Source organism: Pedobacter cryoconitis (assembly GCF_014207135.1).
Taxonomy (GTDB): Bacteria; Bacteroidota; Bacteroidia; order Sphingobacteriales; family Sphingobacteriaceae; genus Pedobacter; species Pedobacter cryoconitis_D.
The window spans coordinates 1-57,671 of the sequence record NZ_JACHCC010000010.1; the positions used below are offsets into that span (position 1 = coordinate 1).

47 protein-coding genes and 1 tRNA gene (1 of these 48 running past the window's edge) are annotated in these 57,671 nt (G+C 38.8%); 33 read left to right on the forward strand and 15 right to left on the reverse strand.

Annotated features, from left to right (window positions below; all coding sequences use genetic code 11):
- Window positions 1-157 precede the first annotated feature (157 nt).
- The 9 genes from HDF25_RS18150 to HDF25_RS18190 all read left to right on the forward strand — a co-directional run bounded on the left by HDF25_RS18150 (window position 158) and on the right by HDF25_RS18190 (window position 13,674).
- Entirely contained in the window at window positions 158-982 is an 825-nt protein-coding gene (locus HDF25_RS18150) for a hypothetical protein (protein WP_184627362.1), read from the forward strand.
- 130 nt (window positions 983-1,112) lie between these two features.
- Complete coding sequence (locus HDF25_RS18155; protein ID WP_184627364.1) at window positions 1,113-2,456, forward strand: serine/threonine protein kinase; 1,344 nt, start codon at window positions 1,113-1,115, stop codon at window positions 2,454-2,456.
- A gap of 23 nt (window positions 2,457-2,479) precedes the next feature.
- A complete protein-coding gene (locus HDF25_RS18160) occupies window positions 2,480-3,418 on the forward strand; it encodes a hypothetical protein (RefSeq protein ID WP_260409403.1) in 939 nt (312 codons plus the stop codon).
- A 95-nt stretch (window positions 3,419-3,513) separates the two neighbouring features.
- The gene (locus tag HDF25_RS18165; RefSeq protein ID WP_184627368.1) at window positions 3,514-4,953 is read left to right on the forward strand and encodes a PP2C family protein-serine/threonine phosphatase; all 1,440 of its coding nucleotides are present in this window, start codon (window positions 3,514-3,516) and stop codon (window positions 4,951-4,953) included.
- A gap of 2 nt (window positions 4,954-4,955) precedes the next feature.
- Window positions 4,956-8,909 (forward strand): FtsW/RodA/SpoVE family cell cycle protein, encoded by a 3,954-nt coding sequence (locus tag HDF25_RS18170; protein ID WP_184627370.1) that lies wholly within the window; start codon window positions 4,956-4,958, stop codon window positions 8,907-8,909.
- Between the two features lie 11 nt (window positions 8,910-8,920).
- Window positions 8,921-9,736, forward strand: a complete 816-nt coding sequence (locus HDF25_RS18175) for an FHA domain-containing protein (RefSeq protein WP_184627372.1) — start codon at window positions 8,921-8,923, stop codon at window positions 9,734-9,736.
- A gap of 54 nt (window positions 9,737-9,790) precedes the next feature.
- Window positions 9,791-12,115, forward strand: a complete 2,325-nt coding sequence (locus HDF25_RS18180; protein ID WP_184627374.1) for a TonB-dependent receptor — start codon at window positions 9,791-9,793, stop codon at window positions 12,113-12,115.
- A 4-nt stretch (window positions 12,116-12,119) separates the two neighbouring features.
- Window positions 12,120-12,929 carry a DUF4249 domain-containing protein gene (locus HDF25_RS18185; protein WP_184627376.1) on the forward strand — a complete coding sequence of 270 codons (810 nt, stop codon included), beginning with the start codon at window positions 12,120-12,122 and terminating at the stop codon, window positions 12,927-12,929.
- A 64-nt stretch (window positions 12,930-12,993) separates the two neighbouring features.
- Window positions 12,994-13,674 (forward strand): hypothetical protein, encoded by a 681-nt coding sequence (locus HDF25_RS18190; protein ID WP_184627378.1) that lies wholly within the window; start codon window positions 12,994-12,996, stop codon window positions 13,672-13,674.
- 77 nt (window positions 13,675-13,751) lie between these two features.
- Here HDF25_RS18190 and HDF25_RS18195 read toward each other — a convergent pair whose 3' ends face one another.
- Window positions 13,752-14,309 (reverse strand): thioredoxin family protein, encoded by a 558-nt coding sequence (locus HDF25_RS18195; protein ID WP_184627380.1) that lies wholly within the window; start codon window positions 14,307-14,309, stop codon window positions 13,752-13,754.
- A gap of 63 nt (window positions 14,310-14,372) precedes the next feature.
- Entirely contained in the window at window positions 14,373-17,756 is a 3,384-nt protein-coding gene (locus HDF25_RS18200; RefSeq protein WP_184627382.1) for a DEAD/DEAH box helicase, read from the reverse strand.
- 179 nt (window positions 17,757-17,935) lie between these two features.
- On the opposite strand from HDF25_RS18200, the gene HDF25_RS18205 reads away from it, so the two are divergent.
- The 5 genes from HDF25_RS18205 (at window position 17,936) to HDF25_RS18225 (ending at window position 24,373) form a co-directional block, all read left to right on the forward strand.
- A tRNA-Cys gene (locus HDF25_RS18205) sits at window positions 17,936-18,006 on the forward strand.
- A gap of 622 nt (window positions 18,007-18,628) precedes the next feature.
- On the forward strand, window positions 18,629-19,156 hold the full coding sequence (locus HDF25_RS18210) for an RNA polymerase sigma factor (RefSeq protein WP_184627384.1): 528 nt from the start codon (window positions 18,629-18,631) through the stop codon (window positions 19,154-19,156).
- Between the two features lie 91 nt (window positions 19,157-19,247).
- The gene (locus tag HDF25_RS18215; RefSeq protein WP_184627386.1) at window positions 19,248-19,946 is read left to right on the forward strand and encodes a DUF1345 domain-containing protein; all 699 of its coding nucleotides are present in this window, start codon (window positions 19,248-19,250) and stop codon (window positions 19,944-19,946) included.
- 274 nt (window positions 19,947-20,220) lie between these two features.
- The gene (locus HDF25_RS18220; protein ID WP_184627388.1) at window positions 20,221-23,556 is read left to right on the forward strand and encodes a TonB-dependent receptor; all 3,336 of its coding nucleotides are present in this window, start codon (window positions 20,221-20,223) and stop codon (window positions 23,554-23,556) included.
- A gap of 187 nt (window positions 23,557-23,743) precedes the next feature.
- A complete protein-coding gene (locus HDF25_RS18225) occupies window positions 23,744-24,373 on the forward strand; it encodes an HAD family hydrolase (RefSeq protein ID WP_184627390.1) in 630 nt (209 codons plus the stop codon).
- A 3-nt stretch (window positions 24,374-24,376) separates the two neighbouring features.
- On the opposite strand, the gene HDF25_RS18230 is transcribed toward HDF25_RS18225, so the two are convergent.
- The gene (locus tag HDF25_RS18230) at window positions 24,377-24,985 is read right to left on the reverse strand and encodes a hypothetical protein (RefSeq protein ID WP_184627393.1); all 609 of its coding nucleotides are present in this window, start codon (window positions 24,983-24,985) and stop codon (window positions 24,377-24,379) included.
- 47 nt (window positions 24,986-25,032) lie between these two features.
- On the reverse strand, window positions 25,033-25,170 hold the full coding sequence (locus HDF25_RS18235) for an alanyl-tRNA synthetase (RefSeq protein WP_184627395.1): 138 nt from the start codon (window positions 25,168-25,170) through the stop codon (window positions 25,033-25,035).
- Between the two features lie 151 nt (window positions 25,171-25,321).
- Between HDF25_RS18235 and HDF25_RS18240 the strand changes: the two genes are divergently transcribed.
- Window positions 25,322-25,507 carry a hypothetical protein gene (locus HDF25_RS18240; RefSeq protein ID WP_184627397.1) on the forward strand — a complete coding sequence of 62 codons (186 nt, stop codon included), beginning with the start codon at window positions 25,322-25,324 and terminating at the stop codon, window positions 25,505-25,507.
- A 182-nt stretch (window positions 25,508-25,689) separates the two neighbouring features.
- The gene (locus tag HDF25_RS18245) at window positions 25,690-25,914 is read left to right on the forward strand and encodes a CDGSH iron-sulfur domain-containing protein (RefSeq protein ID WP_184627399.1); all 225 of its coding nucleotides are present in this window, start codon (window positions 25,690-25,692) and stop codon (window positions 25,912-25,914) included.
- A 52-nt stretch (window positions 25,915-25,966) separates the two neighbouring features.
- Here HDF25_RS18245 and HDF25_RS18250 read toward each other — a convergent pair whose 3' ends face one another.
- The 3 genes from HDF25_RS18250 to HDF25_RS18260 form a co-directional block, all read right to left on the reverse strand.
- Window positions 25,967-26,743: a DUF1080 domain-containing protein gene (locus HDF25_RS18250; RefSeq protein WP_184627401.1), complete on the reverse strand. Its 777-nt coding sequence runs from the start codon at window positions 26,741-26,743 to the stop codon at window positions 25,967-25,969.
- A gap of 71 nt (window positions 26,744-26,814) precedes the next feature.
- A complete protein-coding gene (locus HDF25_RS18255; RefSeq protein WP_184627403.1) occupies window positions 26,815-27,729 on the reverse strand; it encodes a carbohydrate kinase family protein in 915 nt (304 codons plus the stop codon).
- 98 nt (window positions 27,730-27,827) lie between these two features.
- The gene (locus HDF25_RS18260; RefSeq protein WP_184627405.1) at window positions 27,828-29,684 is read right to left on the reverse strand and encodes an ATP-binding protein; all 1,857 of its coding nucleotides are present in this window, start codon (window positions 29,682-29,684) and stop codon (window positions 27,828-27,830) included.
- Window positions 29,685-30,168: 484 nt separating this feature from the next.
- Between HDF25_RS18260 and HDF25_RS18265 the strand changes: the two genes are divergently transcribed.
- From HDF25_RS18265 to HDF25_RS18275, 3 genes are all read left to right on the forward strand, one after another.
- Window positions 30,169-33,219 (forward strand): SusC/RagA family TonB-linked outer membrane protein, encoded by a 3,051-nt coding sequence (locus tag HDF25_RS18265; protein ID WP_184627407.1) that lies wholly within the window; start codon window positions 30,169-30,171, stop codon window positions 33,217-33,219.
- A gap of 17 nt (window positions 33,220-33,236) precedes the next feature.
- Window positions 33,237-34,748 (forward strand): RagB/SusD family nutrient uptake outer membrane protein, encoded by a 1,512-nt coding sequence (locus HDF25_RS18270; protein WP_184627409.1) that lies wholly within the window; start codon window positions 33,237-33,239, stop codon window positions 34,746-34,748.
- Window positions 34,749-34,833: 85 nt separating this feature from the next.
- Window positions 34,834-36,870 carry a glycoside hydrolase family 65 protein gene (locus HDF25_RS18275; protein WP_184627411.1) on the forward strand — a complete coding sequence of 679 codons (2,037 nt, stop codon included), beginning with the start codon at window positions 34,834-34,836 and terminating at the stop codon, window positions 36,868-36,870.
- 55 nt (window positions 36,871-36,925) lie between these two features.
- On the opposite strand, the gene HDF25_RS18280 is transcribed toward HDF25_RS18275, so the two are convergent.
- From HDF25_RS18280 to HDF25_RS18295, 4 genes are all read right to left on the reverse strand, one after another.
- Complete coding sequence (locus tag HDF25_RS18280) at window positions 36,926-37,579, reverse strand: response regulator transcription factor (protein ID WP_184627413.1); 654 nt, start codon at window positions 37,577-37,579, stop codon at window positions 36,926-36,928.
- A gap of 152 nt (window positions 37,580-37,731) precedes the next feature.
- Entirely contained in the window at window positions 37,732-38,517 is a 786-nt protein-coding gene (locus HDF25_RS18285) for a sensor histidine kinase (RefSeq protein WP_184627415.1), read from the reverse strand.
- Entirely contained in the window at window positions 38,493-39,140 is a 648-nt protein-coding gene (locus HDF25_RS18290; RefSeq protein ID WP_184627417.1) for a hypothetical protein, read from the reverse strand. Before HDF25_RS18290 ends, HDF25_RS18285 begins: the two co-directional genes overlap by 25 nt.
- A gap of 1 nt (window position 39,141) precedes the next feature.
- Window positions 39,142-39,756, reverse strand: a complete 615-nt coding sequence (locus HDF25_RS18295; protein WP_184627419.1) for a hypothetical protein — start codon at window positions 39,754-39,756, stop codon at window positions 39,142-39,144.
- 173 nt (window positions 39,757-39,929) lie between these two features.
- On the opposite strand from HDF25_RS18295, the gene HDF25_RS18300 reads away from it, so the two are divergent.
- The 3 genes from HDF25_RS18300 to HDF25_RS18310 all read left to right on the forward strand — a co-directional run bounded on the left by HDF25_RS18300 (window position 39,930) and on the right by HDF25_RS18310 (window position 42,020).
- Window positions 39,930-40,679, forward strand: coding sequence for a hypothetical protein (locus HDF25_RS18300; RefSeq protein WP_184627421.1), 750 nt, complete (start codon window positions 39,930-39,932; stop codon window positions 40,677-40,679).
- 179 nt (window positions 40,680-40,858) lie between these two features.
- Window positions 40,859-41,659, forward strand: coding sequence for a HipA family kinase (locus HDF25_RS18305; protein ID WP_221450949.1), 801 nt, complete (start codon window positions 40,859-40,861; stop codon window positions 41,657-41,659).
- Complete coding sequence (locus HDF25_RS18310; protein ID WP_184627423.1) at window positions 41,637-42,020, forward strand: DUF3037 domain-containing protein; 384 nt, start codon at window positions 41,637-41,639, stop codon at window positions 42,018-42,020. The genes HDF25_RS18305 and HDF25_RS18310 overlap by 23 nt, the downstream gene beginning before the upstream one ends.
- 63 nt (window positions 42,021-42,083) lie before the next feature.
- Here HDF25_RS18310 and HDF25_RS18315 read toward each other — a convergent pair whose 3' ends face one another.
- Entirely contained in the window at window positions 42,084-44,585 is a 2,502-nt protein-coding gene (locus HDF25_RS18315) for a M1 family metallopeptidase (protein ID WP_260409404.1), read from the reverse strand.
- Window positions 44,586-44,783: 198 nt separating this feature from the next.
- Here HDF25_RS18315 and sufB point away from each other — a divergent pair, with 198 nt between their 5' ends.
- From sufB to HDF25_RS18355, 8 genes are all read left to right on the forward strand, one after another.
- Window positions 44,784-46,232 (forward strand): Fe-S cluster assembly protein SufB, encoded by a 1,449-nt coding sequence (gene sufB, locus HDF25_RS18320; protein ID WP_221450950.1) that lies wholly within the window; start codon window positions 44,784-44,786, stop codon window positions 46,230-46,232.
- Between the two features lie 24 nt (window positions 46,233-46,256).
- On the forward strand, window positions 46,257-47,030 hold the full coding sequence (sufC, locus tag HDF25_RS18325; protein WP_184627425.1) for a Fe-S cluster assembly ATPase SufC: 774 nt from the start codon (window positions 46,257-46,259) through the stop codon (window positions 47,028-47,030).
- Window position 47,031: 1 nt separating this feature from the next.
- Entirely contained in the window at window positions 47,032-48,363 is a 1,332-nt protein-coding gene (gene sufD, locus HDF25_RS18330; protein WP_184627427.1) for a Fe-S cluster assembly protein SufD, read from the forward strand.
- A 10-nt stretch (window positions 48,364-48,373) separates the two neighbouring features.
- Window positions 48,374-49,597: an aminotransferase class V-fold PLP-dependent enzyme gene (locus tag HDF25_RS18335; RefSeq protein ID WP_184627429.1), complete on the forward strand. Its 1,224-nt coding sequence runs from the start codon at window positions 48,374-48,376 to the stop codon at window positions 49,595-49,597.
- Window positions 49,598-49,606: 9 nt separating this feature from the next.
- The gene (locus HDF25_RS18340) at window positions 49,607-50,026 is read left to right on the forward strand and encodes a SufE family protein (RefSeq protein ID WP_184627431.1); all 420 of its coding nucleotides are present in this window, start codon (window positions 49,607-49,609) and stop codon (window positions 50,024-50,026) included.
- Window positions 50,027-50,037: 11 nt separating this feature from the next.
- Window positions 50,038-50,349 carry a DUF59 domain-containing protein gene (locus HDF25_RS18345; RefSeq protein WP_184627433.1) on the forward strand — a complete coding sequence of 104 codons (312 nt, stop codon included), beginning with the start codon at window positions 50,038-50,040 and terminating at the stop codon, window positions 50,347-50,349.
- On the forward strand, window positions 50,349-50,984 hold the full coding sequence (locus HDF25_RS18350) for a helix-turn-helix transcriptional regulator (RefSeq protein ID WP_184627435.1): 636 nt from the start codon (window positions 50,349-50,351) through the stop codon (window positions 50,982-50,984). The genes HDF25_RS18345 and HDF25_RS18350 overlap by 1 nt, the downstream gene beginning before the upstream one ends.
- A gap of 122 nt (window positions 50,985-51,106) precedes the next feature.
- The gene (locus HDF25_RS18355; RefSeq protein WP_184627437.1) at window positions 51,107-54,082 is read left to right on the forward strand and encodes a lantibiotic dehydratase; all 2,976 of its coding nucleotides are present in this window, start codon (window positions 51,107-51,109) and stop codon (window positions 54,080-54,082) included.
- On the opposite strand, the gene HDF25_RS18360 is transcribed toward HDF25_RS18355, so the two are convergent.
- Together HDF25_RS18360 and HDF25_RS18365 are read right to left on the reverse strand one after the other, a co-directional pair.
- Window positions 54,066-54,788: a LytR/AlgR family response regulator transcription factor gene (locus tag HDF25_RS18360; protein WP_184627439.1), complete on the reverse strand. Its 723-nt coding sequence runs from the start codon at window positions 54,786-54,788 to the stop codon at window positions 54,066-54,068. The two genes, HDF25_RS18355 and HDF25_RS18360, sit on opposite strands and share 17 nt — an antisense overlap.
- A gap of 5 nt (window positions 54,789-54,793) precedes the next feature.
- Window positions 54,794-55,423: a sensor histidine kinase gene (locus HDF25_RS18365; RefSeq protein ID WP_184627441.1), complete on the reverse strand. Its 630-nt coding sequence runs from the start codon at window positions 55,421-55,423 to the stop codon at window positions 54,794-54,796.
- A gap of 1,156 nt (window positions 55,424-56,579) precedes the next feature.
- On the opposite strand from HDF25_RS18365, the gene HDF25_RS18370 reads away from it, so the two are divergent.
- The 3 genes from HDF25_RS18370 (at window position 56,580) to HDF25_RS25870 (ending at window position 57,509) form a co-directional block, all read left to right on the forward strand.
- Window positions 56,580-57,263: a lipid-binding SYLF domain-containing protein gene (locus HDF25_RS18370; RefSeq protein WP_184627443.1), complete on the forward strand. Its 684-nt coding sequence runs from the start codon at window positions 56,580-56,582 to the stop codon at window positions 57,261-57,263.
- A gap of 73 nt (window positions 57,264-57,336) precedes the next feature.
- Entirely contained in the window at window positions 57,337-57,432 is a 96-nt protein-coding gene (locus HDF25_RS25865) for a DUF6496 domain-containing protein (protein WP_260409405.1), read from the forward strand.
- 17 nt (window positions 57,433-57,449) lie between these two features.
- Window positions 57,450-57,509 (forward strand): DUF6496 domain-containing protein, encoded by a 60-nt coding sequence (locus HDF25_RS25870; RefSeq protein ID WP_317618222.1) that lies wholly within the window; start codon window positions 57,450-57,452, stop codon window positions 57,507-57,509.
- Between the two features lie 2 nt (window positions 57,510-57,511).
- Here HDF25_RS25870 and HDF25_RS18375 read toward each other — a convergent pair whose 3' ends face one another.
- Window positions 57,512-57,671, reverse strand: the 3' end of a protein-coding gene (locus HDF25_RS18375; protein WP_184627445.1) for an AraC family transcriptional regulator. It continues 728 nt past the right edge of the window; 160 of the gene's 888 nt are visible here — the last part of the coding sequence; its start codon lies beyond the right edge, outside the window; the stop codon is at window positions 57,512-57,514.

Here is a 57,671-nt window from a genome sequence, read left to right on the forward strand (position 1 = left end):
GAACTCCTTGGGGTAAGCTTTTCTTTCTCGTGACATAGTCTGTTAAGTTATTAAATTCCCTTAACTTACTGTCTGTTCAAATGTAGCAACTCCATACCCTCATCTGAGCGGTTACTTTGATTCAGATAATATTGGATACATTGGTAGAAATGAAATCTTGGAAAGAGCGCAAAAAGAATTTTTTAAGGCTCAGAAAGAATTACTTGAGGCTACCTCGTTAAATGATGAACAATTCGATAAAGCATTAGAAGTTTCATCCAGAGCTTTAACTGAGTACATCTTATTTAGACAATTGACTATCGAAAACCTTAAAAGATCTACTAAAGATAACAGCGAAGCGGAATTACATAAACTTTTTGCTGCGACAAGAAAGGATGGTAGGTTTGATAAATCAAATTTTGTTAATGATTTATATCGGAATAACTCCTGGTTACTTGATGATAAGTACATGACATATGAAACAGTATTAAGTGATAGAGAGTTTGGAGAATTAATCTCATTTATAACAGAGGGTGAGGAAGAAAGGAATGATGACAGGATTGATATCGCTCTGGCTTTTTCAAATAACCCTAATAATAAAAAACCATTTGACATTGTAATAGTAGAATTAAAGAAAAGGGGTATTTCACTTGAAGAAAATATGAAAGTTGTTACACAGCTTGAGAAGAGAGCAAGAAAATTGATGAAGTACTATGATAATCAAATTCAAAGAATTTGGTATTATGGTATAATTGAGTTTAATGATGAAGTGGAGTTGGCACTTTCTGGAGAGTACAAAGAACTATATTCGACTGGTAAAATGTATTACAAAGAAACAAATGTTGCTATTTCACGAGATCCTATGAAAATCTTGCCAATTGGGGTTTTTATTTGGGATTTAGATGCAGTTGTTGATGACGCTCATTCTAGAAATTCGGCTTTTTTAAATCTTATCAAGAGCAAATTTTTGGACAAAACGGAAAACTCTGGCAATCAAATTTAGATTGATTTTTATGAAACATAGTTGTTCATCCCCGAAAAATAAAAGCTTCAGTACAACAATGACATTTTAAATAGACTTTGGGGAAAAATTGTAGTAATTTTACTTGACACACAGCGTTGAATTAGCTTAAATGAGTAAAGTATTTACAATTACTGAAGGCCTGGAAAATATGGGTGCACTGCGTACCGGTGGCCAGGGTTCAGTTTACAAAGGAAGAAGGTTTGGTCCTATTATTACCGCAGTAAAATTGTTGCCTACACCTGTTCATACAGAAGATGAGGAGGATAAAAATTTTAAGAGTTTTCAGAATGAAGTAGAAAAACTGAAAAAGGTAAATGAAGAGCCTAATCCCAATATTGTTAAAATTCTGAATTCAGGAATTACTGAAAGCGGGTCTTTTCCTTTTATAGAAATGGAATTTATAGACGGACCTGATCTGGAAGAATTACTGAAGGAACCTCACGATAAAATATTTACGGTAAAAGAGGTGATCAAAGTAGCTGATCATTTAGCCAATGCACTGGCACACTGCCATAAAGTGGGCGTAAAACATGGGGATATCAAGAGTAATAATGTAAAGTTTAACGTCCATACAGGTAACTACGTGTTACTTGATTTCGGTTTATCGGCCATGTCTGATGAGCAACGCAGAACAAGTATCCGTCATGCAGGTGCTATCGAATTTATGGCACCTGAACAAAGTGAAGGACACATGTTACTGGAAACTGATATTTACAGTTACGGGGTAATTCTCTATGAATTGCTGGCTGGGCAGGTACCATTTCCTTTACTGGATAACGGACAGAAATCACGTAATGATGTACTGATCGGCCATTTGGAGCTGCCGGTACCCGATCTGATGACGCTCAGAAGAGAGAATATACCTGAAAGCTGGTCAGCGGAAAAGATTGCACATGAAATGCAGGTTCCTGGCTGGTTACTTACAGTTATTGGAATATGTCTGGAGAAAAAAACGACATCCAGATACAGCAGTGGAATGCAGCTTCAGCAGGCGATAATTCAGAGCAGTATTGCAGACACTGGTGGTTCTGTAGCTGATCTTGCGGGGACTTCTCTGTTGCAGATGGAGAATGAAAGACTTCAGACCCTGCTTTTGCATTATCAGGAAGACCTGTCGGAGAAACCAGCTGTAGATACAGGTGTCATTGTGATCTCAAAACCTGTTTTTTATGTTTTATTGACAGGGGTAATCTTTATGATTGCTTTGTTGAGTTATTTCCTGCTTTTTAAAGAGCCTTCCAAGCCTGTTAAAAAGGAGATAAGCCCTAAAGGAACAGTTGTTCGCGATACGACTGATACAAATGGTGATAAGGGATATAGCTGGGATAAGGAAAAGGAGGCGGTAAACGACACTGCAGCATTGCAAGAGCAACCGGTTCAGATTAAGCCTGTTCCGCAGGTTCCACAACAGGATACGGCAAAAATGAACCTGGATACGGCGCTACATTTTTAAAGAGGAATTAAATGGCAGAAAAAATGAATTTTTGGAAAAAATCAGGACTTCAGGACTGGTTTCTTCCAACCGAAAAAAATAAATCGAAAAAAGCACTCAAAGGTTTAACACCGGACGAAGTTTATAAATATATACTGGAAAAATTTAAGGAATCCATCGGACAGTTGTCCTTTGCCAACCGTATAGTCTTTTATCATGAGTATATTATCTGCTTTAATGAGGAGGATTATAAGGAGTTTCTTGCACATAAACAGGGGCTGTTCGGGATTATAGTACATGAATCTGTGAACCAGTTTTATGAAATACTGAAGGAATACCGAAAAATGGATAAAACTGTTGAGCCATCCAGTTCTAAATGGGTTTTCAGGTTAGTTTCCCATCCGGATTATCAGCGGGGTGATAAGGGGTTTATTGGTAAATTGTTACCTGGCGGTAGCAGTAAAAAAGAAGAAAACCTAAGGATCACTTTTATCCCGCGGCAAACCGGAATAGCAGAAACACTGGATGTTAATCAGGATATCTTAAATGGTTTCACTTACTATAGTGAGGGTTATTATGAATTGCCTTATGCAATGGATCTGAAAAACGTTCAGGTAGTCAAAGGTAAATCTGACAAAGTACTGGCCAGGCTGGAAACGATTATGCCTGATCAGAATTTCAGGGGTAAAAAGCTGGAGTATCTGATGACAAATCCGGAAATCGTAATTTCTGGCAAAGAAGAAGACAGGAAAGATCCGCATATTTTCGCGATTCCGTCTGACTGGGTTAATACTCCTCATTTGAGTATCCGGTACAATGAAACTGAGGGTAAACTTTACCTGGCTTCCTTTGGGGAGAAAACGATGATGAATGAGACAGAGGTTTACCGGAGTGATATCAATAATCCGGATTGGGTCGAATTACCCTTTAACTCTAAAATATTATTAAATGGCATCATAGGGATCAATGTGTTTAAACCTTAATTTCTAATGGTTAACTATTTATCAATCGGCCTTCTGGCTATAGGAATTTTATTACTGATAGGGCATTTTGTAGCTATTAAAAAATCGCAGAAATAATGACTGATCGTTTATTTGGAATTACTGATACCGGAAAGGTAAGAGAGAATAATGAAGATGTCTTCATTGCTGAAGAGGTAATGGATGGCAGATTTATGCTTGCAGGTGTAATTGACGGTGTGGGAGGGTATGCAGGTGGAGAGGTTGCGGCTGCGTTAACCAGGGAAGTTATATTGAGAGAACTGTCTGTAATTAGTGAAGACCCTACAGGTTTGCTGGTGAGCGCTTTTAATGAGGCCAATGAACAGATTGTTACGCATAAACAGGGTGATCTGGAACTGCTGGACATGGCCTGTGTAGCTACGATGGCAGTTGTTGACCGGGGCAATAATCTACTGCATTATATTCATGTGGGGGATACAAGGCTGTATCTGTTCCGCGATCATTCACTGGTCAAGATTTCACATGATCAGTCTTTTGTTGGTTTTCTGGAAGATTCCGGAAGGTTAACAGAGGAAGCTGCAATGCAACATCCTAAAAGGAATCAGATTAACCAGGCTTTGGGACTTGGAAGTCGTAAAGGAATGACTGATCCGTATTTTGAGACGGGGACTTCTCCATTTTTACCTGGAGACCTGATCCTGATCTGTAGTGATGGTTTAACTGATCTGGTAGATGCTGCTTTAATCACAGCTGTACTGAATTCTTCGGAAAAATTAGCTGTAAAAGCAGAAAGACTGGTGGAAGAAGCAAACCGTGCAGGTGGTAAGGATAATATAACGGTTGTACTGGCCAGGAATGATAAGGCGCCGGTGGTACAGGAAAATATAAGGGTAGAAAAAACGCATCTTGTTCCGCATTCACCAAAGTCTGTCGGTGTCGAGCATACAAGTGTTTTACCTAAATTTTCACAGAATAAAGATGCTGATAAGCAAAAGAGTTCTAAAGGATTATTGTTTTTGCTGTCAGGTCTGTGTCTGTTGTTTTTGGGAACAACAATATGGTTGTTTTTCTACCATTCAAGGGTGGGTTCAACATTGGGACAGCCAGATACAGCACTGGTATCAGCACAGCATCCGGTTGTCAATAAACAGGAGAAATTAATCAGGGATACACTTTTAAAGATGAAAGGGGATACCTTATTGCTATCGGATGCGATCTTTAAGGAGCCAATCCATCTGAGTCAGCCACTGACTATTAATAAGGATACTTTAATCCTTCAAACTAAAGGGAATATTGTTTTTCAAAGTGACTCTGCTTATAAAGGGCCTGCTTTTATTCTATCCCCGAATTGCAAATATGTCAGATTAGAGCAAATGTCACTGGAGAATTTTCAGACAGGGATTGTATCGTCTAATCGTGCGCTGGAGTTGAAAAATGTACGTTTTAATAAAATTAAACAGCCTTTACAGGTCTCGTTTATTTTTACAGACCGCTCTTTTGTTAGTGGAAGGGTATCAAAACGAAGCTATGCGGCAGATTCGCTGGCAAAAAAATAATTATGGATAAAGGAAATACTGAACATCGCGGAAGAAAACAGGAACGTTTATTTTTAGGACTGATTGCTATCCTGATGGTTATCCTGTTTGTCAGGCTTTTCAGCGTCCTGGAAGATAAGATAAAGGATGTTGACCTGCGGTTAAAGGATGGAACTATCGTGAATTTAAATGCTCCGGGGCAGGCAAATGCAGTTAAAGCATTACTGGCAAGGGGTTATTATTTTGAGGATCCAAATGATATAACTATTGTTGGGAATTCAATAGCAGCCCAGGAGTCGAAAGGACTGTCTTTTACGAATATTGGGGACCTGAATAAAAGGAAATTTAATGTGGTTGCTGATGAAGCTGCCTTATCTGGTGGTGTATCTTTTAAAAAGAGGGTGGCGGTATCAAGATCATTGCTTGGTTTTACCGGTGATGATGAACCAAGGTTTCAACAGGAGAAGACCAGTCCTGTTGCTCTATCCGCTGTAAAATCACTGGGTTTAGGCAGTGGAACTATTAACGGTAAGGTCTCGCTTAAAGGAGATGCTGTATCTGGTGTCCTGGTCAGGTTGTCGACTGTTCTTCCGGCGGATAGTATCAATGCGAAATCGTTTAAAGCTTATGCACGTACTGATGAAAATGGAAATTATGAATTTAATCAGTTACCGGAAAAGAAGGCTTATGAAGTGATTCCGCTGAAACCAGGATTCGAATTCGGACAAATTAAAGGTGTGGAAGAATTGAATGGTAGTAAACGTTTGAATTTTAGTGAGGCACCTCATGTAATAAGGTTACTTTCAACAAGGGAATTCAATACATTAAAGACAGATGGCGCACTGGTTGTAAGAACTCCTGAGCAATTTAAGATTTGGTACTGGAGTATAACAGGTGGGTTTTTCCTGGCTTTCGTGATCCTGCATTTGTTGCTGTCCATTAAATTTCCTGAAGCGGATCAACTGGTTTTACCGATATTGATGTTATTGACAGGGTTGTCTTTTTTGACTTTATTAAGTCTGCAGGACCCGGTGAGAGATCGTTTTCTGGCGGTGGATTCACTCACGTTTCTATACATCGGAATTGCAGGTTTTTGTGTCTTGTTGTTTCTGAATCTCAAACGTTTTACGGCCGATTCTAAATTATATCGCTTATTGATTTTCAAAGATCGTTCTGCAGCAAACGGATGGCCGTGGATTATGCTGGCGATTGTATTATTAGCGGGCACACTTTTATTTGGGGCAGGACCTGAAGGAAGCGGAGTGAAGGTAAATTTGCTGGGCGTGCAACCCAGTGAAGTGGTTAAATATCTTGTCGTATTATTTCTGGCTGGGTTCTTCGCGCAGAATGAACAGTTTATATCAGCCTATTCGAGCTGGAAAAAGCGGTGGTCGTTTTTTTCTTTTGCACTGGCAGCAATTTTATTTACGTTGTTTTTGTTCCTGCTTTTAGGCGACCTTGGTCCGGCAATCGTAATCTGTTTTACATTTATCATGCTGTTCTCTTTTTCGAGAGGGGATTTTATGGAGATGGCCTGTTTTGTAATTCTGTATGTGCTGGTTGCCTGGTTTGTACATAATGTATGGCTGGATGCGGTGATTACTTTTGCAGGTTTAATCCTGTATCATGTTTTGAGGCGTAAGTCAATGAGCGAATCGGCAATCATGGCACTGGTCGTAATCACTGCTTTTCTAACGATAGATAAAATTCCTTACCTGGATAAAATTGTTCCGGGACCGGTTGAAAGACTGGCCGACCGGAAAGCGATCTGGCAGGATGCCTGGAATAATGAAGTTTACGGTGGGGATCAGGTAGCCAATGGTCTTTGGGGAATAGCAACCGGAGGTATTAGTGGCCAGGGAACAGGAAAGGGCTTTGCCAAGACTATCCCAGAAGCGCATACGGATATGATTCTTCCTGCAATCGGAGAGGAGTTTGGCTGGACAGGAATTACCTGTATTTTTATTTTATTCCTGATTTACCTGCACCGTTCTATTATTATTGGTAGACAAACAGGGACACCTTTTCTCTTTTATGTCTGTTCAGGTATTGGTATCTGTACATTTATTCAGTTTCTGCTGATTGCTGGAGGGTCTATCGGTGCATTACCATTATCCGGCGTGTCTCTTCCATTTGAAAGTTATGGAGGGTCCTCATTGGTTATTAATTTTCTTGCAGCAGGTTTTTTACTATCTGTTTCCTCGGTAAAGGGAACAGCTGTACAGATGAAATACCTGACGCAGCAGCAGGATAAAAATCTTGTTCCTGCCATAATAGCTGCCTGTGCGGCGATATTATTATTGATTATTAATGTTTCCCGTTATAGTTTTAATACAAAGGCATGGATCGTTAAACCAGCTTTGGTTGCAGATAAAAGTGGTAGCAGGATGTTTAGTTATAATCCCAGGATTGGCATACTGATGAAAAAACTGGAGTCCGGAACGATATATGACAGATCTGGTCTTATTTTAGCAACAAGTAACCCGGAGCTGGTGAAGAAACAAATGCAGCAGTTGCGTGAGGCGGGAGTAACAGATTATAATCTTGATTCTGCTATGCATAAACGGGTAACCCGTTATTATCCTTTTGAAGAACAGCTATTCTTCTGGACCGGAGATGCCAATACGGGTGTGTTTAGTGGTGGGATTAATGGTTATTTTGCAGAATATGAGCATGCCGCCGAGTTAAGAGGTTTTAAAATGCCAGTAACTGGTTACACGCTGACTGCCTCGAAATATAAGGAGGACAAATTTCTGCCCAGAGGGCCTAAGGAAATGACAGTGCTTAGAAAAGATTATTCGGCGCTTACGTCGTTGTTAATCTCTGGACTGGACAGTACAGAAATCAAAACCTTTAAAAAGCGTAACCGGGAAGTGAAATTAAGTGTGGATGCAGATTTGCAAACACACTTACAAATAGGTTTGGCCAATGATCCTAAGTTAAGTAAAAACAGAGTATCGGTTGTGGTGATGTCTTCAGGTACAGGTGATGTACTGGCTTCTGCAGCTTATCCTCTGCCGCCTGTGAAAAGCTGGGAACAATTGACGATGAGTACTCAGGATCAGAATAAACTTGATTCCTGGATGACAACGGCTGATCCGGGCTTTACCATTGCAACTCAGCCGGGGTCTACAGCCAAACTGCTGACAGCGATGGCTGCATTCAATAAACTGGGTTTAGCGGCAGCTCAGCAGACTTATCTGGTGAAAGCCAATGAACGGATCAGAACTGGTGGTGCTGAACCGGATGAGACCGGAGAAATCAATATGGAAAGGGCAATTGTAAAATCAAATAATGTTTATTTTATCAAATTGGCGAATCAAAAACATCTGCAGGAGCAAATGGGAGAGCTTTATTTGAAGACAGGAATGTTTTTGCATGGTGTAGGCGGTTATTATTATGGCAGAAAGTCTGTGAACGCAGAGCAGGAACAACGCTGGTTCGATTTGTGGCGTAAAACTGAATTTAATTTTGGTTATAATCCAAACAACATTTATAAGAACCGGGCAACGGGTATTTCGGGGATGGCCTGGGGCCAGGGAGAACTGATAGCTACGCCAGCTGCTATGGCACGCCTGGGTTCTGCAATAGCTAATGGAGGTGTTTTAGTCCCTAATCGTTATGTGCTGAAACTGAGTGATTCTACTATTGCGGTAAAAAGCGGTGTAGTCCTGGCAAAGGATCCTGGGGCAGCGGCTTTATTAAAGCAATATATGATTGAACAGAGTTCAGGTAAAGCAGGGGTATTTGGTATTGCAGTTGCAGGAAAAACAGGAACGCCTGAAAGGGTTGTCAAGAAAAGAAAGGTAAATGATGGCTGGTATGTATTTTTTGCACCAAGTGGAAAGGGAGCAGGTTATACTGTAGTGTGTATTCGTATCGAATCAGCAAAAGGTTCTTCTGAAGCGGTAAGGCTGGCCGGACAAACAGTGATACCTTTACTGGTTAGTAAAGGATATATGAGGAGCATAAATTAAAAAGAGATAAGATGTTTGATTTTTTTAAAAAGAATAAGGCTGAAACACCTTTGGACGCAAAGGGTTTACGCGAGGCAATTTTACAGCTGATCAAGGAAAGTCTTCAACAACTGGATGGAGGTGAAGGAAAACAACTTAAAGCGATACAACTTTTTGTGAATGCTGGTGCTGAAGAATTGTTCATGTACGAAACGGCACTGTATAGTGCTGAACCGGAAAAGTTTAAAGAAGAGGTGCAGCGGATTGCAGATAATTTTGCTTTAAATCTTCCACAAGATTGGAAAATGGAAGTAAATTATGTGTCTGAATTACCTGCGGGAGTTATCCGGGCCGGTGGGATCAAAGCAGGACTTGTCTTAAAGAATGCAGGATTGCAGACGCAGACAGGAATAGTTTCAAAAGCTTACTTAAAAGTGATCACTGGGAAAGCAGAACAGGAACAATATAGTATTGAACCTGGGTCCAAACGGGTAAATATTGGAAGGGAAGCTACTGTACAGGGAGTTGATGGTACTTACAGGATAAATGGTATTGCTTTTCCTACTGAAGCTCAGGATAGTAACAAATATATTAGCCGGCAACATGCCCATCTGGAATGGGATAAAGAGGCTTCTTGTTTTAAATTATATGCGGATGAAGGTGGAGTGCCTCCAGGTAATAAAACTAAAATTAAGTTTGCATCGGATGAAAGCCTGCATAAATTAAATTCAACCCAGATCGGTTATACTTTAAATGACGGGGATCAGATCATTCTGGCCGACGTCGCAGTATTGGAATTCAAACTAACTGAAGATAAAACCTTTAATTTAAACAACCTCTTAACATAAAAGGAATATTTTTTATTTAGTTTAGCGCATATATCCAGAAACTGTTAAAATTAGATGACGATAAAAGCGCTGTACCTGATACCCTTGCTGATCTTCCTGACTATCTTTAAGATTAATGCTCAAACCAAACATACAATTAGCGGGTATGTTAAAGATGCCGGGACCGGCGAACAGTTAATTGGTGCAACGATCCGCGTGGAGGGGATCACAAATGTCTCAACCACCACTAATGAGTATGGTTTTTTCTCCCTCACTACGCAAAGTGGAAGTTATAAATTACTGATTGGTTCTGTAGGTTACATAATTGATTCCAGGACGCTCAATCTGGATAAAAATGTCAAACTTCAGATTGCCCTGGTTTCACAGGATAACAGCCTTTCGGAAGTAGTGATTTCGGGCGCACCGAAAGATGAACACGTGCGGTCTGCAAAAATGGGGGTTGAAAAATTCAGCATGAAAGAGATCGACAGGGTACCGGTGCTTTTCGGCGAAAGAGATCTGATTAAAGTTGTTCAGCTTTTGCCTGGTGTAAAATCTGCAGGAGAAGGAAACAGTGGTTTCTTTGTCAGAGGGGGAGCAGCAGATCAGAATCTTATATTGCTGGACGAGGCAATTGTATATAATCCATCTCATTTACTCGGATTCTTTTCTACTTTCAATTCGGACGCTATCAAGGACGTTACACTCTATAAAGGTAATACACCTTCTCAGTATGGAGGAAGACTATCGTCGGTGATGGATGTAAAAATGAACGATGGGAATAACCAGAAATTAAGTGTAAACGGGGGGATTGGAATTATCGCTTCGAGACTAACCGTTGAAGGGCCTATTGTAAAAAATAAAGGATCATTTTTAATCAGTGCAAGACGTACCTATGTCGATGCATTTTTAAAAGCCAGCAGTGATACCGCAATTAAAAAAAGCGCGCTGTATTTTTATGATCTGAACCTCAAGGCAAACTACCAGTTTGGCGAAAATGACAAGGTTTATTTGTCTGGTTATCTTGGACAGGACAAACTGGGGCTTGGAGGATTATTTGGCCTGGACTGGGGAAATAAAACGGGTACTTTAAGATGGAACCACCAGTTTAGTCCTAAGCTGTTCTCTAACACTTCATTGATCTATAGTGATTACCGTTACAATATTGATCTGACTAATTCGAGCAATTTTACTGGCAGAATCAGTTCTCAGATTAAAGACTGGAACCTGAAAGAGGAATTCAGCTTTTATCCGAATACGAATAATACCTGGAAAATAGGGGCTAATTCTATTTATCATACTATAAAACCCGGAGAATATAGCGGTGATTTTACTTTGGACAGCCAGCCTTATACACATAGCTGGGAAAATGCGGCTTATATCAATGATGAATGGAAAGCCTCTGACCGGCTGAAAATTGAATATGGATTACGTCTGAGTGCTTTTTCAGTACTGGGCGGAGACAATAATTTTTATAATCTGAATGCTGCAGGAGCTATTATCGATACGCTCCATTATGCTAAAGGTAAAATTGTTAAAACTTATTTTAACCTGGAACCGAGGTTTTCTGCCGCTTATCAGTTGAATACGGTGTCTTCACTGAAAGCAGCATATGCAAGAAATACGCAGTCACTTCATCAACTATCTAATTCTGCCACAAGCAGCCCGACCGATAAGTGGGTAGCGACGAATAATATTATCAAACCGGAGACTTCTGACCAGGTTTCTTTGGGGTACTTCCGTAACCTGAAAGATAATGCTTACGAGTTTAGTGCAGAAACTTATTATAAGGTGATGAATAATCAGGTGGATTACCGGGATGGTGCAAACATCAGGAGTAATGATCCTATCGAACCACAGCTTTTATTTGGTAAAGGACGTGCTTATGGTCTGGAATTATTATTACGTAAAAAAACGGGTCGTTTAACTGGCTGGATAGGTTATACTTTATCCCGTTCAGAGAAACAAATAGATGGTATTAATGACGGAGACTGGTATGCTGCCAGACAGGACCGTACTCATGATATCTCTATAGTGGGAATGTATGAGGTGAATAAGAAATGGTCTCTTTCTGCAACATTTGTTTATTATACTGGAAATGCTGTCTCTTTCCCAACAGGTAAATACTATACGGATAACCAGGTTGTTTATCTGTATACCAAAAGAAATGCCTACAGGATGCCTGCTTACCACAGACTGGATTTAAGTGCGACCTGCAAACTGAAAGAACGAAAGAATTTCTCTTCAGAACTGGCATTTGGTATTTATAATGCTTACGGACATGAAAATGCTTATGCGATTACTTTCCGTGATAATCCTGATGACCGTTCACGTACTCAGGCAGTGCAAACTTCTTTGTTCAGGTTTGTACCCTCAATTTCCTACAATTTTAAATTTTAAGATCATGAAGCGCAATATAAGTGTATTCTATTTATTGATATTAACGGTTATCTTTAGTGGCTGTGAAAAGGTAATTAATGTTAAACTTGACGGATCAGCTACTCAGATTGTTATAGAAGGAGAGGTGACAGCTAACCCCGGGCCATACAAGGTAACAGTAACAGAATCAAAGAATTTTGATGAGAATAATACTTTTCCGGGCAGGGATGATGCTGCAGTGGAAATCAAAGACCTGACCTCGGGAACTACCGAAACTTTAGTTAACAAAAAATCAGGTGTATATCAGACTTCTGCTATGCAGGGAATTGCCGGACATACTTATCAGCTGACGGTTAAACTAAGTGGGAAGACCTATCAGGCGACTTCTACAATCCCTGTGGTAGCTGTTAAAGTAGATAAGTTGTATGCGAAACGTTTTGAACTGGATTCAAAAAAGATATTTATGGTACCTGAATTTACTGATCCGGTAGGTAAAGGAAACTACTACAGATTAAGACAATGGGTAAATAATGTACTGATCAAAGGTTCTTTTGTACGGAATGATGATGCAACAGATGGAAGAACATATGATGGTCAGCTTTATTATAGTACTGATTCAAAAGATGGAAACCCGTTAATTAATGAAGGTGATATTATGACCGTTGAGCTACAATGTATTGACAAAGGGGTGTATGATTATTTCAGAACATTAAATACGACTATTGACCAGAATTCAAGTGCTCCTTCAAATCCGCTGAGTAATATATCGGGCGGGGCTTTAGGTGTTTTCAATGCCTGCCAGTCAACCAATTTAAGTGCTGAAGCTAAATTTTAATCGTATTTTCGCACAATAGTGATAGGGGATCTGGCTTTCTGTAGCCAGTTAATAATTGAAAAAAATGAACAAATCTGAAGTTGAACAGGTATTGATTACAGTGAAGTCGGGAACGGAAGAAGCACTGAATATAAAAATTTATAAAAATGGGATTCTTGCCCGCAGAGGTTGCGGTGGCTTACCTGGAGTAAAAATATCAGGCATGAGTTTTACAGGAAATTCTGAGTATTTTGATAAAGTTATGCAAAGTGTTTCTCAGCAGATCCTTGATCAGCCAATTAATCATGAGGAAAAAATTATCACAGGATCTCTGGAGTATCTTGTCGCATTCTACGGTGCCAGCAGTAACGGAGATCAGGGCGAAAGGGCAGCCTGGACTAAATCGGTAGCTTTACGGTTTTTTATGGATGAAGGAACAAGCTTTAGACATAATCTACTTGGATTTGTAGATGGTTTTGCGATTGAAGCCATGAAACTGACTGATTCCTGGTATTTTGATATCATGATGCTTGCGCTCGAAAAAATGAAATCAGAATCGCTTCCTGAACAGACACTGGCTACTGCTCCGCCAACTGAAGAAGCGCTGACACAGGATTTTCAGAGTTATTTTGAGCAGGTGAGTAAAAAGGATCTTCCAGGTTTTGTGAAGGATAAAAGATACGTAAGTGATAAGGGAGTTATTCATAGTCTGACCATTGAAGGAACAGACCAGTCACTCAGTTATAAGTTTGAAGTAATTCAGTAGTTTATCTAAAGACTATATTTAAAGGAAAAGCCTTTTCAGAATGACTGAAAAGGCTTTTCCTTTAATCAAATCTGAGGTTATTTACCTTTAAGTTCGACAAAGCGTTCTCCAATCAATGAAAGCTCTTTCTCTGAAAGGGCTGAGGTGGTCTTTAACACTTGCTGAAATGCAGCGATTTCTTCTTTTGAACCTGGGTAACCTATGTTTTGTCCGGGAGTATCCAGCGATGTGCCTTCTGGTCTCATTTGCGAATCGGCTAATAGTTTGCCGTTTTTGTCAAGTACCAGCCAGAAGGGGATACCTTGTTTATCACCATGATATTTTTTGAGCAGTTCCATTGCACCTGGGTTTTCAAGATCTTTATGTTTGTCCGACTCCAGTACAGTTAAATGCGTAATTACATAGTTGTCCGTGAATAGCTTTTTACATTTTGCATCATTCATCGCAGTATCCATTTTATGACACCAGCCGCACCAGGAGGCATGGAAGATGACGAATACTTTTTTCTTTTCTTTTGCAGCTTTTTTATAGGCATCCTGAAGAATTATGTCGGCTGATTTTACCGGTTGCTGTGCTTTTACTGTGATAAACAATAATAGGGCACAAGTAGTCATGAATAGGGTTCTTAATTTCATAGAGATCTGATTTTCAATCTAAAATAAAAACAAAATTTAACATAATCACATTGATTAAACGGATTAGCTGAATAATTCAATCAGATCATTTTTTGAAAGGGATTTGAGTAGGGAAGTATCTGTTTTTATAATATCATTCACCAGCTCTTTTTTTGTTTCCTGTAATTTCATGATTTTCTCTTCAATGGTATCCGGGCAAATTAATCTTACAGCAATGACATTTTTCTTTTGCCCAATGCGATAACAACGGTCAATGGCCTGGTTCTCTACTGCCGGGTTCCACCAGGGATCAACCAGGTAAACATAATCGGCCTCAGTCAGATTGAGTCCGATACCTCCTGCCTTCAGGCTAATCAGGAAGACACGGACATCCGGGTTATTCTGGAAGTTTTCTACCCTTTTTTCTCTGTTAGTTGTCTGGCCGCTTAGATATTCAAAAGGAATTTGTTTGTCCTCCAGTTCCTTTTTGATGAGATCGAGCATGGATACAAACTGAGAGAATACCAGGATCTTATGTTGAGGTGAATGGCTATCAATCTCCTCCATCAAGGTTGTTATTTTGGAAGAGGAAGCTCCATGAAGCAGGTTATCCTTTAAAAGTGCCGGCGAATCACAGATTTGTCTAAGCTCTGTTAATCCTTTCAGGATATGAAGAAGATGTTTTTCCGAGTCTTCCTTTTCAGAAAGGAGAGATTTCCGGTATTCATTTTTACAGGCATCGTAAGCATTCTTCTGTGCAGTACCCATTTCACAGTAAATAACCATTTCGGTTTTATCGGGAAGTTCTGCTGCTACTTCTTTTTTTGTTCTGCGCAGAATGAACGGGCTGACTTTTTTCTTTAAGGCAATAGCTCTTTTGGTATCCTTGAACTTATCAATGGGCGAGGAATAATGGTCTTTGAAGTATTGCTTACTTCCTAACAGACCAGGGCAGGCAAAAGAAAGCTGTCCATATAAATCAAAAGTATTATTCTCAATGGGTGTTCCTGTAATTACAATTTTATTCCTCGACTGTAGCAAACGGACAGATTGGTAACGCAGAGAATCCGGGTTTTTGATGGTTTGCGATTCATCCAGGAAAATATAGTTGAAATAATATTTTTTTAACCAGTTGATATCGTAAAGAAGGGTACCATAAGAAGTGAGTATGATTTCATAACTGCTGAAATCTTCATGGTCTTTAATTCTGTCTGCCCCATAAATTGTATGGACTTTCAGATCAGGAGCAAATTTGGCTATTTCTGCCTGCCAGTTAAAGATCAGTGTAGTAGGTACTACAATCAGATTGGTATTCTGATGCCCTTTCTCACGTTGGGAAAGAATAAACGCAATGATCTGGATAGTTTTGCCTAGTCCCATATCATCAGCCAGGCAGCCGCCGAATCCAAATTCATCCAGGAAATTAAGCCAGTTTAGCCCTTCCTTCTGATAATCCCGTAAAGTACCCTGTAATGCTGCAGGGACTTCAATTTTTTCTATGTTTTTGAAGTCTGCTATTTTGGCCTTGTAGGTCGAAAGCTCCATTTTTACACTTGCAGAAAGAATTTCTTCTTCATAGAGATCAGTAATCTCCGTAAAGTTCACTTTCGCTGTATGAATGGATTCGTCTACTATATCACCTGAATTAAAGTATTTTGTTAATCTGTCTATCCATTCCTGTGGGAGTATGCCCATAGTCCCGTCACCCAATTTAACAAATTTGCTTTTATTTCTGATAGAGCGGTGCAAGTGTTTCAGGGGAACCTTCTGTTTGCCGAAATTTACATCAAATTCGGTGTCAAACCAATTGAGGCCGCTTTTTACAGCTATAGTAATTTTGACTTTATTGGGATTTATATTATTCCCTTTCAATTGATTAAAACCTAATATGGTGATTTTCTGCTGGTGCCATTCCTCGAAGGCATTTAGGAACCATCCTTCATCAAGGAACCGTTTTTTATGCAGATAAAAACACCCATTATTCAGCTGCTCTTCAAAATATGGATGCTGACGGCTTAATGAAGCAATGAACTGGAGTTCTTCATCTTCCCTGCGACTTACTGTAAATATATTACCAGCATGATCTGCTGCATGAATTTGTTTTCTGGATAAAACAGGAACTTCAACATCTCCATATTTCATAACAGGGGTAATCAAGACAAAGTTTTCAGAATCAGAGAGATAGATTATTTTCTCTACCGACTGATCGAAATGTTTTTCTTCCAGTTGTTCTTTCGTCGCTGGTTTCAGATAGGAATAGTTGATCCGTATTTTGTCTTCCAGTTTAGAAAGAATGGCCTCCTGGAATTCAGGGAATTTTGATTCATGAATAACCAGGTGATTGTTGTTTTGCCTGAAAAAATCAATTACCCTGACAAGATCGGGATTGTCAATCAGATGCATGGTTCCGTTATAGAAAAGAAAATAACCGAATTTTATGTTTAATAATTTCAGATCATAAGCTTTGTCTTCTAATATTAATTCGCCAGAAACAGTATAGTAGCCATTGGTGAGATTAACAGCCAGACGAATATCTATCTGGAGTTTCTTGATAATTACGGGAATAATTGAACTGACTGTAAGGTTCGGGGAAATGTTTGTGTCATGATAAAAGACATCGAGCTGAAGCGGGTTCTTAACCAGGGCTTTCAGCCCGCTGATATCAGTATCTGACTGTGAACCATCATAATTCTGCTGGAATTTTGAGATTGCCGTATAGAATTTCAGTTCCTCCGGATTCTCAGTCGTCCATATATAATCCATTGCATTTAACTGCTTCAGTGGATTCTTTATTTTACCCGTTTTAGTAACTGTACAGCTTAATAATTCGGCTTGAAAATGAGCGTAATAACGATGTTGTTTTAAAACCAGGATTTTGTGTGTGTCTGTCTCTTCTGTCGTATCTTCTAAAAATGAGAGTTTCGATTTTGGAAGCAGTAGCTCCTGTAATGCGTTATTTTTTTCTTTAGTGACTGGAATAAGATCTTTAATAACGGGTATAATCTCCAGTTTTTTGTTTTCATATTCCAGATTGAACAAATCATCCGGGCTTTCATTTTCTAAACCGTATGCAATAGCAAATGCTTTTATTCTTTCATGCCTTAACTGCTGATCAAAAAATACCCGGAGTTCAGCCCGTTCCATGATATTAAATAAGACCCGGGTCTGGTGTTCACAAAGTCTGCTTTTGTATGCCGGACAACGACAAGAAAGGATCAGATCATTTTGATGAAGGCGAACCGCTACCTGTGGAAATTTAATAGCGCTTTCATGATCGACAAAAGAGGCATAATTGACTAAAATATGTTGGGGTTGGAGATCAAAATAGCCTGGAGCATTGGTGTCAGCGGGCCCGGAGCTATGTTTTAATATAAAAACTGCATTAAAAACTGAGGGTTTAAATGCACTGATTATATAAATATCCGGAGTGTTTTTAGCGGTTTCTGATGGGGTAGGAGTGTTTGACATAGCGTAGCAGATAAATATAAGCCTTTCCTGGCAATGCTTAAAATGAGAGGTTAAATAAAAATATTAAAATAAATTCTACTATTTAAGTAGACATTATTATATTTGCTGTCAGTAAGAAAGTTTTGTAACTGGTTTTGCTAGAAAAAGAAGGAAATAATAAAGGTTTTTCCTTAGTATATAGTCATGTGGCCGAGTGGTTAGGTGCGGGTCTGCAAAACCCTTGACGACGGTTCGAATCCGTCCATGACGTCAATTGTAATAAAGGTTTATTACAACAAGATACTTGATTTTGGTTAGATCTAAGTTTTGTTTTGTTGAAACTCCAGGTTGGATGACCTGGAGTTTCTCGTTTTAGAGGTTTTGAGTAACCTGTCGTAAATCTTCGTTGGCGTAACTATAATGGGTGTTGGCGTAATAATGTTTTCATATCAAATACTCTTCCTTAGATTTATAACTGAGCTAGGTTTTATCAAGTTGATAACTTGAATTGTTATAAATTTTGCTCTCAAATTGGTGTGTTTGATATACTAAAGGGGTGCTTTGCTCCCCTTTAGTTATTTATAGGCTTTGTATTCCCAAATTGATATCTTCCTCTGCATATACTGTTGTGAAATCGCACTCTCAGGCCATAATTATAATTTATTAAATAATATATTTCCTAAGAAGTGTTTTTTTTAATGATCTTACCTGATTTGATTGTCCTCTTTTTGGGACATTTGTCTTGGGATGTCAAAATATTTTACCCATCTATATGCGTAAAATAAAATAGACTATCCATTTTTCATAATGTAACCATAGTATCATGAAAAATTCTCTTAATTTGGTATGCTGTTTGAATTGTGTTTATGTATAACCTGAAAAACATAAACATTATGAATAGTAACGATTTTAATTTCAGACTTTACAGCTACAAAGATTCTCTGCAATCATTTGCTATTTCTTTTACCAGGGATGTTGAAGATGCAAATGATCTGGTGCAGGATACGATGTTAAAAGCTATCAATTATTCCGGCCATTTTAAGGAAGGAACAAATTTCAAAGCATGGTTATATACCATCATGAAAAACACTTTTATCAATAATTATCGCAGGGCTACGAAAACGAACTCAATTATGACTGTAACGGATGAGATTACTTCTGATAAGTTACATTATAGTGCCACGGTAAATGACGGCGACGGAAAGTTTGTGATGGAAGACATTCATAAGGCTCTTGCTAAATTACAGCCTGAATATTACACCCCTTTTCTTAAATATTTTGAAGGATTTAAATATCATGAGATAGCTGTTCAGCTGGATATCCCAATAGGAACTGTTAAAACAAGAATCCACCTGGCGAGACAACTGCTTAAAAAGAAATTAAAAATGTACGAGGATAGTCTCTCTCCTAAATTATCCTGATGTTTCAGTAAATAAAAGCAGCAATATCCTTGCTGCTTTTATTTTTAAATTGATTACAATTGTGAATCGATTTATCCTCAGCCAGTAATTCATGAATATAACAAGACTTGATGCTAAACATAAATTAAACCTGTCATTACTTGTTGCATTGCTCGTTTTTGCTTTGTGTTATGGGAGAATGTCGGCTTCAACACATTTTATTCTGGTCTGGATAGGATATGCTTTAACCCAGTTAGGGCTTTCCTGGGCTACTATACTGGCTGTTCATCCGCTGGAAATGAAAAAAGTCTCTAAGGTGCAGGACAGTAGCCGGACAGTTATTTTCATATTTGTACTCCTTGCGGCGCTAATGAGCCTTTTTGTGGTTGTTCTGCTATTAAGGACTACCCAGCATTTAACAGGAACCGCACTCACTTTACATATCCTTTTATCTATTGCAGCCGTAATTTGTGCATGGGCACAAGTGCATACCATATTTGTTTTTCGTTATGCGCACCTTTATTATGAATATGAGGGTAAACCTGGTAAACAGGTAGCTGCAGAATCAAAAGAAGAAGATCCTCCGGTATACAAGGAAGGGTTGGAATTTCCTGAGGAAAAGACACCTGATTATCTCGATTTTACGTATTTCTCTTTTGTGATCGGGATGACTTTTCAGGTTTCGGATGTTGAGATCAGCTCCAGGAGAATCCGCCGTCTTGCACTCATGCATAGTTTGGTTTCTTTTGCTTTTAATACTGTAATCGTTGCACTAAGTATTAATATCATATCAGGTCTGATGACAAAATAGTTTTTAATTTCAAAAGAAAAATATCTATAGCACTTATAGGTGTTTACTGATATTTTATTAATTAGAACAACTTCCTGTGATGTAGTTGTTTTCTTTAAATTATTGGTTAATGCGATTTTGCTTTAATTCCGAATGTGATTTTTATAGTTAAAAGTAATAAAAACTTCGTTTTATGCAGTTAATCTGTTGTTAACCTTGGCTTAATGAACGACCTTTACCTTCGTGCTGCTTTTAATTCAGAAAGCTAAGCTACAAGCAAAACAGATACAACTTTATGAAAAAAACTTTACTCTTATTATTCATGCTAATCACTGCTGCATGGACCGGTAATACGGTTTTTGCACAGGGAGTTACTACAGCATCCGTCAACGGGGTAGTAACCGATGGAAAAGCTCCTATACCCGGAGCAACAGTGGTGCTGACTCATGTACCCAGCGGAACAGTCTATACTGTACAAACCCGTAATAATGGACGTTACAATCTGATCAACGTAAAGGTTGGCGGACCATATACTTTGAAAATAGCTTATCTTGGATTCAAACCATATATTCAGAATAACCTGGCGCTTTCAATCGGACAGGATCAGGCTATTAATGTCAGACTGGACGATAGCGCTACTGATCTGAACGAAGTAAAGGTAGTAGGTACAACACAAGGTAAGGTCATGAACTCTTCTCGTACAGGTGCAAGAGAAACGATCACGAGATCTCAGATCGATGCTCTACCAACTATTAACAGATCATTATCAGATTTCACTAAACTAACTCCTTCAGCAAGTTCAACCAGTCCAATGAGTTTTGGTGGAAGAAGCAGTACTTTTAATAATATTACCGTTGACGGTGCCTTGTTTAATAATTCGTTTGGTCTTTCAGGTACACTGGGAGGACAATCAAATTCACAACCGATTTCTCTGGATGCAATTGATCAGATACAAGTTGATCTGGCTCCCTATGATGTCCGTCAGGGATTTTTTACAGGAGCGGGTGTAAATACGGTAATTAAATCAGGAACCAATGATATTAAGGGGTCTGTATATTACTATGGCCGTGGTACTGGTTTAACAGGTTATAAGGCTGGAACTTCTGATGTAACTAAAGTTCCGTTTGACTACAATACCAGAGGTCTGAGTATTGGCGGTCCGATTATCAAAAATAAATTATTCTTTTTTGTATCGGGAGAACAGGAACGTGTTAGTAATCCTGGAACTACTTACGTAGCGGCAAGACCAGGAGTGAGCGGGGGAACTGTTTCGAGTGTGAATGCTTCAACGCTGGATGATATCGCGAATGCATTGAAATCAAGATACGGTTATGATCCGGGAGCTTATGAAAACTACAGCTACAAAACACAGAGTGATAAGATCACTGTAAAGTTAGATTGGAATATTGATAAAAATAACACTTTAAGTGCAAAATATTTCTATCTGAAATCTTTCAAAAACCAGCCTCCTAATAGTACCGGTGGAATTATTAATGACAAGGTTGGTGTCGGTTCGACGCGTGGTGCGGGTCCGAATTCTTTACCTTTCTTTGGAGCGGGGTATACGATCAATAACAACTTCAATATTGGAATGCTGGAGCTAAACAGCAAGATCAGCAATACAATCTCTAATAAATTAACAGTAGGTTATTCAGCTTTACGCGATTTCCGCGAGCCATTGTCGAGCAAAAATGTACCAATGGTAGATATTGATAATGGGGTAACTGATGCAACGGGAAAGATTATTACAGCTCCAAGCGGTGTTTTAACCAGTTTTGGTTATGAACTTTATACCGCAGGTAATTTACTGACTTCTAATATTGGCCAGCTTTCGGACGATCTGACAATTTTTGCTGGTAAACACGAAATTACAGTTGGTACAAGTAATCAGTCACAAAGTTTCCTGAATGGATTTGCGCCTGATTATAATGGTTTGTACACCTATAATTCTGCTTCCGATTTTATTAACAATCTTCCTGCTGCGGCTTATACCTACCGTAATTCGGCAAAAGGTGGAGATTTGCCTTTAGTAAGCATTAAATCGTATAACTTTAGTTTATATGCACAGGACAAGTTTCGTGTAAGAGACAATTTTGTATTGACTTATGGTTTAAGGGCTGATTACAATTATTACCCGACTAAACTGGATCCGAACCCAAATGCTGCTGCCTTAACCTTTCAACAGGGTATCCAGGTTGACGTTTCTAAATTACCTAAGAGCAGGATCCAATTATCACCACGCGTAGGATTTAACTGGGATGTGAATGGTGATCACACTACACAGGTTCGTGGAGGTACAGGTCTTTTTGCCGGTTTAACTCCATTTGTATGGATCTCTAACCAGGCATCAAACACAGGTACATTATTTAGCTCAGGTACAGTGAATGGTACTAAAACACCAAACGATCCACGTTTAATTTATAATCCTGATGTCAATGGTAACCGTCCTACAGGAGCAGTTGCTGCAAATACTTCTTATGAATTAGATGTAACTGACCCTAATTTGAAATATCCAAAAATCTGGAGAACCAACATCGCTGTTGATCAGCAGTTGCCATTTGGTATTATAGGTACCCTGGAAGGATCTTATACTAAAGATATCAATGCTATTTATCATCAGAATCTGGTTCTTTCTGATAGTTATTCTACCTTACCTGGTGCAGAAGGACAGATTCGTTATACAAGCAGTAACAGAACATTAAACAATGGATCACCTGTAAGTGCAACTAATCCAAATATTACAGGTTTATATTACCTGACCAATACGAATAAGGGATATTCTTACTTTGTAACTGCACAATTGCAGAAGAGTTTCCTGAATGGATTTTATGCAAATATTGCCTACACACATACTGCTTCTAAAGATGTGAATGATGGTGGGTCAACAGCGAGTATTATCTGGGCGGGCAGACCTACTTCCGGTAATCCTAATGACCAGACTTTATCGAATAGTACCTATATCATGCCTAATCGCTTTATAGCTTCACTGGCTTACAGAAAAGAGTATCATAAAAACTATGCTACTTCAGTAGGTTTGTTCTTTGAATCTGCGAATAATGGTGCGGTTTCATATATTACCAGCGGTGATCCGAATAATGATGGAGCAGCGAATGATTTAATGTTCATACCTAAAAATAAAGGTGATATCAATCTGGTAGCTGATTTTGTGGGAGATCCAAGAACACCAGATCAGATTTGGAACCAACTGAATTCGTTTATCAGCCAGGATAAATACCTGAGTCAGCACAGAGGAGAATTTGCTAAAAGAAATGGTACCATCTTACCTTATTTCCAGAGAGCAGATTTAAACATAACTCAGGATTTCTTTGTAAAGTCTGGAAAATCGAGAAGTCAGAGAAATACAATAAGAGTTGAGTTTAATATTATTAACCTGGGTAATTTCCTGAATCGTAACTGGGGATTGTACCAAAATTCATTCAATGGATTTAACACAGGTTCTGTAGCTGTACTTAAATATCAGGGAACTGATCCTGTTACCGGTAAAGCGAATTATTCATTCCCTTATCTGGATAAAAACAACTTAATCCCTGTAACTAATTCTACAAAAGTAAATACTGACCAGGTTTCACGCTGGCAGGCACAAATTGGAGTAAGATATATCTTTAACTAGATTATCAGCTCTTCCGAAAAACAGGCTATCGTCAAAAGATAGCCTGTTTTTTTTTGTCTGCACCTTTTATCAGTCTTGTAATAGGGATGGCTTATTAATAGCATGGAATGACAAAATAAAAATGTACTATTTTGTGTAGGCAATTAGTTAAGTTTACGTTAGTAAAATAACCTATTTAATACACCTTATGGAAAATTCACAACCTAAGATACTCTTCTTTGACATTGGAGGCGTTTTGTTAACGAATGGCTGGGGACACGATTCACGTAAACTGGCAGCTGAGAAATTCGGACTTAATTACGATGAACTCAATACATTGCACAACTATATTTTTAATGTTTTCGAAATCGGCAACATCACGCTGGATGAATATCTGGAAACAGTTATTTTTAATCATCCAAGGGATTTTACAATGGAAGATTTTAAAGAGTTTGTATATTCCAGATCAAAAGAACTTCCAGGTCTTCTGCAATGGATGAAAGAATGGAAAAGGGATTGTGGGTTCCGCGTAATCTCCATCAATAATGAAGGAAAGGAGCTGAATACCTACAGAGTGAAAAAGTTTAAACTTCATGAATGTTTCGATGCATTTATATCTTCTTGCGATGTAAAGATGCGGAAGCCGGATCCTAATATATTTCTGCTGGCTTTAGGTATTGCACAGGCAAAGCCAGACCAGTGTTATTATTTCGATGATCGGTTATTTCAGGTAGAGACTGCTAAGAATCTGGGGATGCATGCCTTTCATCACACCAGTTTTGAAGAGACAAAAGCAATTCTGGAGAAGATAAAAGAAGAAATCGCACAGGGATCATAAGGCCTACTTTTTGAGGCTTGGATCAACAATACCTTTAATCAGGCTTTTCCACTGTGGATAGGAGAGACCTATCCGCGCAGTCCAGCCAACAAGGGTATTTCTAATGTTATCACTTAGGGATGGGGTATCTGTATTAGGTACTTCATTCCTTCCATGTTCTTCTGCATACACCACATTTTCTTCTTGTCTGACCTGAAAAGTAGAGGTAGCCTGTTGTTTGAAAAAATGTGCAATTTCGGTATCCGGCTTGGCAGGATTAGCAGAAGGCCTGGCCTGTAAAGTTACCATAGTAAATCCCGGATTAATTATTTCATTTACTTTTTCAATCTGCACCCAGTCAAAACCATCACCACTGTGAGTGCCCGGGCCTGGAATGTTTATTTTTAAGAAATCGCCGGCTTCAGCTTCTCTGAATAATTCGTCGCCATTTGCATCAGTTAAGGTAAAAGTAGATAGGGGAACTTTACAGATCTCCGCCCAGGAGGACACATTTAATAATCTGTTTTTTGCGATCTGATAGAAATCTTTCGCTTCTTCAGTTGAAGTAAATTCAGCTTTTGCCTGCGTATCAAGTTTGCCGCCTTCGTTTTGCTCAGGGATCTGGTTGTTCATCGCTTTTTATCTCTGTAACGGTTAAGCGCTATGAATTGTTTGAAAAATTATTTAACTACCCAATAGCCTACGGCGAGCCAGATCAGCCCTTTGACTAAAAAGAATAGAAATCCCCAGACACCGATTCGTCTGATCCATTTAAGGAAAATGTCCTTTTTTGAATCTTTTTTCTCGTTATCTATCATGTTATAAAAATAAACATTCTTCTCTAAATGATTTATAAGAAAATAAGTTTTACCTTTTTTTGTCATATAAACGATTTAGTGATTTTTTTATTCTTTTATGGTAAACTTTATCGGAAAACCATTGTTCCTTATTTGATAAATCACCATTATTATGAAAGATCAAATTAAAATTCAAGGCGAGGGCGGCAAAATTCATCAAGAAGGTATTTTTGCTGGAGATCAGATAGAAAATCAGGAAAATGCAGTACCGTTGTCTTTCAACAGCACGAGTAATATCAAAAGAACTTTGCTTGCCGGAATGAAAAAGAAAATCAATCCAAGACTTTTGATTTTGTAATTATCGGTTTCAATTGATCTGAATATAAGGTTCTCACTAATACAACAGCGGGGAAAAAAGGAGTTTCAAAAAGAAGCTCCTTTTTTATGATATACATTTGATGATAAGGAATGTTTCTAAATAGAAATGAGATTACTGGGTTTGGCCTGAGAGCCTTATTTTTGTGATAAACTAACAAATAAATGTCGAAGACAAAACTTACAATCAATAATAACGGATCAGTTAAGATCGAAGGCGATTTCGAAATCGTAGACAGAAATGGAAATGTATATGGCCTTCAGGGTAGAGAAGTACTTTCAATATGTCGTTGCGGAATGTCAAAAAATAAACCTTTTTGTGATGGCGCACATAATGGCCATTTTGAGCATGAAGCTATTGCATTCGACCTTCCTCCTAAAAAAGTTTAAATCATAAAAAACGCCATGTCTGCAGACATGGCGTTTTTTATGATTTAAACTTTTAAAGTTCTCTGATCCATATATTACGATAGCTGATTGGCTCACTTTTATCGCCATGAGACTGGAGTTTAACAGGAAGTGGTCCATGTGCTTTTCTGTATGCTGCTTCGCCAACATATTGCGTAGGCCCTTTCAATTCAAAATTATTCTGAACCAATACCCCATTGTAAAATACAGTTACTTTAGCCGGGGTATTTACTGTGCTGTCTGCCTTGAAAGTAGGTGCAGTCCAGATCACATCATAGGTTTGCCATTCTCCTGGTTTGCGCGAAGGGTTTACTAAAGGAGTAGTCTGTTTATAAATACTTCCCGCCATTCCATTAGTGTAAGTGTCATTATTATAGGAATCCAGGATCTGTAATTCATAACCCAGGTCGCCTTTACCCATAGAGGCCAGAAAAAGACCACTATTGCCTCGTAACTGGCCTGTTCCCGTGATATTCTGTGGTATTTGCCATTCAATATGTAACTGATAATTACTGAAAGATCTTTTTGTCTCAATATTTCCCGTTTTTTTATTTACGGTTAGCTGCCCGTTGGCTACTGTCCATTTCGCAGGTTGAGTTCTATCATCTGTCATGACCCACTGATCAAGATTTTTGCCATCGAAAAGAACAATCGCATCAGATGGTGCTTCCGTTATTGTTCTTCCAGGTGTAACTTTTTTTGGAACCGGAGTATAGAATTCTGTATCCTCATGTTTGGCCTGTGCGCCAGCATTAGCGAGTCCTATTCCGGCAATTAGAACTGAAGTAATAATAGCTTTGTGTAAATACATGTTTTAACGATTTAGTTTATATTTATTAATCGGTTTTGACGGATCAATATAAGTAATAATTGTTTGTTTGCTTATTCATCACGAAGATGTTGCCTGATAAAATTTTCGAGATCTGCTCCAGTGTAGGCCGGACAGGCTCCCGATTGACCTGCAATAAATGCACCCATAGCCAGAGCATAACTGAGTGCTTCTGCGGGTGTGGATCCAATTATCTTTTTATAGAGAAATGCTGCAAGGAAAGAATCTCCGGCACCCACTGTATCTGCAACAGTAATGTTGTAGGCTTTACCTTCAAAGACCTTTCCGGCGGTATGATAACTGGCACCCTGACTACCTTTGGTCAGGATAATCTCGTCGATATGAAAGGTTTGCTGTAAATAACTAAGACAGTCCGCCTCAGGTGCATTCTTCTTGTAAAACCAATCTGTCAGCAATATTAATTCCTGATTGTTTAATTTTAACAGGTTCGTCTTAGCTAATAACAAGTGCAGGATTTCTTTAGTATAATGAGGAGCCCGGAGATTGATGTCGAATACTTTGTACCTGGCTGATTCTAGAATTTGTAAGAGTGTTTCCCTGGATACAGTACTCCGGGCTGCAAGACTCCCAAAAACAAATGCATCGGCATGACCGGCCATTAAACTGTGTTTGGGATAGTATTCAATAAAATCCCAGGCAACATCTGATAGAATATCATAAGTAACTTCATGGTTATCATTGATTTTTGCAATTACTTCGCTGGTGGCATGTACTTCGTCAAACTGTATCAATTCGGCTGGCAGCCCCATTTTGCTGCAGAAAGCGACGAGTTCAGCTCCGGCTTTGTCTTCGCCAACACGGCTGATCAGCTTACTCTCTGCGCCAACACGATTAAGATGATAAGCGACGTTCATTGGAGCTCCTCCAGCCATCCGGCCACCAGGCAGGTTGTCCCAGAGGATTTCTCCAAAGCATATGATGGATGGTATTTTGTTTTCGACAGACATTTTCTTTGTTTAATGATTGGAAGGTAGGAAGGATTTAGATTTATAAAATTGAATTTATAGCATTTATGTTAAAAAACAAATCACAATTTACTTAATTGTCAGGTGTTTATAGTTATTTGTTTTTTATAAGAGGATGGAGTGCAGTTATATTTTGATTTAAATACTGTAGAAAAGTAGGTAGGGGATGAGAAACCTACACGATAGGTGATCTCAGAAATAGAGAGGTCTTCATTGATTAAAAGATATTTTGCTTTTTTAAGTCTTTTATTCAGAATATAATCATTGATGGTGGAATCCAGTAGTACCTTCGTTTTTCTATACAACTGGATTCTGGATATTCCTAAAGCGTTCGCAATTTCTTCAACATTAAATTTATCATTCGCAATATTTTGTTCGATAATATCCGTGAAATCATGCAGGAACTTCTTATCAGACTTACTGATGACCGTCATTTTACTTTCTCCGGGATTATCATTTCTGAATTTACTCTTGAGTAACTTTCTGTTCCATAACAAATTTTTAACACTTTCTTTGAGTACCGCTGCACTAAAGGGTTTGGTCATGTACAGATCTGCCATTTGTTTAATTTCATTAATCTGATGGTCTTTGTTATTGATAGCTGAGATGATGATAATGGGGATATGTGAAGTCCTGTCGTCATTTTTAAGTGCCGGAGTTAGCTGTCCGGCCAATTTTTCAGAAAGATTTATATCTGCAATAATCAAATCGGGGACCATTTCATAGGCCAGTTTAAGGCCTTGGGTGTTATTGCTGGCTGTGAATACTTCATATTCTTCCTGAAAGCTATTTTTCAGGTATTTCAGGAGTTCCTCGTTCTCGTCAATAATTAATATAGATTCTTCATTGAGGTAGTTATCATGATCATTATGTACAGGGGCAGGAGATGGGATATCAGCAGCATACAAATTCAGCTGTTCGGTGTCTATGGTGAAATCATTTACTGATGGCTGTTCTTCGTAAAGGTCAGGGATATTTCCTATTGGAAGTTTAATACAAAAGGTACTTCCATGACCCTTTTTACTTTCTATATTGATAGTTCCCTGATGTAATTCTGTGATCTCTTTAGATAAGGAGAGCCCTAAGCCTGATCCAAAGAAATCACCATGTTCCGCTTGGTAGAATAATTCGAAAATATGTTCAATCTCTTCCTGCGTCATTCCTTTTCCCTGATCAATAATGGCTATCTCCAGCATTTCATCTGCTTTGTTATGGTGGAGCCTGATTTGGACTCTCTCATTTTCAGGACTGAACTTAATGGCGTTTGACAGGAGATTAAACATCACTTTGTCAAACATATTCTTGTCAAACCAGCTCATGATTTTTTTATCCGAGCTGAATAGCTTTAACTCTATATTTTTTCTTGAAGCTAATAAGCTGAAAGAAGATATAATATCTTTTGAGAAAGCAACAAAATCCTGATTGGTACATTCAATTTTCATTTGATCATGTTCTATCTTTCTGAAATCGGTCAATTGATTGATCATTAACAGTAACCTTTGTACATTTTTATGGATGAGCTCCATCTGGTGTTTATGCACAGCAGACAGATCCTTAAACTCGAGTATCTCATCCACAGGGAGAAGGATCAGTGTTAGCGGAACTCTGAATGCATTAGAAATATGAGTGAAAAAATTGAATTTGGCCTCAGCGGCCGACTGGGCAGCTGCCGATAAGGCAATGAGTTCTTCCTGTTGTTTCAGGATCTCTCTGTTTTTAATTTCTAATTGTTTGTGCTTCTGTTGGTTTTGGAAAAGTAAATAACAGGCAATGAGCGCAAAGATAATTGCTACAGCTAATATAACTACCAGGAAATTCAGGCTATCGTGGTGGACACTATCTGAAGGGTTCTCAGAGAAACAGCCACAGGCGAAAATGCTCACCAGCAGCAAATAAAAATAAACGAAAAAGGTGGTTCCTTTTTTTATTGCTTTCATAGGTTAGGGTAGGTTTGATAAGCTGATAACAATATATATATAAATTACTGATCATAATGTATAGAATACACTATGTATGGACATAATTAAAGAAATTATCATTAACAACATCGTCTCTGTAATGTTACAATTTCTAAATATTTTTAGAAAAGCTCAAACATTTTAGCATCTTTTGATTTTAAATTATATTTTAATCAATTGTTTATCAGTGCTTTGTGATTTATTAAAAATGTGAATTTATTCTTTTTGTAATTGATACAGAATCGATAACGAAGGAAATTATTTACACATATATTGCTTTTACTAACCTAATGTAAAATGCATGAAAAAAAACACCGTTTGGCGCCACTGCCAGATTAAGGTATTGAGTAGATGAAGTTTCATCTTTAATACTCAGGATTAATTCTCCTTTATTCACCTCTAAAAATAAAATCAAAAGAAACAGACAGCCTGCCTTATTGAAATTAACCTAACCAAATAAAATATGAACGAGTTTTTACTACAAAAAAAGTGGTTTGCTTTTTTAGGCAAACCAGAATCTCAGCTGTTGCAAAAAACAATTTTTTGTTTGTTTGTATTCCTCAGCTTTAATCTGTCTTCTTATGCCCAGTCAGTCGTCAAAGGTGTGGTATCAGACAATGAAAAAAACACCCTGATCGGAGTAACTGTTACTGTTACAGGAACAAGTGTAAGAGTTATGACAGATGCAAATGGCAAATTTGCTATCAATGTTCCTGCTACAGGAAAACAACTAACCTTTAGCTATGTCGGACTACAGTCTCAAACCGTTGACATTAACGGTAGAACTGCAATCAACATCACTCTTTCTACCGGAACGGATCTGGAGGCTGTGACTATTGTGGGTTATGGATCTGTAAAGAAGGGTGACCTTACCGGCGCAGCAGCGACAATTTCAGCGAAAGACTTTAATAAAGGGCCACTTACTGCTCCAGATCAATTAATTCAGGGTAAGGTTGCGGGAGTGCAAATGATCAATAATAGTGGACAACCAGGTGGTTCCACTACAGTTAGAATTCGTGGAAATACTGCAATGACTGGTACAGGACAACCTTTGTATATTGTCGATGGAGTAGCCCTTGACGGCAGATCAGCCAGGCCAACACCTACCGGAGGATCGACCACTGTAGGAACGACAGGTTTAGGTACGGCAACAGCTGGCAATCCTTTAAATTTTATTAATCCGGCAGATATTGCGTCGATGGAAATTCTAAAAGATGCTTCTGCTACAGCAATTTATGGTTCCAGGGCGGCTTATGGCGTAGTTTTGATTACTACTAAAAGAGGACAAAGCGGAGCGACTAAAATTGACGTAAGTGCTTCGGCAGGTATTAGCAACATAGCACGTAAGATTCCTGTATTGGATGGTAATGGCTATCGTGCAGCCCTAACCAAATATGGATTGACTTCTGGTGACTTTGGAGGCAATGTGGATGCAATGAAAGCGATTACCCGTACTGGTTATAATCAGAACTATTCTATTGGTATCAGTGGTGGAAACGACAGAAATACTTTCAGAGCATCAATAGGTTATCAAAATCAGCAAGGTATTGTCATTAACAGTGATTTTAAGAAATACAGTGCTGCATTTAATGGGAATTTTAAATTTCTGGAAAGTAAAAACCTGGGATTAGATGTGAACATGATCAGTAATCAGTATACAGAAAGTATTCCCCCGATTACAACTGATGCTGGGTTTACAGGTAGTTTAATTAGTCAGGCTCTCTCCTGGAATCCAACTCGTCCATTATATAATGCAGATGGTTCTTTATTTATTGAAAAAGGAACTACCATTAACCCAATGGTGATGGCAGCGGCCTCGAGTGATAAATCAAAAGTATCTACAATTTTAGGTAGTGTTTCACCATATTACAAAATCACTCCCTGGCTGGAATTTCGCATGTTAGCGAGTATTAATTATAGCACAGGTGTCAGAAGATCGTCTTTGCGCAGTTTTTTGAATCTGCAGGGAGTACAGGCTGATGGTGATTTCCTGGGCGGATATGCGAGTTATTCCAACAGTGAGCTGATTACGCAGCAATTCACCAATACATTGACTTTCAATAAGGAAATAGCCAGTAAACTGAACCTGAATGCTATAGTTGGTTATGAATATACTAATTATATCAATAAAGGGCTGGCTAGTACTGCCAAAGGATTTGGAGATATTCCGGTCGATTATACTGATGTGATGCAAGCTACTGCACCAGCTAACCGTACCTTGTTTTCTTATAATGATCCAACTACACAATTACAATCTTATTTTGCAAGAGCAGTCTTTAACTATGATAGCAAATATTTGTTAACCGCAACGATCAGGTCTGACGGGTCTACTAAATTCGGATCAAATAATAGGACCGGTTATTTTCCCTCATTTGCAGTTGGATGGAATATTAAAAATGAAAGCTTTATGAGTAATGTGAGCTGGCTTGATCAGTTGAAGCTGAGAGCAGGATATGGAAGAACGGGGAACCAGGAATTTCCATCAGGATCTTCACAGCAACGTTATAACTATACCTACTCTAGTGGACAACAAACTTTGGTGGCTGTAAATAATGCCAATCCAAATCTGAAATGGCAATCTGATGCACAGACTAATATCGGGGTGGATTTTGGATTTTTCCATAATAAAATTACCGGATCTGTAGACTTGTTTAATAAAAAGACGACAGATTTATTATTTCCTCAGATCCCTTATGTACCTGCAAATGCTGGTGTGACCGTAACATGGGAGAATTTACCAGGTGCAATTACTAATAAAGGAATTGAATTGACATTAAATGCAAATATTATAGATCAGGAGAATGTTTCCTTCTCTTTGGGAGGGAATGCCACATTTATTAAAAACAGAGTAAGCGGACTAGCTGGTATTATTAAAACTGGTTCATTAAATGGCCAGGGGTTAAGTGATGTTACACTAGAGCAAATTCAGAGTGGCTTACCATTATTTGCTATGGTAACAAGACAATACAATGGGCTGGATGCACAGGGTTTCTCCAAATATACAGACGATGGATTTACTTATTATTATCTGGGTAACCCTAATCCAAGTGTAACTATGGGTTTCAGTATGAATGCGAGATATAAAAAGCTTTCATTCTCAGCTAATTTTAATGGTTCATTCGGACAGAAAATCTATAACAACACTGCTAATGCTGTGCTACCGATTGCAAATCTGGGAACCGGAAAAAATGTTGCCGCTGAATTAGTCAATTCGCCGATTCAGGAATCTCTGGCTAATCCTATTGCAGCCTCTTCGAGGTATATAGAAAATGGTAATTATGTGAAATTAGCCAATGCAACTTTTAGCTATGCATTTGGAAATATTGGCAGTTCTATTAAGGCACTCAATGTTTTTGTAAATGGACAGAATTTGTTTGTGATTACCAAATATAAAGGGTTTGATCCTGAGGTGAATGTGGATAAAAGTGTAGGAGGTGTTCCTTCCGCAGGAATTGAATATGTTCCCTATCCTTCGGCAAGGACTTTCAATTTCGGTGTAAACTTTTCTCTTTAATTTAAATATAGACGATCATGAAAAATAAATATATAATAGCTTTTGCTGCCATAGCTTTTTCTATAGCCGGTTGTACCAAGCTCGATGAGAAATTAAATGGACAGATTGGTGATGGTGGTATCAATGCCGGAAACGTTCCCGCTCTGTTGAGTGCTAGTTATACGGCTATGCGCAATCCATTTCAGGGACCTTATGGTTGGTTCTCATTACAGGAATTCCCCTCGGATGAGGCTATTGTACCTACAAGAGGAGGTGACTGGGACGATAATGGCGCCTGGCGCGCGCTGCATCTGCATCGCTGGGCAGCTGATCATTCCCGTATATCGAGCACATTCAGAGATATCAATAGTGTAAGTTATGTGAGCACCTCTATACTGCAGTTCAATCCTAGTCCGTTGCAAGCTGCACAAGCAAGATTTTTGCGTGCATTTGCACAGTTTTCTGTCCTTGATGGATGGGGGCAGGTACCATACCGGGAGCCAGGGGAAGATATTACCAAGCCATCAAAGGTGAGGAAAGCAGCAGATGAAATTACTTACCTGATCTCTGAACTGACTGCTATTATTCCTACTTTGCCAGATGGACCTGTTTATAATGCAAACAAAGATGCAGCGAAGGTACTTTTAATGAAATGTTATCTGAATAAAGGTGCGTTCCTGAATCGTACTGCTCCTACATTTGATCCCGCTGATATGGCCAAGGTAATCTCACTTGCTGATGAAATTATCAATGCTGGTAAATATACGCTGACCCCTAAATATTATGATAATTTTGCACCTGCTAATGATAAACTATCAACTGAGAATATTTTTACAGCACAGAATATTGGTGGTTCTGACGCAGGAGGGTTGAATGCAATGTGGATAGCACCTTTGCATTATAACCAGAACCCAAGTGGTAATAATGGATTTTCTACTTTGTCTGATTTTTATAACAAGTTCGAATCTACAGATACGCGCCTGGGAGGGGCATATCCAGGAGTGACTAATGTGTCAGGTGTTAAGGTTGGTTTTTTGATTGGACAGCAATATGACCAGACGGGAGCCTTATTAAAGGACCGGAGAGGTAATAATCTTATTTTTACGCCTGAAGTAAGTATCATTGAACGTGATCCGAACCACCTGGAGGTAGCAGGGATCAGAATTATAAAATATCCTATTGACTATGCGAACACTGCGACAGGTTTAGCTGAAAATGACTGGGTTTATTACAGATATTCTGATGTACTGCTCATGAAAGCAGAAGCATTGTTAAGAACAGGAAACGCTGGGACAGGCTTAACTTTGGTAAACGCGCTGAGAACAGTAAGGGGAGCAAGTGCTTTTGCCAGTTTAACGCTTGATAATCTGTTGGATGAACGCGGACGTGAATTTTTCTGGGAAAGTTTAAGAAGACAGGATCTGATCCGTTTTGGTAAATTCCTTACTCCATGGCAGGAAAAACCTACAGATGATCCTAAATATCTGTTATTCCCTATTCCTGATAATCAGTTGGGTAATCCAAATTTAGTTCAGAATCCAGGGTATTAATTTAAAATGTAAAACAGGAAAAGTTAACGATGTTCTTTAATCGTTAACTTTTTCTTTATAAGTATATATGGTTAAAATTATACAAATGAATAAACCTGGTTTCTCTCTTCTTATCGTGTCTCTATTTGCAGCTTTTACCCTTAAAGCACAGCCCGATCCCTGGAAAATAACAGCTGCTAAAATTGATCCTTCCAATTATTATGGAGTAACTGTAGCTAATGGGATGATCGGAATAGTTTCTTCCCCTGAGCCATTTAAAGTGAAGAATGTCGTACTGGCAGGTGCATATGATCAATATGGAAGAGGGCGTGTAAGTAATTTTCTCAATAGTTTTAACCTGTTGAATATGTACCTGGAAATTGATGGTAAACGGTTGACAGCAGCCGATGTCAGTAATCTCAAACAAGAGCTTGACTTGCACCATGCCTCTTTCAAAACCACATTTGATTATGGTGATAAGGCAACGATATCATATACTTATTATTCCCTGAGACAGCTCCCTTTTACCGTTCTGACAGACGTTACTATCATCGCTAAAAAAGATATAGCGCTCAATGCAGCCAGTGTAATGGAGGCTCCTGATGCTTTGAAGGAAGTACAGAATTACTACAATGAAATTGATCGTCCCCATGTCACTATATCTTTGCTGACTTCGACTGCGAAAAGCCCAACCGGTAAATTACAGCTTTGTGCTTCTACCAGTTTCATCTTTAAAGAAGTACATGGTCAGGAACCAAGAGTAATTCATGAGATGTGGGATAACAATATGCACCTGATGAAATTCACTAAAAAGCTTAAACAGGGGCAAACCTATGATTATGCAGTAACAGGCAGTTCTATTACCTCTGCGCATCACAATGACCCGTTGAATGAAGCAGAGCGTTTAACGATTTTTGCTAAACTGGAAGGGAGGGACCGGTTGCTCGCATTCCATAATCAGGCTTGGGATGAACTTTGGAAAAGTGATATTCAGATAGAAGGAGATCCGCAATCACAGCAGGATATCCATAGTATGCTCTATCATTTATATTCGTTTACACGCGCCGGAAGCTCTTTTTCTTTATCTCCCATGGGTTTATCCGGTCTGGGCTATAATGGCCATGTTTTTTGGGATACAGATATCTGGATGTTCCCGGCCTTACTGGTTTTACATCCCGAAATAGCAAAATCACTGATTGACTATCGTTTTGAAAGACTGGATGCGGCAAAACGAAATGCCTTTGCTCATGGTTATAAAGGAGCAATGTTTCCCTGGGAAAGTGCAGACACTGGCGTAGAAGAAACACCGGTATGGGCATTAAGTGGGCCTTTTGAACATCATATTACAGCCTGTGTTGCGCTTGCCGCATGGAATTATTATGCCGTTACACAAGATAAAGAATGGCTGAAAGAGAAAGGATGGCCTATTTTATCGCAAACAGCTGATTTCTGGTCGAGTAGGGTAGAGCGTAACGGCCCTGGACATTACGAAATTAAAAATGTAGTTGCAGCAGATGAATGGGCTGAAAATGTAGACAATAATGCTTTTACAAATGCTGCCGCAAAGGTTAATCTACAGAACGCAACAGCAGCAGCAAAACTGCTTGGGATTAAAGCAGACCCCGATTGGTTACTGGTGGCCCAGAATATTCCGATCCTGAAAATGGAGAATGGAGTTACGCTCGAACATGCGGCTTATAAAGGAGAGGGAATTAAACAGGCAGATGCAAATCTGCTGGCTTATCCGCTCAAGGTAATTACTGATCCTAAACAGATTAAAAACGATCTCGAGTATTATGAAGGCAGGGTGCCGAATGAAGGAACACCAGCAATGACGCAGGCAGTTTTTGCACTTTTATATGCAAGATTGGGTAATCCTGAAAAAGCCTGGCATTTCTTTAAAGATTCATTTGAGCCTAATCTGCTTCCCCCTTTCCGCGTTATTGCTGAAACCAAAGGAGGGACAAATCCATATTTTGCTACAGGTGCAGGCGGAATTTTACAGAGTGTTCTGATGGGATTTGGTGGATTGGACATTACACCATCAGGTATTGTTCAGGTTGAAAGTAAATTGCCTGCTCAGTGGAAATCATTAAAAATTACAGGGGTAGGGAAGGACAAAAAGAGTTATCAGAGAAATTGATTATGATAATAGATCCACATCTGGTCTGTTGTGACCAGATGTTATATGAGCTGTTTTATAATTTAATCAGGTTGTTACGGAGTGCAAAAAGCACAAGTCCCGTTCTTGATTTAATCTCAAATTTCTGGAAAAGTGATTCTCTGTAATTATCAATAGTATGAGGACTGAGATTCATTTTATCAGCGATTTCTTTATAAGTGAGTTCTGAACAGCAGTGTTCCAGAAATTTGCGCTCATTTGCCGATATTTCCTCAAGGACATTTTTTGCTGTGCTTTTCTCCTGTAATGACCGGATCAGTTTTCCTGAGACCAGATTATTCATAAAATAGTCATGTTCAGCAATTGTTTTGATAGCAGCGACCAGATCCGAAGTTTTAGATTCTTTAAGTAAATATCCGCCAGCACCGCTTTTTAGCATTTCAATAATTGGTTCGTCTTCATCATGCATACTTAAAGCAAGGACTTTAATCTGAGGGTGGTTATCTGTAAGCCATCTTGTAGCTGTGTAACCATCCATTTCCGGCATATTGATGTCCATTAGAATGACTTTTGGCAAAGCGCCCTGCTTAAGCATATTAATCATCTCCTGTCCGTTTGAAGCATCAAAAATGATATCTATTTCATCTGATTCGGCCAATAGGCTAACCATTCCTTTTCTGAATAAAGTATGATCATCGACAATTGCAATAGCTATCTTCTTTTCTTCCATGTCTGAGTGCGCGTTTAAATTTATAAATTAAAAATGTTTATCACCAGATTTTCGGCGAAACAAGATGATTTAATATCGATAATCGTGTTTCTAACGTTGAAAATTTGATAGACGGATGCAAAAGAAATATAAATAAAATTGAAACACAAGCGTTAACAGTACGGAATCGAAACTTTAATTTCTGTGCCAGTACCCGGGATGGAGTTAATATTGAAATCGCCGTTCATCATGGAGGTTCTTTTCTGAAGATTGAACAGGCCTAAACCATCACTCTTCCTGAGCTTTTCTTCCCACATGAAGCCTTTACCATTGTCTTTGACCATTAAAAATAACTGTCCGTTTTTTTGATCAAGTTCAATATCAATCCGGGTAGCTTTAGCATGGCGGATAATATTGCTTAATATTTCCTGGAATAACCGGAACAGAATCAGTTCTTTGTCGGCGTGTTCGGGTATTGCACCAGGCATGTTCTCTTTAAACTGGATTTCGTAGGTTAATCCTTTCTTAAGCCATTCCAGTTCATAAGCAATGGCAGGTCCCAGTCCTTTTTTGATCAGTTCCTGTCCATTCATCATTTTCGAAAGCTGGCGCAATTCTCTGATAGCCCGCTGGGTTAATTCTGATGCCGTATTAATCTTCTCTTCCCTCAGGTGATCAGCTTTGATCGAACTTAAAGTCATACTGGTCAGACTGAGTAGCTGACCTATATTATCATGAAGGTCACTGGCGATAGTTTGCATAATATGTTCCTGCACTTCAACCTGACTTTTTAATAATTCCAGTTCAAATGTTTTCTTTAGTGTCTCCTTTTCTTCGGTATGCTTTGCTTTCTTTTTATTGTATAAAAAGATATAACCAATCAGGAAAATAGGGGCGATCAGGAAGATGAATGTGGTAATTGTAATTAGTAAAACTAATTCCTTTGACGATATCTGCATATAAAAGCGTAAGACCAACAACTATATAAAATTACATTCAGGATATTAAAAGTGACATATCTTACAGACAGACCCAATGAAGTTATTTTATCCTGCATAAGGTAATCAAAAAATACATTGCAGGCAGTACTTCCAAAATAGAAAAACAAAACACCATTAACGATCCAGAATGGAGGGTAGGTTTCCAGCTTTCTAAAGTGTTCATCCCTTAAAATAAGCATGTAATAGTATAGACTGGCGATCACGAATACAACAGACATAATCGCGGCCGTTTTGTAAGCAAAATTACTGAAATGATTAGTGTACAGCTCGAGGCCGTAAATTGACATAAACAAACCTAGCCAGCTAAAAAGCCGGCTGGGTTTAAAATGATATTTACGGTATAAGCGATAAAAAAAACAACTGATCATCGTACATTCAATCACTAGAAAATAAGTGTAAAGTTCATAGTTGGATTTATGTAACAAACGCAGATAGATTCCTGTAAATTCAACTGCACAGACAAGGAAAAGATAGATCATGAAAGAGCGCCAGTATATATCCTTATCTCTGAACAGACAAAAAAGGCAGATCATCAGACAAAGCAGTTCCGTAATAGTATTAACCGTAAAGAATACCTGCATATTAGTTGTCTAACAAAGTAGCCCCAACTTCTGCGCAGTTTGCAGGCGGTGGACACAATTCACCTCTGTTTTCAGGAACAAAAGTGATAATGAAACCGGGTCTTTTTTGTCTCGCATCAGAATGTTTAACAAAATCATTGGTATAGTAATCATAATGAAGCGTATTACCATTGTCTTTAACCTCTCTGGTAGAAACCATTAAAAGTGTATTGTAGCCCCAGTATTTTTTTTCAGGATACGGGGTTTTTGCAACTTCGGTCGTGTCATATTTATTGTCGTAGGTAATCATATAAAAACGGACACCATCTCCATTTTCTTCGTCCAGTTGATTAAGCATTTCCTGCAGTCTTTGTTTACTGAACCAAACACAACGTGTATCAGGCTTTTTAGGTCTCCTCGCTCTTACATCCTCTTCAGTCTGATCTACATAGCCAGCATGCGGAGCATAATTTTTAACATAATGCTTTGCAGTTTTTACATCGACAAGTACCGAATCAGGGATGGAAGCATTCCGGCGGGTTCCGGTACTTTGCGTATCGGCAGCTTCTTTTTGTTTACAGGCAACCGCACCAATAGCTATTAATGCAGTGAACAGCACAGAGAGTTTTAATTTCATAATATGGGTGTTTTTTTTCGCTAACCTAATGAAATTATTTCTTTCTCCCAGCTTGATTTTGCCTTTTAATAAAGGTGAAATACCCGACCCGAAAAGCTGTTTTTACCCTGTCTGTTTTAATGGGTCAGACAGATATTTGTGGAGTGTGTTGTTGTTCCTAAAAATTTAATGTTATGCGTACGCAAAGCGTTGTTCAACTTAGCGGAAAGCCAGTCGATGAAAAACAGGTGGCCGTTTCATTTAATTTATTACCGGGTTCAGATCCGGGTGCCCTGGGATGTTTCATTTCTATTTGGGAGGGTACCCGGATTCTTTCTGCCTCTGAAGCATTACAAACCAGAAAAATTAATCATTCAGAAGTTTCTGGTGAGCATATATTTGATCAGCTTTCCATAGGGAAAAAGGATTATATCATAGGATTAGGGATGGACCGGTCTAAGGATTCCGAAACTATTATTGCCACCCTTTCTATAGCCACATCTGCTGAGTTTAATCAGCTTCTTCCGGGAGCAGGCAGTTATCTCCGTGTAAATTCAGATAATATTGGGACCGATTTTCTCATTGCACATCTGGAAACTCCCGATTGTAATCAGTTTAAAACAGGTAAAAAATGGGTCGCTTTGTTTCGCGGGCCCTTCAATCCAGGGAGCTATAATGGAGCAAGTATGATCGCTACAGCCAAAGCAGATCCCAATCAATATTCGGGCAGTATCCTTGTTAAAAATATACCCAAAGGTTTGGTTCGTTTTGAAACCTACACCCTGGTTTTTGGACAGGGGCTGGATAAATTCGGTAATCTTGATTATACTAAGCTGATCAGCAGCTGTACATTCATTGTTTGGAGATCAAAAATTTATATTGGCACACCAGCCTCCAGCCCCGTTTTAACTTCCCGTTCACCAATTTTACTTCATGCACTATAAACTCTTCGTTATGGATCTGGATACCTCACTGAGATTCTTGCTGATTTTACTTCTTTTAATTCCTCAAAATGTCAGTACCTGTGAAAATCATCATCAGGTTGTAAAACATTCAAGGCTTTTGAACAGGGTTTGATATAATTTTGCCTAAATTTCGGGCGATCTCTATCAAGAGTTTTTTTATGATAAATACGAACGAACTTCAACTCAGAACCGTCAGTGTAACCCGTTATGTTACACCACTACGTGAAGGAGGATCTATGCCTGCCATTGCAGAAGCCGATGATGATTTTCTGTATGTGCTTAAATTCCGCGGGGCCGGACAAGGAGTTAAGGCATTAATTGCTGAAATTATCGGGGGCGAAATAGCCAGAGCTTTGGGATTCCGCGTACCAGAAATTGTGTTAGCGAATCTGGACGAGGCCTTTGGCCGGACAGAACCAGATGAAGAAATACAGGATCTGTTAAAAGCGAGTGTAGGACTTAATCTTGCTTTACACTATCTTTCAGGAGCTATTACCTTTGATCCGACAGTGACTGCAATAGATCCAACCCTTGCTTCACAAATTGTATGGTTAGATTGTCTGTTAACTAATATGGACCGGACAGCCCGTAATACCAATATGCTGATCTGGCACAAAGAATTATGGCTGATTGATCATGGGGCCTCTTTGTATTTTCATCATTCCTGGCAAAATTGGGAAGAACAGGCACAAAAGCCTTTTATGCTGATTAAAGATCATGTCCTGCTACCCTGGGCAACGGAACTTGATTCCGTTGATGCAGCTTTCAAACCAATTTTAACCCGTGAATTGATTCGCTCTGTTGTCGAATTGATCCCGACAGAATGGCTGTGCGAAGAACGTACCTTTAATTCTGCAGAAGAACACCGTGATGCCTATGCACGATTTCTGGAATTAAGAATTGCCAAATCAGAAGTTTTTGTAAAAGAAGCACAAAATGCAAGACAGTCATTTATTTGAGTATGCGGTCATTCGCGTTGTACCAAGGGTGGAACGTGAAGAATTTATGAATGTAGGTGTAATTCTGTATTGTGCTAAACAAAAATTCCTGAAAGCCGAGATCAGGCTGGACACAGAGCGGTTGATCTCTTTTTCCGGAAATATCGCTATAGATGAAATTGAAGCTAACCTTCAGGCATTAAAAAAAATCTGTGAGGGTGGAAAAGAAAGCGGACCTATCGGGGCTTTAGACCTGGCTTCACGTTTCAGATGGCTTACCGCAATGCGGAGTACTGTACTTCAGACCTCGAGGGTACATCCTGGTTTCTGTAAAGATGCTATGGAAAAACTGAGCTTAATCCTGGAAGAACAGGTCCTTTAAATATTTACAATAAAAAAGCTCCGTTGTTTACAACGGAGCTTTTTCGATATAAACAATTGTTTATTATTTGTCGTTAATCTGCTGTACTGCTTCGTCAATAGTTTTTACAGAGGCATTGTCATTTTGCTGCTGACGTACTGTTTTGATTTGGTTAAGTACACTAATAATAATAGGACCGGCACCCTGAGATTTATAGTTAATACCCATTTTTTTAAGTTCAGTGATCCCTTGCTGTGCATATTCAGGATTTTTAACCTGTGCGGTCATGCGCGAGAAATCCCTGAGCATTTCAAATTGTGCCTGCGGGTCATTTTCCTTGTAATTTTTATAGACAAAAGGCCATTCAGTATCACTGCCACTTTTAGCATAAATAGAAAGAATTGACTTGGTTAAATCTCCCTTGTTGTCCTTTTCGAAAGTTTTAGCAATATTGAGTGCTTCATTAGGTTTTAAGGTAGCTAAAGCCTGTAAAGCTGCTCCTTGTACAGCATAAGATGAATTTTTTAGCCCTTCATTGAAAAGAGGCAATTGTTCTGCAGCTCCCGGAGCTGAACCGATGATTTTCATTGCCTGGGCTTTGGCCAGGTTATTCTCATCAGACTGAGCAATTTTTAGAATAACAGGCAGCGCGGCTGTAACCAATGCCGTATTGGCGGGATCTATGCTGCTCATTGTTTTGATCCGTAATCCGTAATATTTATCCTGCAAAGCAGCTAATAATAATTGACGGGCAAGAGGGTCTGTTTGTTGTACAATTGCAGCATCAATCGCTTCCAGTCTGTCCAGATATAAAGGTGCATGCTGGTACTGGAATAAAAATTCAGCAATACTTTTATGATCTGTCTTTTTGCAGAGTGTGATTTTATCTGCATCCACGTTAACCAGCTTTGGCTGAGCCGCCAGTTTGAAATTCAGCGTGTCAGATTTACTGTTCATCCAGATCTGATGACGCTCTTTCTGTGTCCCGTTATAAATATCCACTTGCATAGGTAACTGAAATGCATTTCCTTCCTGCGTCTGGTTCAGGTAAACAGTCTGTGTTTTGGTTGATTCGTTCCATTTATAACTGATGTCCAGTACAGGATGCCCTGCCCCGAAATACCATTGATTGAAAAACCAGTTTAAATCTTTCCCACTGGCTTCTTCCATAGCCAGGCGTAACTGATGAGCTTCCCCATTTTTAAAAGCATTCGTTTTCAGGTAAATACTAAGTCCTTTGAAAAATACAGGTGGGGTCAGATAGTTGCGGAGCATGTTCAGGATGCGGCCGCCTTTTTTGTAAGATACGGCATCAAATACATCCTGCGCTGCATGATAATGAAAACGTACGAGGTCTTTGGTTGCATTAGCAGGATTTTCCAGATAAATCTGTAAAGCCTCATTATTATGATCATCACCAGTATCCTGTCCGTATTTATGTTCTGCCCATAACATTTCACTGAAGTCGGCGAAAGATTCATTTACAGTAATATTACTCCAGCTTTCTGCGGTTACGTAATCCCCAAACCACTGATGAAACAGCTCATGGACAATTGTGCTTCTTCCTTTATCATAATATCTGTCTGCCAGCTCACGTGCAGTACCTTGTACATAAGACCCATGAAGAGTGGCTGTTGTGTTCTCCATTGCGCCACTCACATAATCACGTACAACAATCTGGGAGTATTTATTCCATGGATAATCTACACCCAAAGTCTTGGAGTAAAATTCAATCACCTCTGGGGTAAACCCAAAAATATCTTTTGCATAAGGTGCATATTCAGGTTCCAGGTAATAACTAACTTCTTTATCGCGCCATTTATCACGGTAAATTTTAAAATCACCTACGGCCATCATGAACAGGTATGGAGAATGAGGAAGTTCCATTTTCCAGGTGTCTGTCCTGGTTCCGTCAGCATTTTTCTTCTGGGACGCCAACCTGCCATTAGACAGTGTTACATATTTCCCGGGAACCGTCATAGAGATCTCGTCAGTAGTTTTTTGATTGGTCCTGTCAATCGTCGGGAACCAGGCCGAAGAACTCTCCAGTTCCCCTTGTGTCCAGATCTGCACAGGTTTACCTTTTTCAGTACTGTCAGGATTAATGAAATAGAGACCTTTGGCATCCGTTATTGCGGCGCCTGCTTCCAGTTTCAGTTCATCTGGTTTGGCCGTATAGTCAATGTATATTGTATAGTTTTCAGTGTTCTGATAAGTTTTGTCCAGCTTAATAGCCAGGGAAAGGTTATCGTAAGTATATTTAAGCGGTATGTTTTCTCCGTTTTTTACCACTGCAACGGTTTTGATATCCATCCCTTTTGCATCCAGTCTCAGACTGTCAGTTGCATAAATATGAGGTTTGATAGTTACCCATTCTTTTCCATATAAATAACGTTTCTTATAATCAAAACGAACGTCCAGTTTAGTGTGAATCAGATCATTTATTTTTTCTGCACTGGCCCTGTAAATTTTGAGCAGCGGGTCATCTGCCTTTTTTTGAGCAAAGGCAGGAAGGGCAATCGCCGTACCGATGATCAGCATAGTGTTCATCACAGCACGGTGATAGTTTTTTGGTTTTATAGTCATAGAATGAGCTTTAAAATATGGATGTAAATCTATGATCTGAAATCAGAAAGTGCAAGTATTGTTTTTGATAAAGAAACCGAAGCTCATCTGATTGTAATAAACAAAGTAATCCCTTTGTTTATTACACTTGTTGATTATCTTTGTAATGCTTTAAGATCAGCCATCAGCATGCTGAACATAAAGTTATTAAACTGAATAATGATGGAAAAAGATGATTTGATGCTTGAACAGCTGGCTAACCGTGAATACGAATTTGGCTTTGTTACAGCAATTGATATGGAGATTTCTGAAATCGGACTCAATGAAGATACTGTACGGTTTATATCTGCAAAAAAGAATGAACCACAATGGTTATTAGATTGGCGGATGAAAGGTTTCAAGGCTTTCCAGAAGCAGGAAATGCCTGCATGGCAGAACTTTAAAATGCCCGAAATTGACTTCCAGTCCATTTCTTATTATGCTGCTCCGAAACAACAGGCTAAATATGCCTCACTGGATGAAGTTGACCCTGAGCTGTTACGTACGTTTGAGAAACTGGGTATCCCGATGTCCGAACAGAAACAGCTTGCCGGAGTTGCCGTGGATGTAGTATTTGATAGTGTTTCAGTAACTACGACCTATAAAAAGCATTTGAATGAATTAGGTATTATCTTCTGTTCCATTAGTGATGCTGTTAAAGATCATCCCGAGCTGATCCAGAAATACCTGGGTTCGGTAGTGCCACATACTGATAATGTTTTTGCCTCTTTAAATACTGCTGTATTCTCTGACGGATCTTTTGTCTATATTCCAAAGGGAGTAAGATGTCCGATGGAGTTATCTACTTATTTCAGGATCAATGCGGAGAATACCGGCCAGTTTGAGCGTACACTGATTATTGCTGATGAAGACAGTTATGTGAGTTATCTGGAAGGTTGCACTGCTCCGATGAGGGATGAAAACCAGTTGCATGCCGCAGTAGTTGAACTGATTGCCATGAAAGGTGCAGAAATAAAATATTCTACTGTACAAAACTGGTATCCTGGTGATAAAGAAGGGAAAGGTGGAATTTTTAATTTTGTAACCAAACGTGGGGCCTGCAGGGGAGAACGTAGTAAAATTTCGTGGACGCAGGTAGAAACCGGTTCTGCAATTACATGGAAATATCCGAGTATTATATTGCAGGGCGATTACTCTTCCGGAGAGTTTTATTCTGTTGCCGTAACCAATAATATGCAAATTGCTGATACAGGTACAAAAATACACCATATTGGCGCAAACACTAAAAGCAGGATTATTTCTAAAGGGATCTCTGCCGGACAAGGACAAAATAGTTATCGTGGATTAGTACAAATGGGACCTAGGGCAGCCTATGCAAGAAACTTTACCCAGTGTGATTCCCTGTTGATCGGTGACCGCTGCGGAGCACATACTTTCCCTTATATTGAATCTAAAAACAATACCGCAACTATTGAACATGAAGCCACAACTTCAAAAATAGGTGAGGATCAGGTATTCTACCTGAATCAACGTGGAATTGATGCAGAACAAGCTATTGCATTAATCGTAAACGGATATGCAAAAGATGTGCTCAATCAGCTGCCAATGGAATTTGCAGTCGAAGCTCAAAAGTTACTTTCTCTTACACTCGAAGGCAGCGTAGGATAGATCATAAAAAAATAAAGAATTCATATGTTATCAATAAAAAATCTTCATGCGAATATTGAAGGAAAAGAAATATTAAAAGGAATTAACCTCGAAGTGAAGGCAGGCGAAGTACACGCTATTATGGGGCCTAACGGATCAGGTAAAAGTTCATTGGCCTCTGTTTTAGCTGGCCGTGAAAATTACGAAGTTACCGAAGGTGAAGTATGGCTGGATGGGAAAAACCTGCTGGATATGAAACCTGAAGTGCGTGCGCGTGAAGGCGTTTTCCTTGCTTTTCAATATCCTGTTGAGATTCCCGGAGTATCAAATATTAATTTTCTAAGAACTGCATTAAGTGAAATCAGGACCCATCGTAATCTGCCACAACTTTCGGCTAAGGAATTCCTGAAAATGACGAAGGAAAAGCAGGCTCTGGTAGAGTTTGAGGCCAAGTTAGCTAACCGTTCGCTAAACCAGGGTTTTTCTGGAGGGGAGAAAAAAAGGAATGAAGTATTTCAGTTAGCCATGCTGGAGCCTAAATTGTCTATTCTGGATGAAACAGATTCAGGCCTGGATATTGATGCTTTGCGTATTGTATCTAATGGAATTAACAAACTACGGTCTGCCGATAATGCCTTTGTACTGATTACGCACTACCAGCGTTTACTGGAGTATATCGTGCCTGATTTTGTACATGTATTATACAATGGCCAGATTGTACGTTCAGGTACAAAAGAATTGGCTCTGGAGTTAGAAGAAAAGGGATATGACTGGCTGAAGGAAGAATTCCATGGTAATGCACCTGTAAAAAATATTTAAGATGGCCAATCAGTTTACAACCCCATTTTATGACCAATTGGTTGCTGAGTTTGAGAATACACCCAAAAGTAAAAATACGGATGGTGATTTATCAAAATCAAGGGAAGATGCTTTCGGCCTGTTTAAAGCCAAAGGTTTTCCTACAACAAAAGATGAAGACTGGAAATTTACAAATCTGACTCCGTTTTTATCAGATACTTTTTCCCTTAGTGCTGACGAAACTGACCAGGAAGGGATCGATGCTGCAATTCAACAGGCAATTATTCCAGGGCTGGACGCCTGGATACTGGTATTGCTGAATGGTAAGATACAGTTGAATCTATCGGTTCTGCCAGCTCATGATCAGTTTGTTGTCCGGTCACTGGAAAGTATTATCAATACCGAACTTTATCAAAATTATGTAACCTGCAAAGAGGCAGAAGGCAATAGAATGTATGCGCTGAATGCAGCGTTTTTTACCGATGGATATTTTCTGGAAGTACCGAAAAATGTTGTGGTAGATAAACCAGTACAGATTATTCACCTTTATACCGCTCCTGAAAATATGTTGTTTCAGCCACGTCATCTGATTGTTGTGAATGAGGGTGCAAAAGCGGAGCTTATTGAAACTGTGGTTTCACTGGGAAATGCAAAGCATGTCCTGATGAACAGTGTGTCACAGGTTATGGTGAAAGAAAATGCAAACCTGATCCAGTATCTGATCCAGGATAACCAGGCTGAGGATAGATTAATCAATTATAATCATGTTACACAGCAGCGTAATAGTCGCTATGATAACTTTACTTTTAATTTACCCGGTGCAGAACTGATCCGTAATAACCTGGAAATTGTATTAAATGGTACAGCAACCGAAACTCATTTATTAGGCTTATATCTGGTTGCCGGTCACCAGTTGACTGATAATCATACAGCTATACATCATCGGTTTCCACATTGTGAAAGTAATGAAATCTATAAAGGTGTTTTACTGGACCATGGCAAGGCTGTGTTTAATGGAAAAGTTTTTGTAGAACGCCCGGCTCAGAAAACCAATGCCTTTCAGCAAAATAATAATCTTTTACTGAGTGATAAGGCACAGGTCTTTGCGAAGCCGCAATTAGAAATATTTGCAGACGATGTAAAATGCAGTCATGGTTGTACGGTAGGACAATTTGATCCTGAATCATTGTTTTACCTGCGTTCAAGAGGGATTTCTGAAGAATCAGCGCGCAAGTTGCTTGTAGAAGCATTTATGTTTGATGTAACTCAGAAAATTGAGAATGAAATCCTGAAGGAACATGTACAGTCCTTAATTTACAGAAAGATGGAAAATTCTTTAGCGAACATCAGTTAAAAAAACAGAAATGGGCAGATCAACAGTGGAAAACAGCAGAAAAGACTTTCCTATACTGGAAACTAAAGTATATGGGAAGGATCTGGTATATCTTGATAATGCAGCAACAACGCAGAAGCCAATGCAAGTTCTGGCTGCTGTAGACGAGTATTATAAGACCTGTAACAGTAATGTTCACCGCGGGGTACATTTGTTGAGCCAGCAGGCTACTGCGGCTTATGAGGAGGCCCGTAAAAAGGTAAGTCTATTTATCAATGCGGCGTTTAGTCATGAGGTTATTTTTACCAAAGGAACAACTGATGGGATTAATTTAGTTGCTTCTTCATTCGGAAAGAAATTTTTGCAGGCAGGGGATAGTGTACTGATTTCTGCAATGGAACATCATTCCAATATTGTACCCTGGCAGATGATCTGCGAAGAAAAAGGTGCTTCGCTGAAGGTGATTCCTATGGATAAAAATGGCGTACTGGAGCTTGGTCTGCTACCGTCTTTGCTGGATGAAAAAGTGAAGCTGGTATCTCTGACCTATGTTTCCAATTCTCTGGGTACCATTAATCCGATCAGAGAAATTATCAAACTGGCACATGAAAAGAATATTCCTGTCATGATCGATGCTGCCCAGGCTATACAACATTTACCTATAGACGTGCAGGAGCTGGATGTTGATTTTCTGGCTTTTTCGGGCCATAAGATTTACGGACCTACAGGGATCGGGGTGTTGTATGGTAAAGAAAAATGGCTGAATGCTATACCTCCGTATCAGGGAGGAGGGGATATGATTAAAACAGTCACTTTTGCAAAGACCATTTATAATGATCTGCCATACAAATTCGAAGCTGGCACACCAGATATTTCTGGTGCTATCGGATTGGGGGCAGCTATTGACTATGTCAATCTGGTTACCCTTGAAGCTATACAGACAGCAGAGAATGATTTGCTGAACTATGGATTAGCAAAGCTGGCAGAAATTCCAGGCATCAGGTTTATTGGTAAAGCTGAACAGCGTGCCAGTGTTATTTCGTTTCTGATCGGAGAGATACATCCCTATGACCTTGGCGAATTACTCGACAAACAGGGGATAGCTATCCGTACAGGGCACCATTGCACAGAGCCGGTGATGGACTTTTTTAAGATCCCCGGAACCTGTCGTGCCTCCTTTGCCTTTTATAATACCCGCTCAGAAATAGATTTACTTGTAGCAGGAATCAAAAGAGCGGCAGCGATACTCAATTAATTTTTACAGATGACGATTAACGAGAAACAAGACGAAATTATTGAGGAGTTTGAACTTTTTTCAGACTGGATGGATAAATATGAGAACATCATTGACATGGGAAAAGAACTTCCTTTAATCGATGTGAAATATAAAATCCCGGAGAATCTGATTAAGGGATGTCAGTCGAATGTTTGGTTACAGCCCGAATATAAAGATCACAAAATCTGGTTTACTGCGGATAGTGATGCAATTATCACTAAAGGCCTGATCAGTATGATGGTCAGGGTTTTATCGGGACATACCCCACAGGAGATCATAGACGCAGATTTGTATTTTATAAATACGATTGGTTTGCAGAATCACTTGTCACCTAACCGTTCCAATGGATTACTGGCCATGTTAAAACAAATGAAAATGTATGCCCTGGCTTATAAATCACAGCATTAAAAACTGAGAATATGAATGAACCCATGTTAAGAGATAAAATTGAAGAAGCATTACACACGATTTTTGATCCGGAAATCCCAGTGAATATTTACGAGCTTGGGCTGATCTATAAAATCGAAATGCTGGAAGATAACAACGTACATATTTATATGACGCTGACTGCTCCGGCATGTCCGGCTGCGGGAGAGATCCTGGGTGAAGTAGAAACTAAAGTGAAAGCTATTGAAGGAGTCAATGGCGTAGAAGTACGGCTTACATTTGATCCTCCCTGGGATAGAGATATGATGAGTGATGAGGCAAAATTAGAATTAGGTTGGTTATAATGAAGAATAAAGTACCATTTAGAGAAGGCGCTGTAAACCTGCTGAAAACCAGCGGACCGCAGTCTTTGCTGTCGCTTGCCCGTGAATTCCAGGTGACAGTAGAAGGGGCCCGCTTCCAAATGTTGCGTTTAGAAAAAGAAGGACTGGTGACTTCGAGCAAATCTGTAACAGGAAGGGGCAGGCCTCAGCAATTATGGTCCCTGACCAGTGAAGGGCAATCGCGTTTTCCTGATACACATGCTGCGCTGACAGTAAAACTGATGGAAACGATGAAAGAATTGCTGGGTGAAAGAGCGGTTTCCCAGCTGATTACCGCCAATGGAGAGAAGGGAACCGATAAATATCTGAAGGAACTCGAAGGAATCTACGATCTTGAAAAAAGGATTAACAGTTTTGTTGCTATCAGAACAAGAGAGGGATATATGGCACAGGCGATCAAAGATGATGAGGGGTTCATTTTTATAGAAAATCATTGCCCTATAGGTGCTGCAGCCCATGCTAATCCTGATATATGTCTTGCCGAATTCAAAACGCTTCAGACTGTGATTGGGGAAAGCGTACCTATTAAAAGAATAGAATATATCGTTGACGGGGGCAGAAGATGTGCTTATAGAATCCTTTCTGACAGATCCTGAATCTCAGGTTTTTAGCCCTGCTGTTTATCTTATCCCGATAAAATACAGACTGGTCTTGTTAAGATTTTTATCTTAATTTAGTAACAATTGGCGCTTTTATGATCTAAATATAAACTCCCGAAATGTCTGCTTTGACCATCGACCCATTTTTGTTTGTCAGATCACCAGCTTATAGCTATACAGATTTTAATGAAGCATTTCTCCGCCAGGTTTTGCCAACTGATTTTTTTCAGGCCAGTTTGTTCCTGGCCAGCAGGCCCCTTTATATAGAATTAAAGAAAAAAGAATTTGACTACGATCATTTAAACGAATCGGCTAAAGCTACTCTGTGGAAGTATCTCAACCGAATGTGTTTCAGACCATTACCCTATGGTCTTTTTGCCTCTTTTTCTATGGGGGTATGGGGGACCGGAGAGGAAGATACTTTTCGTATGGCAGGTGGAGGGAAATTGACTATTCTCCCCGATTTTATGGATGTGCTGAATTATGTCAATGCTCTGGAAACAAAGGATTTGTCTTTCATTAATTATTATCCTAATAATTCCTTATATAGTTCAGCAGCGCAATTATATTTTATCAGCCAGAGTTACTCTGCGCAGGATAATTTCTCTATAGTACATCTTAAGGTCGTTCCGGGTTTAAAGAAACTATTGAAATTTATCAGTAAAGGTCAGACCAGGTCAGCAATTCTGGATTATCTGAAGAATGAATATGGTGAAGATGAAGCCCTGGAAGATTATTTTGAAGGTCTGGTCAAAGGACAGGTCATTGTTTCGGCGCTGAAACCTAATGTAACAGGATTGAGTTATAACCAGCGTTGTATCGGTTTGCTGGGACAACAACCGGGGCATAATCTTAGTAAATTGCAAACACATGCTATTGATATCAATGATCAAAGCCAGCCCTCACCAGTACTCAATAGTTGTATAGCACACTTTGTAACTGAAAATGTAGATAACCTTTATAGTCTCTATCAGCGGGAAATTTCAGGAGGTCTGCGAAGCACAATACAAGCTGAGCTTATCTCTGTCGTTGAAAATATGGATAAACTGACCGCACATCTGGATTTCGAAGTAATGAGTGCTTTTAAGGCTGCTTTTACGCAGAAGTATGAACTGCAGGAAGTTTCTTTAATGGAAGCACTAGACCCTGGTTTTGGGGTAGGATATCAGAATCTGGCTTCAGCATTTGATAATCAGCATGACGAATTTATCAATGACTGGGCGACGCGAAAAGAGGAGAAGATCAGTGTCCGGTGGGGACAGGTAGAAAAGATGCTTTTTAAAAAGTGGAATGCAATGACGGCTTCGGGTTCAGACCGGATTATGCTGACCGCAGAAGATATTGAAGCTCTTCCTGAGAGCAAACACAGATTACCTCCGGGTTTGTCTGTCCTGTTTAAATGTGTTGATGATGAGCTATGGATAGATAATGTTGGCGGTGTTTCGGGCGTACAATTATGTTCTAGATTTGGACTTACTGATCAGGCTGTTGAAGATCAGCTCAAAAGAATATGTGAACAGGAAATGGCCATGAATAAAGATTTTGTTTTTGCAGAAATTGCTTTTTCACCTTCTGCTAAAGCTTCAAATATTAACCAGAGAGGGCATTTTTATGCTTATGAAATTCCAGTGCTGACTCATGCAACACGTCCGGACAAGGAAATTATTAAATTAAATGATCTGATGATATCTGTGCAGGATAATCAGATCTTGTTAAGATCGGTCAGACTTAATAAATATATCATACCAAGGCTTTCCTCTGCTTATAATTATGAATTGACGACTGTTCCCGTATTTCGGTTTCTTTGTGACCTCCAGTATCAGGGAGTTAAATCGAATTTATCTTTTTCAATGGCCAGCATTTTTCCTGGAATGGACTACTATCCATGTGTACAGATCGGAAAAGCAATACTTAGCCCCGCTACATGGATTTTAAATGAATCCCAGTTGAAGCAAATAGCTAAATTAGATAGTGTCCTGGACGAAGTAGTGAAACTTCCTGTTACTTTTAGTTTAGTTCAAGGAGATAATTTCCTGGTTTTTAACCGGAACAATGAAAAGGATCTGCAGATGTTCAGGAGATGCATCAGGAATAAGAAAACGGTTACTCTTCGGGAATATACGTCTTCAGAAAATACTGGTCTCCGGGATGTTGGAAAGCGACCTTATACAAGTCAGTTTCTGGCGTGCGTAATTAATCAATCCGCTTCGTATCCTATGGTGAAGCCGTCAGGTAACCTAAAAAAAACGCCAGGAATTAAACGGACATTTCTTCCTGGAGAAGAGTGGTTATATGTCAAATTATATACGCATGATTCACTCACTGACAGGATTCTTATAGATTACATTTTGCCAGTAATCAGGCAGTATAAAAAGAATAATCCAGGCTTTAAATGGTTTTTTATCAGGTACCAGGATCCAGGTCATCATCTCAGGCTCCGTTTTTTTTCTGCAGAAAGGTCACCTCTTGAATTAATGGCTGAACTGAATGAAAAATTAAAACCGATGTACAATTCTGGTAAAACTTATATGACGCTGGATACCTATCAGAGAGAACTGGAAAAATATTCACCTGGATTAATTGATAAAGTAGAATCTGTTTTTTATAGGGATAGCGAATATATTACCGATTCTTTTCGGAAGGGAAGCTTGATGGATACGAGGTTTAAACTCAACTTCGCAGTTTCTTCTACGCTATTGTTCATCTCCTGTTTTATAAAAGATGGACAAAAAAGACTTGAGTTTTTGAATGATTCTTTAAATAATTTATCCGGTGAATTTGACAAGGGTAAAGAAACCATTCGTAAAATGGATACTAAATACAGAAGTTTTCAGCCAGAACTGATCAGGAATGAACAGTTATCCGATTGGCAGCAAAACAAAACCTGGCTGCTGTTAAAGCAAATGCTGATTGAAATTGACCAGGAAATCATAGGATGGGAATATTCAGTTAAGTATGATTTTATCATTAACCTGATTCATATGCACATTAACAGAATATTTGAAAGCCACTCCAGAGAATATGAATATCTGACCTATCATTTTATGAGAAAACACCAGACTTATTATAATTATACAATTAACGCTGTGTCTTAATTGTATTGTTGTTTATCTTTTTTAAGAGTTTATCTTTAAAGGACGAGCCGATTGGTAAAACCATTTTATCTATCATAATTTTATTGCCTTCCATCTGTGTTACTTTATCAATATTAATGATATAAGATTTATGAATCCGGATAAAGTTTTTGACAGGTAATCCAGCCTCAATTTCTTTCATCGTCAGATAGATGATATGGTTATTCTGTGGGGTGTGGATTACAATATAATTATTCAGCCCTTCAATATATTCTACGTCATCATAATTTACTTTCAGCATCTTACCTTTTATCCCTGGATTGACAAAAAAGTAATTTTCATTTTTTGAGATGGTCAGTGCCTGCTGATCTTCCAGTTTATCAATCACTTTGGCAAGAGATTTTAAGAATTTCTCAAATGAAATAGGCTTAAGCAGAAAATCCGATATATTTTTTTCAAATCCCTGTACCGCATAGCCCGCGTGACCGGTGGTGAAAATGATTGCCGTATTTTTGTAGATCAGATCGGCCACATCCAGACCTGACATTTCTGGCATATCAATATCCAGAAAGGTAATATCGATGTCTTTATTCTCATTGATATATTTAACGGCTTCCAGGGGATTTTGTGACGAACCTGCGATTTCCAGCTGCCCACTGTCAGTAGCATATTTTTTTAGGGTATCGATGGCGTGAGACTCATCATCTATTATGAAACATTTATACATAAAGTTTATAAGGTTATTTGAAGTTTGAACGAGTAGGTGTCTGCATTTTCCACTATCTGGATGTGATGGTTATCTAAATAATATGCATCCAGCCTTAGTTTTAGATTTTTAAGGCCTAATCCATGACTCATTACGGTTCTTCTCGTCCTTAGCTTTCTGTTAGTAATGGTGAACTGCAGTTTATTATCATCAATGTCCAGGTTAATTTTTACGGGATTTTCATAGTTTTTAAGGTCAGCATATTTAAAAATATTTTCAACAGGGGTTAACAGAATTAATGGAATTATTTTAAGGTTACCTGTGTTTCCCGTAATAGTGAAAGATAACTGTAAATTATGATCAAACCTAAATTGATTTAAGTCAATAAACGAAGCAATCTGTTCTATTTCTTCAGCCAGATCTACTTTGCCATTTAATGGCACTTCTGTCAATGCATAACGCATAATGTCAGAAAGGAGAAGTATGGGCTTACTTAAGCCCGGTGAAGTTCTGATAGCTGAATTATGTAAGAAGTTCAATGTATTAAAAAGGAAATGTGGGTTGATCTGAGATTTTAAATAGGCAATTTCGGAGTCAATCAGTTGTTTTTCCAGCTTCTGATGATTTAACTGGTCCAGCAATTTGCTTTTTTCCATGTCTGATATTTTCTTTCGTTGAACTATGATATTCAATGCGAACCAGTAACCTGTGCTTAACCCCATAAAATAAATAAACCGCCAGATCGTTTGTATGATTTGGAGCCGGGGTTTTGCTAAAAGGTTAAATTTACTTATGTTTAATAAATCATAAGCCTCGGCAAATGCATATTTTAAAAAAGTGTAGCCTAAAAATTCAAGCAGAACTAAGATTACTGCGAGATATATGGGTTTTTTATTTTTATAAATTAAGGGTAATACAATATTTGCATTAATGTAAAAAAGAAGAATGTTGATAATGTAAGCACTGATATATTCAGAAATGGATGAAAACTTTCCTGCTATGAAATAAATAAGCATTACTTCATAAGTTATAAATAATGTCCATACAAATACGCTTGCACGGTAGAATTTGGCGTTTTTAAGAGTGGCTGCGAAAATCATTGATCAAATATAAGGGATTATATGGTGATTCACCCTGACATTATGGGAGTTCGTGTAATAACTTTTTTAATGTGTAAAGACACGCTTAAAATTGAGACAAATCAAACGTGTTACATCATGAAAAAATCAAACTTTAAATCATTGAAACTGGAGATCACCCCAGTTTATCAAATTTCAGCTTTTAATAGACAGCATATAGATTTTCTTATTACGGAGCCTACGGATCCTGATCCTACTACAGCTACTGTTACATTCACAACTAAATTCTTTAATAATCGCGTTATAAGATAATTTTCTACTTAATCTTAAACAAAAGAGGGTGCCATGAAAAGCACCCTCTTTTGTTTAATAACGTCTTCGGGGTGTAATGCAGTCATAGTCGTGACTGATCCCATGGCTAACTGGTCTTAATCCATAGCAAGTCCATGTTTTTACTCGAAATACGTGGACTTGCTATGGACTAAGACTATGCCGAATATGTGCTTATCCCGACCAGTACCCGAGCAGTACCCGACCAGTATACGAGTACTGTCTTATCTGTCTGCAGCAAGATCTTATTTTCAGTTTTACCAAGAAAAGTGGTGCTGACATTTTTTGATACTACTTTCTTGGCTTTAAATTTGATTGGATATAATCAGAGCCCCATTTTAAGATCCATCAGATAAAACTATTTTCGGGCTTTTGATTAATCATTTAATTAAAACAAGTATTTATGAGAACGATAAAATTTCCTAAGATGAAGACTGCGCTACTTCTTTGTGCAGTCTTGTTATTGAATATTTCTGCTAATGCACAGGATAAAGAAATTAAAAAGGTGGAAGATGCGACAACAGTCCTGAGTGACTTCAGTAAAATGAAGGAGTCCATTCCTAAAGAATTGCTCTCAGTAACCCAGGGAATCATTGTTGTCCCTAAATTAATCAATGCCGGTTTTGTTGTTGGTGCTAAACGGGGGAAAGGGATTGCTATGGTTAAAAGAGCGGATGGCACCTGGAGTAACCCGGTTTTTGTGACCATGACGGGGGGTAGCCTGGGCGCACAGATTGGCGTGCAGTCTGTAGACCTGGTTCTGATATTTAAACACAGTAAAAGTCTGACTGATATTAAGAAAAGCAGTTTCACCCTTGGTGGAGATCTTTCGATTGCTGCCGGACCTGTGGGCAGAAATTCTACTGCAAATACGGATTATAAACTGGAAGCAGAAGTTTATTCTTATTCACGTAGTAAAGGCCTTTTTGCAGGAATCTCTTTAAATGGAGCCTCATTGGATATAGATGCCCAGGCAAATACACATTTCTATGGAAAAGCAGCTTCGGCGCATACTATTTTTAATGCACCTGATAATTCCATCACCTCTGTCAAAGAATTGAAGTCTACCTTAAAAGCAATGGAATAATCATTTGCTTTTTTTAAACCAGGCCTTCTCTGATTTGTTATGCTGATTGTTTTTAATTGTAAATCTTAAACTTATGACTGAGTATTCGAAAAAAGCAGCCGAAAAGATTGAAAAAACAATGCATGAAATGAAGGAAGGCCATTTAATTCAGGGAGCGGAGCAAAGGTAACCTCCAGAAAACAGGCAATAGCTATTGGATTAGCCGAAGCCAGAAAATCCGGAGCTAAAGTCCCGGAGAAGAAATAGCTTTAATGCACTGGCTCTTTCCGGTCATTCAAAAATTCACGTTGATAATTCAATGGACTTTTACCTGTAATCGATTTAAAATATTTGTGAAAGCTGGCGAAATTATAAAAGCCACTTTCGTAACAGATTTGCTTCACATTGATTTTATTTTCAATCAGTAAT

Excerpts from the sequence above, each read along its gene's own strand:
- HDF25_RS18270 (WP_184627409.1), top strand. The coding sequence starts at position 33,237 with ATGAAAAATAAATATATAATAGCTTTTGCTGCCATAGCTTTTTCTATA.
- HDF25_RS18215 (WP_184627386.1), top strand. The coding sequence starts at position 19,248 with ATGAATATAACAAGACTTGATGCTAAACATAAATTAAACCTGTCATTA.
- HDF25_RS18250 (WP_184627401.1), bottom strand. The coding sequence starts at position 26,743 with ATGTATTTACACAAAGCTATTATTACTTCAGTTCTAATTGCCGGAATA.
- HDF25_RS18235 (WP_184627395.1), bottom strand. The coding sequence starts at position 25,170 with ATGATAGATAACGAGAAAAAAGATTCAAAAAAGGACATTTTCCTTAAA.
- HDF25_RS18220 (WP_184627388.1), top strand. The coding sequence starts at position 20,221 with ATGAAAAAAACTTTACTCTTATTATTCATGCTAATCACTGCTGCATGG.
- HDF25_RS18300 (WP_184627421.1), top strand. The coding sequence starts at position 39,930 with ATGCGTACGCAAAGCGTTGTTCAACTTAGCGGAAAGCCAGTCGATGAA.
- HDF25_RS18225 (WP_184627390.1), top strand. The coding sequence starts at position 23,744 with ATGGAAAATTCACAACCTAAGATACTCTTCTTTGACATTGGAGGCGTT.
- HDF25_RS18240 (WP_184627397.1), top strand. The coding sequence starts at position 25,322 with ATGAAAGATCAAATTAAAATTCAAGGCGAGGGCGGCAAAATTCATCAA.
- HDF25_RS18345 (WP_184627433.1), top strand. The coding sequence starts at position 50,038 with ATGAATGAACCCATGTTAAGAGATAAAATTGAAGAAGCATTACACACG.
- HDF25_RS18275 (WP_184627411.1), top strand. The coding sequence starts at position 34,834 with ATGAATAAACCTGGTTTCTCTCTTCTTATCGTGTCTCTATTTGCAGCT.
- HDF25_RS18290 (WP_184627417.1), bottom strand. The coding sequence starts at position 39,140 with ATGCAGGTATTCTTTACGGTTAATACTATTACGGAACTGCTTTGTCTG.
- HDF25_RS18335 (WP_184627429.1), top strand. The coding sequence starts at position 48,374 with ATGGGCAGATCAACAGTGGAAAACAGCAGAAAAGACTTTCCTATACTG.
- HDF25_RS18315 (WP_260409404.1), bottom strand. The coding sequence starts at position 44,585 with ATGACTATAAAACCAAAAAACTATCACCGTGCTGTGATGAACACTATG.
- HDF25_RS18175 (WP_184627372.1), top strand. The coding sequence starts at position 8,921 with ATGTTTGATTTTTTTAAAAAGAATAAGGCTGAAACACCTTTGGACGCA.
- HDF25_RS18295 (WP_184627419.1), bottom strand. The coding sequence starts at position 39,756 with ATGAAATTAAAACTCTCTGTGCTGTTCACTGCATTAATAGCTATTGGT.
- HDF25_RS18265 (WP_184627407.1), top strand. The coding sequence starts at position 30,169 with ATGAACGAGTTTTTACTACAAAAAAAGTGGTTTGCTTTTTTAGGCAAA.
- HDF25_RS18305 (WP_221450949.1), top strand. The coding sequence starts at position 40,859 with ATGATAAATACGAACGAACTTCAACTCAGAACCGTCAGTGTAACCCGT.
- HDF25_RS18210 (WP_184627384.1), top strand. The coding sequence starts at position 18,629 with ATGAATAGTAACGATTTTAATTTCAGACTTTACAGCTACAAAGATTCT.
- HDF25_RS18260 (WP_184627405.1), bottom strand. The coding sequence starts at position 29,684 with ATGAAAGCAATAAAAAAAGGAACCACCTTTTTCGTTTATTTTTATTTG.
- HDF25_RS18355 (WP_184627437.1), top strand. The coding sequence starts at position 51,107 with ATGTCTGCTTTGACCATCGACCCATTTTTGTTTGTCAGATCACCAGCT.
- HDF25_RS25865 (WP_260409405.1), top strand. The coding sequence starts at position 57,337 with ATGACTGAGTATTCGAAAAAAGCAGCCGAAAAGATTGAAAAAACAATG.
- HDF25_RS18190 (WP_184627378.1), top strand. The coding sequence starts at position 12,994 with ATGAACAAATCTGAAGTTGAACAGGTATTGATTACAGTGAAGTCGGGA.
- HDF25_RS18155 (WP_184627364.1), top strand. The coding sequence starts at position 1,113 with ATGAGTAAAGTATTTACAATTACTGAAGGCCTGGAAAATATGGGTGCA.
- HDF25_RS18165 (WP_184627368.1), top strand. The coding sequence starts at position 3,514 with ATGACTGATCGTTTATTTGGAATTACTGATACCGGAAAGGTAAGAGAG.
- HDF25_RS18170 (WP_184627370.1), top strand. The coding sequence starts at position 4,956 with ATGGATAAAGGAAATACTGAACATCGCGGAAGAAAACAGGAACGTTTA.
- HDF25_RS18195 (WP_184627380.1), bottom strand. The coding sequence starts at position 14,309 with ATGAAATTAAGAACCCTATTCATGACTACTTGTGCCCTATTATTGTTT.
- sufB (WP_221450950.1), top strand. The coding sequence starts at position 44,784 with ATGATGGAAAAAGATGATTTGATGCTTGAACAGCTGGCTAACCGTGAA.
- HDF25_RS18350 (WP_184627435.1), top strand. The coding sequence starts at position 50,349 with ATGAAGAATAAAGTACCATTTAGAGAAGGCGCTGTAAACCTGCTGAAA.
- HDF25_RS18180 (WP_184627374.1), top strand. The coding sequence starts at position 9,791 with ATGACGATAAAAGCGCTGTACCTGATACCCTTGCTGATCTTCCTGACT.
- HDF25_RS18340 (WP_184627431.1), top strand. The coding sequence starts at position 49,607 with ATGACGATTAACGAGAAACAAGACGAAATTATTGAGGAGTTTGAACTT.
- HDF25_RS18365 (WP_184627441.1), bottom strand. The coding sequence starts at position 55,423 with ATGGAAAAAAGCAAATTGCTGGACCAGTTAAATCATCAGAAGCTGGAA.
- HDF25_RS18360 (WP_184627439.1), bottom strand. The coding sequence starts at position 54,788 with ATGTATAAATGTTTCATAATAGATGATGAGTCTCACGCCATCGATACC.
- HDF25_RS18185 (WP_184627376.1), top strand. The coding sequence starts at position 12,120 with ATGAAGCGCAATATAAGTGTATTCTATTTATTGATATTAACGGTTATC.
- HDF25_RS18200 (WP_184627382.1), bottom strand. The coding sequence starts at position 17,756 with ATGTCAAACACTCCTACCCCATCAGAAACCGCTAAAAACACTCCGGAT.
- sufC (WP_184627425.1), top strand. The coding sequence starts at position 46,257 with ATGTTATCAATAAAAAATCTTCATGCGAATATTGAAGGAAAAGAAATA.
- HDF25_RS18370 (WP_184627443.1), top strand. The coding sequence starts at position 56,580 with ATGAGAACGATAAAATTTCCTAAGATGAAGACTGCGCTACTTCTTTGT.
- HDF25_RS18230 (WP_184627393.1), bottom strand. The coding sequence starts at position 24,985 with ATGAACAACCAGATCCCTGAGCAAAACGAAGGCGGCAAACTTGATACG.
- HDF25_RS18160 (WP_260409403.1), top strand. The coding sequence starts at position 2,480 with ATGAATTTTTGGAAAAAATCAGGACTTCAGGACTGGTTTCTTCCAACC.
- sufD (WP_184627427.1), top strand. The coding sequence starts at position 47,032 with ATGGCCAATCAGTTTACAACCCCATTTTATGACCAATTGGTTGCTGAG.
- HDF25_RS18245 (WP_184627399.1), top strand. The coding sequence starts at position 25,690 with ATGTCGAAGACAAAACTTACAATCAATAATAACGGATCAGTTAAGATC.
- HDF25_RS18280 (WP_184627413.1), bottom strand. The coding sequence starts at position 37,579 with ATGGAAGAAAAGAAGATAGCTATTGCAATTGTCGATGATCATACTTTA.
- HDF25_RS18310 (WP_184627423.1), top strand. The coding sequence starts at position 41,637 with ATGCAAGACAGTCATTTATTTGAGTATGCGGTCATTCGCGTTGTACCA.
- HDF25_RS18255 (WP_184627403.1), bottom strand. The coding sequence starts at position 27,729 with ATGTCTGTCGAAAACAAAATACCATCCATCATATGCTTTGGAGAAATC.
- HDF25_RS18285 (WP_184627415.1), bottom strand. The coding sequence starts at position 38,517 with ATGCAGATATCGTCAAAGGAATTAGTTTTACTAATTACAATTACCACA.